The organism is Rhodomicrobium sp. Az07, assembly GCF_018619475.1.
In the GTDB taxonomy this organism is placed as follows: domain Bacteria; phylum Pseudomonadota; class Alphaproteobacteria; order Rhizobiales; family Rhodomicrobiaceae; genus Rhodomicrobium.
Genome location: NZ_JAHFZG010000003.1, coordinates 169,027 through 225,294 on the forward strand (window position 1 = coordinate 169,027; position 56,268 = coordinate 225,294).

At 62.9% G+C, this 56,268-nt stretch carries 54 protein-coding genes and 1 riboswitch (2 of these 55 cut by a window edge); of the genes, 23 read left to right on the top strand and 31 right to left on the bottom strand.

What is annotated here, in order from left to right:
• From rpsR to KKP04_RS03560, 4 genes are all read left to right on the top strand, one after another.
• Positions 1-205, top strand: the 3' portion of a protein-coding gene (gene rpsR / locus KKP04_RS03545) for a 30S ribosomal protein S18 (RefSeq protein ID WP_013418619.1). Its footprint begins 47 nt before the window's first position; only the last 205 of its 252 coding nucleotides appear in the window; the start codon falls outside the window, past its left edge; the stop codon is at positions 203-205.
• A gap of 12 nt (positions 206-217) precedes the next feature.
• On the top strand, positions 218-796 hold the full coding sequence (gene rplI, locus KKP04_RS03550) for a 50S ribosomal protein L9 (protein ID WP_215026815.1): 579 nt from the start codon (positions 218-220) through the stop codon (positions 794-796).
• A 282-nt stretch (positions 797-1,078) separates the two neighbouring features.
• Entirely contained in the window at positions 1,079-2,596 is a 1,518-nt protein-coding gene (locus KKP04_RS03555) for an acetyl-CoA hydrolase/transferase family protein (RefSeq protein WP_251133875.1), read from the top strand.
• Between the two features lie 102 nt (positions 2,597-2,698).
• Positions 2,699-2,944, top strand: a complete 246-nt coding sequence (locus KKP04_RS03560) for a hypothetical protein (RefSeq protein WP_215026821.1) — start codon at positions 2,699-2,701, stop codon at positions 2,942-2,944.
• 280 nt (positions 2,945-3,224) lie between these two features.
• On the opposite strand, the gene KKP04_RS03565 is transcribed toward KKP04_RS03560, so the two are convergent.
• From KKP04_RS03565 to KKP04_RS03580, 4 genes are all read right to left on the bottom strand, one after another.
• Positions 3,225-3,602 (bottom strand): hypothetical protein, encoded by a 378-nt coding sequence (locus KKP04_RS03565; protein ID WP_215026824.1) that lies wholly within the window; start codon positions 3,600-3,602, stop codon positions 3,225-3,227.
• 702 nt (positions 3,603-4,304) lie between these two features.
• The gene (locus tag KKP04_RS03570) at positions 4,305-5,552 is read right to left on the bottom strand and encodes a patatin-like phospholipase family protein (RefSeq protein WP_215026827.1); all 1,248 of its coding nucleotides are present in this window, start codon (positions 5,550-5,552) and stop codon (positions 4,305-4,307) included.
• Positions 5,553-5,682: 130 nt separating this feature from the next.
• Entirely contained in the window at positions 5,683-6,762 is a 1,080-nt protein-coding gene (locus KKP04_RS03575) for an enoyl-CoA hydratase/isomerase family protein (protein WP_215026830.1), read from the bottom strand.
• A gap of 12 nt (positions 6,763-6,774) precedes the next feature.
• Positions 6,775-8,001: a hypothetical protein gene (locus KKP04_RS03580; RefSeq protein WP_215026832.1), complete on the bottom strand. Its 1,227-nt coding sequence runs from the start codon at positions 7,999-8,001 to the stop codon at positions 6,775-6,777.
• 233 nt (positions 8,002-8,234) lie between these two features.
• Here KKP04_RS03580 and KKP04_RS03585 point away from each other — a divergent pair, with 233 nt between their 5' ends.
• From KKP04_RS03585 to KKP04_RS03605, 5 genes are all read left to right on the top strand, one after another.
• A complete protein-coding gene (locus tag KKP04_RS03585; RefSeq protein ID WP_215026836.1) occupies positions 8,235-8,801 on the top strand; it encodes a hypothetical protein in 567 nt (188 codons plus the stop codon).
• Positions 8,798-9,676 (top strand): anti-sigma factor, encoded by an 879-nt coding sequence (locus KKP04_RS03590; protein WP_215026839.1) that lies wholly within the window; start codon positions 8,798-8,800, stop codon positions 9,674-9,676. Before KKP04_RS03585 ends, KKP04_RS03590 begins: the two co-directional genes overlap by 4 nt.
• Before the next feature lie 130 nt (positions 9,677-9,806).
• Positions 9,807-10,667, top strand: coding sequence for a formyltetrahydrofolate deformylase (gene purU / locus KKP04_RS03595; RefSeq protein WP_215026842.1), 861 nt, complete (start codon positions 9,807-9,809; stop codon positions 10,665-10,667).
• A 115-nt stretch (positions 10,668-10,782) separates the two neighbouring features.
• Entirely contained in the window at positions 10,783-11,037 is a 255-nt protein-coding gene (locus KKP04_RS03600; protein ID WP_215026845.1) for a hypothetical protein, read from the top strand.
• A 220-nt stretch (positions 11,038-11,257) separates the two neighbouring features.
• Positions 11,258-12,157 (top strand): cation diffusion facilitator family transporter, encoded by a 900-nt coding sequence (locus KKP04_RS03605; RefSeq protein ID WP_215026848.1) that lies wholly within the window; start codon positions 11,258-11,260, stop codon positions 12,155-12,157.
• A gap of 36 nt (positions 12,158-12,193) precedes the next feature.
• On the opposite strand, the gene KKP04_RS03610 is transcribed toward KKP04_RS03605, so the two are convergent.
• The 6 genes from KKP04_RS03610 to KKP04_RS03635 form a co-directional block, all read right to left on the bottom strand.
• Positions 12,194-13,114 (bottom strand): sugar phosphate isomerase/epimerase, encoded by a 921-nt coding sequence (locus KKP04_RS03610; protein WP_215026851.1) that lies wholly within the window; start codon positions 13,112-13,114, stop codon positions 12,194-12,196.
• 53 nt (positions 13,115-13,167) lie between these two features.
• Entirely contained in the window at positions 13,168-14,076 is a 909-nt protein-coding gene (locus KKP04_RS03615) for a sugar phosphate isomerase/epimerase (protein WP_215026854.1), read from the bottom strand.
• Between the two features lie 172 nt (positions 14,077-14,248).
• Positions 14,249-15,451 carry a pyridoxal phosphate-dependent aminotransferase gene (locus KKP04_RS03620; RefSeq protein WP_215026856.1) on the bottom strand — a complete coding sequence of 401 codons (1,203 nt, stop codon included), beginning with the start codon at positions 15,449-15,451 and terminating at the stop codon, positions 14,249-14,251.
• A 357-nt stretch (positions 15,452-15,808) separates the two neighbouring features.
• A complete protein-coding gene (metW, locus tag KKP04_RS03625; RefSeq protein WP_251133876.1) occupies positions 15,809-16,549 on the bottom strand; it encodes a methionine biosynthesis protein MetW in 741 nt (246 codons plus the stop codon).
• Entirely contained in the window at positions 16,549-17,742 is a 1,194-nt protein-coding gene (locus tag KKP04_RS03630; RefSeq protein ID WP_215026859.1) for a homoserine O-acetyltransferase, read from the bottom strand. The genes metW and KKP04_RS03630 overlap by 1 nt, the downstream gene beginning before the upstream one ends.
• A 53-nt stretch (positions 17,743-17,795) precedes the next feature.
• Positions 17,796-17,873, bottom strand: a riboswitch (SAM riboswitch).
• A gap of 62 nt (positions 17,874-17,935) precedes the next feature.
• Positions 17,936-18,214, bottom strand: a complete 279-nt coding sequence (locus tag KKP04_RS03635; protein ID WP_215026862.1) for a hypothetical protein — start codon at positions 18,212-18,214, stop codon at positions 17,936-17,938.
• A gap of 377 nt (positions 18,215-18,591) precedes the next feature.
• Between KKP04_RS03635 and KKP04_RS03640 the strand changes: the two genes are divergently transcribed.
• Positions 18,592-20,385: an acyl-CoA dehydrogenase C-terminal domain-containing protein gene (locus tag KKP04_RS03640; protein ID WP_215026865.1), complete on the top strand. Its 1,794-nt coding sequence runs from the start codon at positions 18,592-18,594 to the stop codon at positions 20,383-20,385.
• Positions 20,386-20,438: 53 nt separating this feature from the next.
• On the opposite strand, the gene KKP04_RS03645 is transcribed toward KKP04_RS03640, so the two are convergent.
• From KKP04_RS03645 to KKP04_RS03675, 7 genes are all read right to left on the bottom strand, one after another.
• Positions 20,439-21,176 carry a methyltransferase domain-containing protein gene (locus tag KKP04_RS03645; RefSeq protein WP_215026868.1) on the bottom strand — a complete coding sequence of 246 codons (738 nt, stop codon included), beginning with the start codon at positions 21,174-21,176 and terminating at the stop codon, positions 20,439-20,441.
• A 133-nt stretch (positions 21,177-21,309) separates the two neighbouring features.
• Positions 21,310-22,491 carry a GNAT family N-acetyltransferase gene (locus KKP04_RS03650; protein ID WP_215026871.1) on the bottom strand — a complete coding sequence of 394 codons (1,182 nt, stop codon included), beginning with the start codon at positions 22,489-22,491 and terminating at the stop codon, positions 21,310-21,312.
• A gap of 46 nt (positions 22,492-22,537) precedes the next feature.
• Positions 22,538-24,064, bottom strand: coding sequence for an RNA polymerase factor sigma-54 (gene rpoN / locus KKP04_RS03655; protein ID WP_215027067.1), 1,527 nt, complete (start codon positions 24,062-24,064; stop codon positions 22,538-22,540).
• Positions 24,065-24,092: 28 nt separating this feature from the next.
• Complete coding sequence (gene lptB / locus KKP04_RS03660; protein ID WP_215026874.1) at positions 24,093-24,932, bottom strand: LPS export ABC transporter ATP-binding protein; 840 nt, start codon at positions 24,930-24,932, stop codon at positions 24,093-24,095.
• 34 nt (positions 24,933-24,966) lie between these two features.
• Complete coding sequence (locus KKP04_RS03665; protein WP_215026877.1) at positions 24,967-25,674, bottom strand: LptA/OstA family protein; 708 nt, start codon at positions 25,672-25,674, stop codon at positions 24,967-24,969.
• Positions 25,671-26,489: an LPS export ABC transporter periplasmic protein LptC gene (gene lptC / locus KKP04_RS03670; protein WP_215026880.1), complete on the bottom strand. Its 819-nt coding sequence runs from the start codon at positions 26,487-26,489 to the stop codon at positions 25,671-25,673. The genes KKP04_RS03665 and lptC overlap by 4 nt, the downstream gene beginning before the upstream one ends.
• A 52-nt stretch (positions 26,490-26,541) precedes the next feature.
• Positions 26,542-27,156 (bottom strand): ribonuclease D, encoded by a 615-nt coding sequence (locus tag KKP04_RS03675; RefSeq protein WP_215026883.1) that lies wholly within the window; start codon positions 27,154-27,156, stop codon positions 26,542-26,544.
• A gap of 187 nt (positions 27,157-27,343) precedes the next feature.
• Here KKP04_RS03675 and KKP04_RS03680 point away from each other — a divergent pair, with 187 nt between their 5' ends.
• On the top strand, positions 27,344-28,900 hold the full coding sequence (locus KKP04_RS03680) for a c-type cytochrome (RefSeq protein ID WP_215026886.1): 1,557 nt from the start codon (positions 27,344-27,346) through the stop codon (positions 28,898-28,900).
• On the opposite strand, the gene KKP04_RS03685 is transcribed toward KKP04_RS03680, so the two are convergent.
• The 4 genes from KKP04_RS03685 to petA form a co-directional block, all read right to left on the bottom strand.
• Positions 28,885-29,142, bottom strand: a complete 258-nt coding sequence (locus KKP04_RS03685) for a hypothetical protein (protein WP_215026890.1) — start codon at positions 29,140-29,142, stop codon at positions 28,885-28,887. The two genes, KKP04_RS03680 and KKP04_RS03685, sit on opposite strands and share 16 nt — an antisense overlap.
• Before the next feature lie 349 nt (positions 29,143-29,491).
• Positions 29,492-30,376 (bottom strand): cytochrome c1, encoded by an 885-nt coding sequence (locus KKP04_RS03690; RefSeq protein ID WP_215026893.1) that lies wholly within the window; start codon positions 30,374-30,376, stop codon positions 29,492-29,494.
• An 11-nt stretch (positions 30,377-30,387) separates the two neighbouring features.
• Positions 30,388-31,665: a cytochrome b N-terminal domain-containing protein gene (locus tag KKP04_RS03695; RefSeq protein WP_215026896.1), complete on the bottom strand. Its 1,278-nt coding sequence runs from the start codon at positions 31,663-31,665 to the stop codon at positions 30,388-30,390.
• 30 nt (positions 31,666-31,695) lie between these two features.
• The gene (gene petA, locus KKP04_RS03700; RefSeq protein WP_215026899.1) at positions 31,696-32,280 is read right to left on the bottom strand and encodes a ubiquinol-cytochrome c reductase iron-sulfur subunit; all 585 of its coding nucleotides are present in this window, start codon (positions 32,278-32,280) and stop codon (positions 31,696-31,698) included.
• A 176-nt stretch (positions 32,281-32,456) separates the two neighbouring features.
• On the opposite strand from petA, the gene KKP04_RS03705 reads away from it, so the two are divergent.
• Both KKP04_RS03705 and hemF read left to right on the top strand, forming a co-directional pair.
• On the top strand, positions 32,457-32,864 hold the full coding sequence (locus KKP04_RS03705) for a tRNA (cytidine(34)-2'-O)-methyltransferase (protein WP_371818693.1): 408 nt from the start codon (positions 32,457-32,459) through the stop codon (positions 32,862-32,864).
• Between the two features lie 81 nt (positions 32,865-32,945).
• Positions 32,946-33,860, top strand: a complete 915-nt coding sequence (gene hemF, locus KKP04_RS03710) for an oxygen-dependent coproporphyrinogen oxidase (protein ID WP_215026901.1) — start codon at positions 32,946-32,948, stop codon at positions 33,858-33,860.
• A gap of 122 nt (positions 33,861-33,982) precedes the next feature.
• On the opposite strand, the gene clpA is transcribed toward hemF, so the two are convergent.
• Both clpA and clpS read right to left on the bottom strand, forming a co-directional pair.
• Entirely contained in the window at positions 33,983-36,340 is a 2,358-nt protein-coding gene (clpA, locus tag KKP04_RS03715) for an ATP-dependent Clp protease ATP-binding subunit ClpA (RefSeq protein WP_215026904.1), read from the bottom strand.
• An 8-nt stretch (positions 36,341-36,348) separates the two neighbouring features.
• Positions 36,349-36,690 carry an ATP-dependent Clp protease adapter ClpS gene (gene clpS, locus KKP04_RS03720; protein WP_251133879.1) on the bottom strand — a complete coding sequence of 114 codons (342 nt, stop codon included), beginning with the start codon at positions 36,688-36,690 and terminating at the stop codon, positions 36,349-36,351.
• A 469-nt stretch (positions 36,691-37,159) separates the two neighbouring features.
• Between clpS and KKP04_RS03725 the strand changes: the two genes are divergently transcribed.
• Positions 37,160-38,962: a D-alanyl-D-alanine carboxypeptidase gene (locus KKP04_RS03725; RefSeq protein WP_215026919.1), complete on the top strand. Its 1,803-nt coding sequence runs from the start codon at positions 37,160-37,162 to the stop codon at positions 38,960-38,962.
• A 98-nt stretch (positions 38,963-39,060) separates the two neighbouring features.
• Here KKP04_RS03725 and KKP04_RS03730 read toward each other — a convergent pair whose 3' ends face one another.
• Complete coding sequence (locus tag KKP04_RS03730; protein ID WP_215026922.1) at positions 39,061-39,669, bottom strand: hypothetical protein; 609 nt, start codon at positions 39,667-39,669, stop codon at positions 39,061-39,063.
• A 161-nt stretch (positions 39,670-39,830) separates the two neighbouring features.
• The gene (locus KKP04_RS03735; RefSeq protein WP_215026925.1) at positions 39,831-40,247 is read right to left on the bottom strand and encodes an SET domain-containing protein; all 417 of its coding nucleotides are present in this window, start codon (positions 40,245-40,247) and stop codon (positions 39,831-39,833) included.
• 199 nt (positions 40,248-40,446) lie between these two features.
• Here KKP04_RS03735 and KKP04_RS03740 point away from each other — a divergent pair, with 199 nt between their 5' ends.
• Positions 40,447-41,247, top strand: a complete 801-nt coding sequence (locus tag KKP04_RS03740) for a TlyA family RNA methyltransferase (RefSeq protein ID WP_215026928.1) — start codon at positions 40,447-40,449, stop codon at positions 41,245-41,247.
• Positions 41,210-42,544: a class I SAM-dependent RNA methyltransferase gene (locus KKP04_RS03745; protein ID WP_215026931.1), complete on the top strand. Its 1,335-nt coding sequence runs from the start codon at positions 41,210-41,212 to the stop codon at positions 42,542-42,544. Before KKP04_RS03740 ends, KKP04_RS03745 begins: the two co-directional genes overlap by 38 nt.
• Before the next feature lie 22 nt (positions 42,545-42,566).
• Here KKP04_RS03745 and KKP04_RS03750 read toward each other — a convergent pair whose 3' ends face one another.
• The gene (locus KKP04_RS03750; RefSeq protein WP_215027076.1) at positions 42,567-43,046 is read right to left on the bottom strand and encodes an Hsp20 family protein; all 480 of its coding nucleotides are present in this window, start codon (positions 43,044-43,046) and stop codon (positions 42,567-42,569) included.
• 178 nt (positions 43,047-43,224) lie between these two features.
• Here KKP04_RS03750 and KKP04_RS03755 point away from each other — a divergent pair, with 178 nt between their 5' ends.
• Both KKP04_RS03755 and KKP04_RS03760 read left to right on the top strand, forming a co-directional pair.
• A complete protein-coding gene (locus KKP04_RS03755) occupies positions 43,225-44,250 on the top strand; it encodes an alpha/beta hydrolase (protein WP_215026934.1) in 1,026 nt (341 codons plus the stop codon).
• Between the two features lie 14 nt (positions 44,251-44,264).
• Complete coding sequence (locus tag KKP04_RS03760) at positions 44,265-44,729, top strand: cupin domain-containing protein (RefSeq protein WP_215026937.1); 465 nt, start codon at positions 44,265-44,267, stop codon at positions 44,727-44,729.
• A gap of 59 nt (positions 44,730-44,788) precedes the next feature.
• Here KKP04_RS03760 and lon read toward each other — a convergent pair whose 3' ends face one another.
• The 4 genes from lon to tig all read right to left on the bottom strand — a co-directional run bounded on the left by lon (position 44,789) and on the right by tig (position 51,390).
• Positions 44,789-47,227: an endopeptidase La gene (lon, locus tag KKP04_RS03765; RefSeq protein ID WP_215026940.1), complete on the bottom strand. Its 2,439-nt coding sequence runs from the start codon at positions 47,225-47,227 to the stop codon at positions 44,789-44,791.
• Between the two features lie 255 nt (positions 47,228-47,482).
• Positions 47,483-48,748, bottom strand: a complete 1,266-nt coding sequence (gene clpX, locus KKP04_RS03770) for an ATP-dependent Clp protease ATP-binding subunit ClpX (protein WP_215026943.1) — start codon at positions 48,746-48,748, stop codon at positions 47,483-47,485.
• Positions 48,749-49,026: 278 nt separating this feature from the next.
• On the bottom strand, positions 49,027-49,671 hold the full coding sequence (locus KKP04_RS03775) for an ATP-dependent Clp protease proteolytic subunit (RefSeq protein WP_215026946.1): 645 nt from the start codon (positions 49,669-49,671) through the stop codon (positions 49,027-49,029).
• 264 nt (positions 49,672-49,935) lie between these two features.
• Positions 49,936-51,390 carry a trigger factor gene (gene tig, locus KKP04_RS03780; protein WP_215026949.1) on the bottom strand — a complete coding sequence of 485 codons (1,455 nt, stop codon included), beginning with the start codon at positions 51,388-51,390 and terminating at the stop codon, positions 49,936-49,938.
• Between the two features lie 266 nt (positions 51,391-51,656).
• Here tig and KKP04_RS03785 point away from each other — a divergent pair, with 266 nt between their 5' ends.
• Positions 51,657-52,613, top strand: coding sequence for an oxygenase MpaB family protein (locus KKP04_RS03785; RefSeq protein WP_215026952.1), 957 nt, complete (start codon positions 51,657-51,659; stop codon positions 52,611-52,613).
• Positions 52,614-52,616: 3 nt separating this feature from the next.
• On the opposite strand, the gene KKP04_RS03790 is transcribed toward KKP04_RS03785, so the two are convergent.
• Positions 52,617-53,306 (bottom strand): TetR/AcrR family transcriptional regulator, encoded by a 690-nt coding sequence (locus KKP04_RS03790; protein WP_215026955.1) that lies wholly within the window; start codon positions 53,304-53,306, stop codon positions 52,617-52,619.
• Positions 53,307-53,439: 133 nt separating this feature from the next.
• Between KKP04_RS03790 and KKP04_RS03795 the strand changes: the two genes are divergently transcribed.
• The 4 genes from KKP04_RS03795 to KKP04_RS03810 all read left to right on the top strand — a co-directional run.
• Positions 53,440-53,997 (top strand): NAD(P)H-dependent oxidoreductase, encoded by a 558-nt coding sequence (locus KKP04_RS03795; protein ID WP_215026958.1) that lies wholly within the window; start codon positions 53,440-53,442, stop codon positions 53,995-53,997.
• A gap of 297 nt (positions 53,998-54,294) precedes the next feature.
• Complete coding sequence (locus tag KKP04_RS03800) at positions 54,295-55,479, top strand: zinc-dependent alcohol dehydrogenase (protein ID WP_215026962.1); 1,185 nt, start codon at positions 54,295-54,297, stop codon at positions 55,477-55,479.
• Entirely contained in the window at positions 55,479-56,042 is a 564-nt protein-coding gene (locus KKP04_RS03805; protein WP_215026965.1) for a cyclase dehydrase, read from the top strand. Before KKP04_RS03800 ends, KKP04_RS03805 begins: the two co-directional genes overlap by 1 nt.
• Positions 56,043-56,226: 184 nt before the next feature.
• A protein-coding gene (locus tag KKP04_RS03810) for a malonyl-CoA synthase (RefSeq protein WP_215026968.1) crosses the window boundary here: on the top strand, positions 56,227-56,268 show its 5' portion. The gene runs 1,479 nt beyond the window's last position; 42 of the gene's 1,521 nt are visible here — the first part of the coding sequence; its start codon is at positions 56,227-56,229; its stop codon lies off the right edge, out of view.

Consider the following 56,268-nt stretch of genomic DNA (forward strand, 5'->3'; position numbering starts at 1 on the left):
CCGTCGCAAGACCTGCCCCTTCTCGGGCGAGAACGCGCCGGTCATCGATTACAAGGACGTGCGTCTTCTTCAGCGCTTCGTGTCGGAGCGCGGCAAGATCGTCCCCAGCCGCATCACGGCGGTGTCCGCGAAGAAGCAGCGCGAACTGGCCAAGGCCATCAAGCGTGCGCGCTTCCTCGGCCTTCTGCCCTACGTGCTGAGATAGGAGCGAGGCGAAATGCAAGTAGTTCTTCTCCAGCGCGTCGGCCGCCTCGGTCAGATGGGCGATGTGGTCAAGGTGCGTCCGGGTTTCGCGCGCAACTTCCTGCTCCCGCAGGGCAAGGCGCTCCGTGCCACGAAAGAAAATCTCGTTCGCTTCGAGAAGGAGCGCGCGCAGCTTGAGGCTCACAACCTCGAACGCAAGCAGGAAGCTGAAGCCGTCTCGAAAAAGCTCGACGGTCAGCGCGTCATCGTGATCCGGCAGGCCGGCGATTCAGGCCAGCTCTACGGTTCGGTGTCGACGCGCGACATCGCGGACGCGGTTACAGCCAGCGGCTTCACGGTCGAGCGGGGCCAGGTGCTTCTCGACCATCCGATCAAGACGCTCGGCATTCACGAAGTGCGCGTCGGCCTCCACCCGGAAGTGTCGGTGCGGGTCTCCGTCAACGTGGCGCGCACGGAAGAAGAAGCCCTGCGTCAAGCCAAGGGCGAGGACGTGCTGCAGGAGCGCGACGAATATGCCGCAGACTACGCCGCCGAGCAGGCTGCGATTGCGGCTGAGACGTTGTTCGAAGGCGAAGAGGCCGTCGAGCAGTAGGCTCGCAACAAGCATTGCATTATCCAAGGGCGCGAGATGTTTTCTTGCGCCCTTTTTCGTTTCCCTTGCGCTTTGTTGCCGGTTGCGTTTCTGACATGGCAGCATCCCGAAAACGCGAATTCTCCAGAAGTATAGTTGATCCGACTTTTGTCTAAGCCTAGCGTTCCTGCGCTGGCCCCGCTTCATTCGACGCCCGGCCTGAAGCTACCACGAAAAGAACAGCAAGAAGGTGCAGCCGTGACAGGATCGCGCGTGCTCAACCGTGCGCTTCGGAGCAAGATTATGTCTGCTGCCGAAGCCGCGGCTCTCATACCGGCAGGATCGAACGTAGGCATGAGCGGGTTCACCGGCTCCGGCTACCCGAAGGAAGTGCCGGCGGCCCTCGCCGCACGGATCACCGCGCTTCACGCGGACGGCTTCGATTTCAAGATCGGCGTCTGGACCGGCGCTTCGACCGCTCCCGAACTCGACGGTGCGCTCGCCGCGGTCGACGGCATCGAGATGCGGCTGCCTTACCAGTCCGACCCCGCCTGTCGCGCCCGCATCAACGCGGGGCAGATGGACTATATCGACATCCACCTCTCCCACGTGGCGCAGTTCGTGTGGTTCGGCTTCTACGGCAAGCTCGATGTCGCGGTGGTGGAAGTCGCGGGCGTTCTCGAAGACGGACGGCTTATTCCGGCTACGTCGATCGGCAACAACAAGACGTGGCTCGATCAGGCCGACAAGATCATCCTCGAAGTGAATAACCGCATCAACCCTGCCATGGAGGGGATGCACGATATCTATTACGGCACCGCCCTTCCCCCGCACCGGAAGCCCATCCCGCTCGTGACGCCGAGCGACCGCATCGGCGAGCCCTACTTCCGCTGCGATCCCTCGAAGGTCATCGCCGTCATCGAGACGCACGCCTACGACCGCAACTCGGCTTTCACGCCGCCCGACGAAACGTCGCGCCTCATCGCCGGTCACATTCTGGAGTTCCTCGCACACGAGGTCAAAAAGGGCCGCATGCCGGAAAACCTGCTGCCGCTGCAATCGGGCGTCGGCAACACGGCGAATGCCGTCATGGCTGGCCTCGAACAGGGCCAGTTCGAAAACCTCACGGCCTATACCGAGGTGCTTCAGGACGGCATGCTGCACCTCCTGAAGCGTGGCAAGATGAGCTTCGCCTCCGCGACGGCGTTTTCGTTGAGCCCTGAAGCCGTGGACGACTTCAACCGCGACGTCGATTTCTACCGCGAGCGCGTGCTGCTGCGCCCGCAGGAGATCTCGAACCATCCCGAAGTGATTCGCCGCCTCGGCGTCATCGCCATGAACGGCATGATCGAGGCCGACATCTACGGCAACGTGAACTCCACGCACATTCGCGGCTCGTCAATCATGAACGGCATCGGCGGGTCGGGCGACTTCGCGCGCAACGCCTATCTGTCGTTCTTCATGACGCCGTCGACCGCGAAGAACGGCCAGCTTTCCTGCATCGTGCCCATGGTCAGCCATGTCGACCACACCGAGCACGATGTGCAGGTGATCGTGACCGAGCAGGGCCTGGCCGATCTGCGCGGGCTGACGCCCAAGCAACGCGCGACGATCATCATAGAGAATTGCTCGCACCCAAGCTATCGCCCGGCGCTCCAGGCGTATTACGAGCGCTCGCTGCGTGAGTCGCCCGGACGCCATACGCCGCACCTTCTCAACGAGGCGTTCTCCTTCCTGCAAAACTGGAAGGCCGAAAAGGCCGCGATGGAGGTGGAAAAGGCGATCCACTCCGGGCTTGCAGCCGTGAAAATTCCGGCCTGACGCCATTCGCCGACAGCGGTCAGCGGGCGCGGCGCTGTTGTCCTTTCCCATGCCTCAATCGCTCTCCATAAAACGCCGTATGCGGCGTTTTATGGAGTATTTATGCGTAACGTCATCGATCTCATCGTCTTCACGCCCAGCATCGCGGTCGAATACGGGCAGAAGATCAAGACGCTCGTCGAACAGGCCGCAAACGCCGAAAATCTTCCCATCAGAGTCACGACATGGGACAAGTACGGCGACTTCTTCGACCCCGCAAATCGATATCCGCTCAACGAGTCTTGGCGCTCGAACGCTTCGAAGACCTCACGCTGGAACGGCTTGAAGCGGCGGCAGGATAAAGCCTAACCGGGGCTGATCACGGTCGAGAGGTCCGTGCGTGGCGCCGCTTCGGGTGAACACACGGCCTCACTTCCCCAACGATTCTCCGCGACACGCAAAACGGCAACCGAGCCCTTTCGCATCGCGAAATGCGAAGGCGCTCGGCCGTGCTCATTCAGGCGCGGACTGCGATCCAGCCTAGAGCCGGATCCGATCAGGTTGACTCAACCTGATTGGTGAATCCGTCTCTTCAGAAAAAAGACCGGATAACCGATCTGATTGCGATTCAATCAGATCGGAACGGGCTTTAGTGCGCCGGTGCGAAAACCCGCGCGGCTTTGATGCGCTTCGCCAGAATCTCGGCAAGGCCCAGCACGGCGACGCCTGTCAGGATGTGGACGATATGCGCGAGCTTCGCCATCTCCGCCTCGGCGATCCCCTGCTGATAAATCCCGATCGCAGGCGTCGCGGAAGCGACGATTGCGGCAAGGATCGCGATCACGGTGGCGCGCGAGAAGCCCTGAATCGCGAGCAGGAGCAGCGACAAGGCCGCAATGCCGCCCGCAACCTTGTGCGCGAGCAGCGGCACGCCCTCGACCGGCAGATATTTCGCGAAAAACGCGGCTCCAAGGCCGAGCGCGATGAGGCCGCCGAGGCGGACCAGCATGATGAGAACCGTTGTCATGTCACTTTCCCTCGAAAGAGCGCGCCGCTTGGTGCGGCGGTCGCGGATGCTGCGTCGACGATTAGGCGCAAATCGTGGCGAAGACGAGCGGCAGCGGCGTCGCAGCCGACAGGTAGCGTGCAGCGGCTGCGGCCTGTCGAGATCGACGAGGCCCAGCGCGCTCCAAGGCAGACGCGTTTCGTAAAATCGGACGGAAATTGGAAGCCGTCCCGAAAGCTGTCGCGCGGCATGCTTGCAAGGAGGCCGTCGCCGGATAGGCATGCCATGCGGAAACGCTGCGAACCGGTCCGCGCGCGAGACGCTCCCTCAATCGAGCGCAAAACGGCCGCGCCCTCGCAACCAGCTTTGCCGGATACGCACGCATGAAACTCCGCCTGAAACGCACTTCGCTCGTCCTTTGCGCAGTATTTGCGATTGCTTTCCATGCGTCGGGCGAGGCCGTTGCTCAAGGCCCCGACGGTCGCATCGGCGGAGGCGCTCCGATTCCCGTCGAACCACCGCCGAGCGTGCGCGGACCGCTCCCCGCCAGTCCGGCGCCGCCGTTGCAGGTCGAGCGGCCCCCGAACCGGCTCGGCGCTCCGCCCAGCGCGGTAGAGCGCCCACGCCCCGGCTTGTCGGCGCGAGGCACGCCCCGTTCCCGGAAGGGCCGCGCTCGCCCTTAGCGGATCGAACGGACGACGCGCACCGACCCACGTCAGACAGCTATCGAATCGCGGCGATGGCCGCGCGTGGCTTCGGCGCATTTCCCGGCAATGGCACGGACGACATCCAGGGGCTGACCGACCGCGCCTTGTCGTAGCCGTAGCGAAACAGCGTCTGCATGTAGGGCGCATTGAAACCAGGCCGGAGGCCGGGAATAGATTTCACCAGTTCGTCGAAGCCCTTGTCGATAAAAGTCAGGTGGAAGTTTCCAGGCCCCACATAGGTGGTGGCCGCATAAAGCGTGCCCTTGGCGCTTGCCTTGATGAGGGTCGAGAACGCGCGGGGCACTTCGGTCAGGATCCCGGATTCCACCACCTCGAACTCGGGCGAAAGGCGGTTGTTGATCACCACCCACAATTTAGCAGGCATGCCCTTGGGCGTTGAAAGCCCGCGCCCCGTCGCAAAGACCACATCCGGCAGGATGAAGACCTGCGTTGTCGCGCCCCCGTCGATGTGCATTTCGCGGAAGCGGCGGCCGTTCGCCTGAACCTCGATATAGGTCGGGCCGAAAATGCCGGGAATGCTTGCCGAGGCGACGAGCACATCGCGGAACAGGTCGCGGTATTGCGGCCCGGCGGCGGCGATGGCGCCCATGTCCCAGACCACGCCACGCTGCGCGTCGAGATTGGTTGTGACGACGAAAAGGCGGCGGCCCTTCGCATGCTCGGCGGCGACGGCGCGCAGAAGATCGTAATCGACGAAGGCGTCCACGAGTTCGACGAGCGACTGACGGCGCACCTCCGCTGTGCCGAGCAGCGAGAACACACCGCCAAGGTCGCCGAGAAACTGCGCCGCGGTGCCCGAAAACGCCTCCTGTAGCCGCGCATCGTAGGCCGGGCCGAGAAAGGCGAGCGGTGCGATGAGTGCGCCCGCGCTGACACCCGTAGCGATGGCGAATTTCGGCCGCGTGCCCGTCGCGGTCCAGCCGTTGATGACGCCCGCGCCATAAGCGCCGTCATAGGCGCCGCCGGAAAGCGCGAGCACGTCGAAACTCCCCGTCGCGGAAATGGCTCCGGACAAGGCGGTTCCGCGCACGAATTCGCGCAGCTCCGCGTCGCTGCCGTCTACCCAGAAGCGCGCGTTCGGAATGCCTGGAATTTCGGCGATGGCCTGTTCCTGCGCGGTGAACGGCACGCGCGGAATATAGGCGCAGGCGGCAAGCAGAAACGCGGCCACGATCAGCGCGAACGACTGTCGCGCCGCGACCGCAAGGCGGCCCCGACGGTGCGCATCCCGGTCAAAGCCCATCCCGCTCCCTCTTCCACGTCACAGCATTCGAGCACGTTTCCACCCGCTGGCTCGAAGCGTCAACAAGGCAGGCGCCGCTGCGCGGAGTTTCGGCCGTCACCGTTGCGCGACTGCAACCATAACGGGTTGATCACGGCCGTGTGTGCAATCGCCAGTGGTCAATGAGGGGCACGTCACCCGCCGGAAGCGGTGCGAAGAAGCTCTCCACGAGGCCCGCGTCAACCGCGCCGATGGTGGCGTGCGTCCATTTCGGGGAGCGGTCCTTGTCGATGACGGCGGCGCGAACGCCCTCCGCAAAATCGGCGTGGCGAATGAGCCGCGTGGCCACACGGTATTCCAGAGTCAGGGCCTCCTTGAGGCTCGCGAAGGCGTTGGCGCGGCGGTGCAGTTCGAACGTGAGATGCAGCGCGAGCGGCGAGCGCTTCGAGAGCGTTTCGAGCGTTGCATGCGCGAAATTTCGCCATCGACCGTTCTCGCGCTCAAGCCCGCGGAACAGGGCTTCGAGCGAAGGCGCGGCGAACAGACGATCGATGGGCTCGCGCATGGCTTCGAGCGCGCTTTCGCCGGGCGGCTCATGCAACCCGTCGAGCACAGTGTCGATGAGTTCTCCTTCGACCATGGCCGCCCGGATCGCGGCGAACCCCTCGCTAGGCACGCAATGCGTCGCAAGCCCGAGCGCATAGGCATCGTCGCGGTCGCAGGCGGCGCCCGTCAGCGCGAGATAGAGGCCGGTCCTGCCGGGCAGGCGCGGCAGGAACCACGAACCGCCGATATCGGGCACGAAGCCGATACCCGTTTCGGGCATGGCGAAGCGGAAATTTTCGCCCGCGACGCGATGGCTGCCGTAAAGGCTCACGCCCACGCCGCCGCCCATCACCGCGCCGTCGATCAGCGCAACATGAGGCTTGGGGAAGCATGCGAGCGACCAGTTGTGCTGATACTCGGCGGCGTAGAAGCGGTTCGCTTCTTCGGGCGCGTCAGCCGCCAGGTCGCGGATGGCGCGAATGTCGCCGCCAGCGCAAAACGCCTTGCCCTCGGCCTCCAGCATGACGCCACGAACGCGCCGATTTGCGGCGCAGGAATGAAGGAAGGCTTCGAGCCGTTCGATCATCGCGAAGGTCAACGCGTTCAGCGCCTTTGGTCGATTGAGCCGGGCGATCCCCGCGCTTCCCTCTTCCACACAGACGACGCCCTCTTCCGCATCCTTCATGATCGCTCCGGGCTAGACGTCCTCTTCCTTGTCGGTCTTCGTGCGGTACACGGCAACCCGCACCGGCGAGAACAGGCGCATCTTCGCCTTGGCCGCGAAAGGCAGCGGCACCCTCCCGAAAAGCTCCATCTGTTCGCGGCCTTTCTCCCGGCCTGTGTTCTCGAAAACGAGCCAGATTTCGCGCGGGTCGAGCCTGAGCGACGCCGAAACATAACTGAGGACGATGTCGATGTGACCCGCCGGAAGCGCGTCGGGAAAGAAAAGCACGGAGGGTTGCGGAGGGATCAGGAGGCCGTCGCGGTCGCCGCGCAGCGCGCGAACGTCGCGGCAATCGAGCCAGGAACGCGGGTATTGCGCGAGATTCATTTCGAGGATTTCGCAGCCCTCGGTGTCGAAGGCATAGCCCGCCGCATATTCGAAATTCCGCCGCGCCGCGAGAAGAAGCGTGCGGCCGTTACCCGCGCGGAAATCGACAAACGCATGGCGCTTCAGATCGCGGGGCAGGACCGACAACGCCCAGTCGAGCACCTTCTTGGGCATCGGCCCGCGATAGACGAACTCCTTTTCGACGCCCTTTTCGCCCTCGCTGACAGCGTACACTTCGAGCGGGGGCGTCTTGCTGAACAGTAGCCGCTCGGTGTGCCTGTCGAAGACGTGCCGATGCACGAGGCTGAGAAGGGCGAGGCGCCTGCGCCGCCAGTCCTTGAGGCGCATGCGCCGGAACAGCGCGGTGCCGATGTCGGCGGCGGTGCGTCTGCCGCTCGCGGCGAGATGCGATGCAACGCGGCCTGACCCGTGCAGCCGCTCCGCCGCCGATACCTTGAGCCCGCGAAGAGTCTCACTTGCCCGGCCAAGCAAAGAGGAGCCCGGCTCCGGCGTCGCTTCGACCGGGTCCGACACGGCAAGCGAAAGGGCGCGTAGCGGCGGCAAGATCTCGACATCCGCGACCGAAGGCGCCGCGCTTTCGCTGGCGGGGATCTGGCGGATCTGCTCGCGCGCGCTGTGCAATTCCTCGATCAGCCGCGCATGGGTCGCTTCGGGCGTCGGGCGAGACGGGGGCTGTTCCGGGGCACGCATCGGGGCGCGATCGGCAGGCAGCGCACCGCTCCGGATCGCTTGTTCAAGCGCCTCCGCGAGTGCATCGGGACTGGCGGCGACGGGGGCGCCGAAGCTGTACGCGCCACGGTCAGCCCTTGAAAATTTGCTCAGACGCTGATTCTCGGAGTCGTCGTCCGTCATGCCGCCCTGCCGAAATGTGCCCGCGAACGGCAGCGCGCCGCCGTAAACGCATGGATCACTGTTTTTTCACAACTTCACCAGTAAAGGCAATTGCCGTCACCAAGAAAACGACCGAAACCCAAGGCGCGGCCGCGTTGCCGATGTCGTGTTGTCATTTTACCGCGCGTCAACCTTTCAGTGCCATTATCGAAAAGAGTAACGGTTCTTTCAATTTGTAGAGGAGGCCGCGTATCATGGCGAACTTCGGGCAGAGTCAGAGCCGCGCGCGCGACGGGCTTCTCGCGGCAGCGCCGCGTCTTTACAAGTTCGCACTGGCGATCACCGCCAATGCCGACCTCGCCCAAGCCCTCCTGCGCGGCGCGCTCAAGAGCTTGCAAAATCGAAAGGATTGGCGGCAAAATGATCGCGATCATCTGACGGAGGCCTTTCGCCGAATCTACGCGCTTTGGGACGCGAAGCTCGCCGAAGATCCGAACCTCCAGAAGAAATACGTGCCCGATGCCCGCCTCTTCAGCGCGAGCCTGCTTAAGGGATCGCTTGCCGGCAATGCCCATTTCGCAAAATTCATCTCAAGTCTTCCGTCGCAGCAAAGAGCGGCTCTTTACCTCGTTTACGGCGAGGGCGCGTCCTATGACGAAGCGGCCGATGCGGTCGGCCTCGAAATGCTGGCGCTGATGAAGTGCCTTGCGCGGGGTCATGTCGCGCTTTCGCATTGGCTCGATACGCGCGGGCTCTCCGAGGGCTCCCGTCAGGGCGGCCTTGACATCGATCCGTCGATCATCAGGGAGCGTGCCGCATGACGCACCTCTCCGACGAATTCCTTCTTGCCTATCTCGATGGGCAACTCGAAAAGACCCAGGCTGCCGAGGTCACGCAGCTCTCGGCGGTCAATGCCGAAGTGTCGCGGCGGATCGCCCGGCTGAAACGCACGCAGGCGCAGCTTATCGAGACGTTCGGCGCGTTCGCACGCGACGACGTTACCGTACCGAAAGCCGCGCTTCAGATGGGCGACCCCGACGCGCAGGCGCGGCCGCAGCGCGCGGCATCGCAAGCCGTTTCCCGGCCATCGGCGGAGGTCTCGTCGTCGGGTCGGTCGCCCGCGGCTGCGCGGCAGATGCTGTTTGTCGCGGCCGTCTTCCTCGGCGGACTTCTCGGCGGATACGGAGCGACGCTGCTCGCGGGCGATCCCGCGCCGCTTCCCCCGAAGGACACCGACCGACCGGCTTCCGCCGTGATCGCGCCCACCGCATGGCCGACCGACATCGCGCGGTTCCACAGCTATTTCCCGCGCGAGACGCTGACGCCCTACCCCGACGCCATCGCGAACCCGGAGCTTATCCGCTTCCAGCTTTCCAAGATCACCGGGCGGGCGCTGACGCCGCCCGATTTCACCCGGCAGGGCTACACGCTCTATCGCGGCCAGACGTTCAACTACCGTCAGGACCGCATGATGCAGCTCACCTATTCTTCGAAGAACGAGCCGCCGGTAACCTTTTACGCGCTGCCCGGAGCGGAGAGCGGCGACAGCGCCGTCGCGGTTCAGACAATCGGCTCGCTCAAGGGCGTGAACTGGGTCTTCGATCGCGTGCGCTTCTTCATTACGTCCGACAGGAGCGAGGAAGATCTGAAAGTGCTGGCCGCCGTCGCGCAAAGCCAGATGACGCCGAAGCGGTAAGATTTAGTGAAGACCGTCGCGCGGGCCGCCAGCACTGCGGCGTTAAGCTGCGCGGACGCTGCTTCTTTCGCTTTTGTCGCGGGCGGAGTATGAAGGAGGTGTTAACCGGCCACACCTCCAAGAGCGATTCATGTCCTTTCAAAAGCCTGCGTTCGTCCTGACCCTGTCCTGCGCCGATCAATCGGGCATCGTTGCTTCCATCGCCGGGATATTGGCCGAGCACGGCTGCAACATCACGGACAGCGCGCAGTTTGGGGATGTGAAGTCGAACCGTTTTTTCATGCGCGTCTCGTTCTCCGCGCCGGACACGATGGACGAGGCCGGCGCGGAACGCATGCTGAAGCCCGTGGTCGACCGCTTCAGGATGACCACGCGGCTCCATCCCGTCGCCGAACGTATGCGGATGTTGATCCTCGTTTCGAAATTCGGCCATTGTCTGAACGACCTGCTTTACCGCCACCGGGTCGGCGCCCTCCCGGTCGAAATCCCCGCCATCGTATCGAACCACCGCGATTTCTACCGGCTCGCCGCCAGCCACGACATTCCCTTCCATCATCTGCCTGTGACGCCCGACACAAAGGAGAAACAGGAGAACAAGCTTGCCGAAATCATTGAAGAGGAGAGGATCGATCTCGTCGTCCTGGCCCGCTACATGCAGGTGCTGTCCGAAGACCTGTGCCGAAAGCTCCAGGGGCGCGCGATCAACATCCATCACTCATTCCTGCCGAGCTTCAAGGGCGCAAAGCCCTATCATCAGGCCCATATGCGCGGCGTGAAACTGATCGGCGCAACGGCGCATTACGTCACGCCCGCGCTCGACGAGGGCCCGATCATCGAGCAGGAAGTGGCACGCGTCGATCATTCGATGTCGATCGAGGATCTCGTGAACATGGGGCGAGACGTCGAGAGTCTCGTTCTTTCGCGCGCAGTAAAGTGGCATGTGGAACACCGTATCCTGGTTAACGGCAATCGGACTGTCGTTTTCCGGTAAGAAACGAAAAGAATAAGTCCTCGCTCGATCATTGTCCTTTCGCGTGTGCTTCGATGGACCAACTCCGTTACCAGCGCGAGAATGAATCAAGACGGCCACACCCCATAAGTTCTTTATGTTTTTAGATGTTAAGAACGAATGGGTTTTTTGTTCCCGCGCAACGACAACGACTCTATATTGCGTTGATCGTATTGCGAACGGTGATGCAATGAAAAAAATTGACAGCCTTATTGTCGACATCCAGTCGGTCATAGAAAAACTCTCTGGAATAAACGCGCGCTTACAGGAAATAAAGGAAGAGAACGAAGCAATCGAAAGAGCAAGAGACAAGTTACGAAGCCAGAAAAACGTCAAGAAAAACGGCAGCTGACCTGTATAATTACTTGTATTTATTCTCTGGCAAAGCGGCGCTTCCAACTTCCGCCATCCTCGTCGTCCGCGCAAAACTTGCCTGACTGACAGCCAAGCTTTCTCGCATCCAGGACGCCTTGGCATGGGGCTTTTTCACTTGTAACACCCCCGCCGAACCTGCTCTTTGTGGACCACGAACGCGCGCCTCACGCGCAAACACGTCACGAGGTCTGCTTCCCATGAATGCCCTCAGCCGCTATGCGCTCCAGAGCGTCGGTGTAGCGGCGTTCGTTCTCGCGCTGAAATGGCTCGCTGCCGCGCTGACAGGCTCCGTCGCGCTCTGGTCGGACGCGCTGGAGAGCATCATCAATGTCGTGGTGGCGGCGGTGGCCTATTTCGCGCTGCGTCTCAGCGCGAAAGGAGCCGATGCCAATCATCAGTTCGGTCATTACAAGGTCGAGTATTTCTCCGCCGTGCTGGAAGGCGCGCTCATTGCCGTGGCCGCGCTGGCCATTTTCCGCGAGGCGACCGCGAGCTTCTTCGATCCGAAGCCGCTCGATGCCCCGATCCTCGGCCTTGCGATCAATGGCGTGGCGACTGTCATCAACGCGGGTTGGGGCTGGCACCTGACGCGCATCGGGCGCCGCGAACGCTCGCCCGCCCTTTATGCAGACGGCCAGCACGTCCTGTCCGACGTGATTTCGTCCCTCGGCGTCATCCTCGGGCTCATCGCCGCTGTCCTGACCGGCTGGCTCTGGCTCGACGCGGTCATCGCGGCTTTTGTCGGCGCGTACATCCTCACCACGGGCTGGCGGCTGGTCAAGCACAGCATCGGCGGTTTGATGGACGCAGCGGCCGATTCTGAAACGCTCGCCGCGATCAAGACAACCATCGGCACAGAGGCAAACGGCGCGCTCGAAGCCCATGATCTGCGCACACGCGCCGCCGGCCCCGTCACCTTCATCGAATTTCATCTCGTGGTGCCCGCATCCATGACGGTGAGCACCGCGCACGACATCTGCGACCGCATCGAAAGCGCCCTGATGCGGGTCGTTCCCGGCGCCCGCGTCACGATCCATGTCGAACCGGAGGACAAGGCGAAGCATGCGGGCGTGTCGATGCGCTCGTCGCATGCGTAAAGGCTGCGCGCTCGGGTTTCGCAAGTTCGCCGCCGCTCAAGCCTCGGCGCGTCGTTGTTGCGCGCGTTCATAAGCGGCGGCCATATCGCGCGCGATGGCCACACCCTCGGGCAGCGCAAAGCGGTATTGCGCCGACAATTCCAGCAGGAAGAGAGCGTCCGGCGGGAGGTCCACGTCACCCATCAGGTCGAGCCACGGAAGCTTTCCCCAGCCGAGCGGCAAATGCAGGTCGCCCAGGCCATAGGCCACGCGCTCGGACGGCACGAAGACGGCCATATCGGCGGGATCGGCGAAGCAGTCGTGCAAATGCAGATGCGGAGACACGCGGGCCAACGCCCTGGCCTCCGCCATGAAATCCGCCCCCTCCGCGGCGCAGGCGAGCGCAGCATGCGCGAAGTCGAGGCAGCCCGTCACATTCGGATGCGAGATGGCCGCAATCTCGCGTGCGATGCGCGAAGGAAGCGGCGCGATCCGGCCCCTGTCGGGCACGTAGATGTTCTCGATGGCAAGGCTCATGCCGCCCTGCGCCGCCACGTCGGCAAGCGCGCGAAACACGTCGCGCTGGCGCGAATGGGCCGTCTCGATCTGCCCTTCGTCGGCGCGCGCGATATGCCCGGTGTGCAGAACGATGCGGAAGACGCCAAGCTCCGCCGCCGCGGCGATGGCCGCTTCCGCCACGATCCGATGACGCGGAAGGAGGCCGGGCGCGTCCATCGCGTTGACGCCGACGGGACCATGCGCCGTAAACGCAAACGGCCTCGTCCCGATCGCTCGCGCCAATCGCTTCATCTGGTCGGGCAAGACCCGGCCGCCCGCGATGATGTCGAGCGCGAACAGCGGCAATTCCACCACATCCACGCCGATTTCCTCGGCGAGGTCCAGATTGCGCCGGAGCGCCTCGAAATCGGAATCTTCGCATGCCGCGCTCGCGAACCCAACCCCGCCTACGATTGCCATCGTGCGCCCTCCCCTCGAAGAAAGCCGCACGATAGCACGAGGGCGCGACCGGTTCAGGCGTTCGAGCGGACTGCCTTGTAAACTTCGATCATCTCCTGCATCTCGCGCACGCTCTCGTCGAGCGCGTACCAGTAGCGCGGCGGCAGTTCGAGGTTGAAGATGACGTCAGGGCGGAAGGTAAAGCGCTTCATCATCTCCTGCCACGGGAGATTGCCCCAGCCGATGGGCGCGTGCAGATCGCCAAGGCCGTAGGCGAGCCGTTCGGCATCGGCGTGGGTGCGGATCCGTGTCGGATCGCCAAAGGAATCGTGGATGTGGAGATGGATGGCGACGCGGGCGAGCGCCTCGGCCTCCGCCAGAAAGTCCGCTCCCTGCGCCGCGCTGGTAATCGCACCGTGCGAGAAATCGAGGCAGCCGAACACGTTCGGATGACCGATGGCCTCGATTTCGCGGGCAAGGCGCGAGGGAAGCGCGGTCACCTTGCCTTCGGTCTTCGTGAAGATATTCTCCACGGCCACGATGATACCGTGTTCGGCGGCGACGTCGCCGAGCCTTGCGAAGCAGTCGCGCTGATTGCCATAGGCCGCTTCGATTTCCCGCTCGTCGCTTGCCATCATGACGCCGGTATGGAAAACGACATGCACCGCGCCGATTTCGGCTGCGGCTTCCACGGTCGCCCGCGCCACGTCAAAATGTCGTTCCGAAAGCTCGCGCTGCATGAAGTTCACCGCGATCGGCCCATGCGCCGTGTAACCGAGCGCGCGCGGACGCAGCGCTTCCTTGAGGCGGCGCATCTGGCTCGGGATGACGTGGCCGCCCGCGATCAGGTCCATCGCAAAGATGGGGATTTCGACGAAATCGACGCCCAGTTCCTGAGCCTGATCGAGATTGCGTCGCAGGATTTCGAATTGGTAATCGTCTCGAACCGCACTCGAGAAACCGGCTCCACGAACAGCCGCCATGGCTCACCTCTTCCATTTTGCGCACAAGGCTAGGGTGCGCCTGCGAAGCGATGATGACACGGCGATGGGGCGGCGCGGTGACGCAACCTGCGTGCGCTCTGGCGCGATGGCCGACGCAAAAAAGGCCGGGGCGAACCCGGCCTTGCTGGCATTTCCTAAGCGAGCGGCGGCGCTACTTCAAGCTTGCGCAGAACCGCTGAATACGACGGCCCGCTTCCTCAAGCTCCTCTGCGGACGTCGCGTAGGAGATGCGGAAATAGGGCGAAAGCCCGAACGCCGCGCCGTGGACGACCGCCACGCCCTCGTCTTCGAGAAGCGCCGTCACCACGTCCTCGTCGTTCTCCAGCACCTTGCCGCCGGGCGTCTTCTTGCCGATCAGCCCGGCGCAGGACGGAAAGACATAAAACGCGCCTTCGGGGGTCGGGCAATCGATGCCATCGGCGTCGTTCAGCATGGACACGATGAGGTCGCGCCGCTGCTTGAAGCTGTCCGCGCGCACCGGCAGAAAATCCTGTGTGCCGTTCAGCGCCTCGACGCTCGCCCATTGCGAGATGCTCGTCGGGTTCGATGTCGTCTGCGACTGAAGCGTCGTCATCGCCTTGATGAGCGCCTCGGGGCCGCCGCAATAGCCGATCCGCCAGCCGGTCATCGCGTAAGCTTTCGACACGCCGTTCACGGTGAGCGTGCGGTCGTAGAGCGCGGGCTCGATTTCCGCGGGCGTCGTGAACTTGAAGCCGTCATAGACGAGGTGCTCGTACATGTCGTCCGACAGCACCCACACCTGCGGATGGCGCAGCAGCACGTCGGTCAGCGCCTTCAACTCGTCGCGCGTGTAGGCCGCGCCCGTCGGGTTCGAGGGATGGTTGAAGATGACCCACTTCGTCTTCGGCGTGATGGCCGCTTCGAGCGTTTCGGGCGACAGCTTGAACTTCGTGCCGATGCCCGCTTCCGCGAATACGCAGGTGCCGCCCGCCAGCAGCACGATGTCCGGATACGACACCCAGTAGGGCGCGGGAATGACCACCTCGTCGCCGGGGTTCAGCGTCGCGACCATGGCGTTGAAGATGACCTTCTTGCCGCCCGGCGCCGCCATGACCTGGCTCGGCTTGTAGTCGAGGTTGTTCTCGCGCTTGAACTTGGCGCAGATCGCCTGCTTCAGTTCAGGAATGCCGTCGACGTTCGTATACTTCGTCTTGCCGTCGCGGATGGCCTTGATGGCGGCTTCCTTGATGTTGTCCGGCGTGTCGAAATCGGGCTCGCCCGCGCCGAGGCTGATCACGTCCTTGCCCGCCGCTTTCAGCTCGCGCGCCTTGGACGACACGGCGATGGTGGGCGAGGGCTTAACGCGAGCAAGCGCGTCGGACAGGAAGGCCATTATCTTTCTCCAGAAATACGGGAATGCGCACGCAAACTATGCCTGTCCGGCAAGGCGCGCAAGAGCGGTTTCCTTTGATCAATCCCGTTCGCTACTTACGCCCGCAGTTCATGGCGAGACGGACACAATTTTCTGATGCAGGCCGCTCTTCTTTCGCTTTACATCCGAAAAGTTCGATGACACGCTTGCCCCATGAGCAATGCAACGAAAGGAGGTGATCCGATGTCGAGTGGGATTTCAGCGCTGAAGCCACAGCTTGTGCGTGTCCCGGCGTCGTTGGAGCAGCCTCCGGCGAATGCCTGATGCGTCATAGCGTTGCGCCATTGCATGGCGCAACGGGCTGTGTAACAGCCTGTCTCACGGCCGCGAGGGAGCGACACCTCGCGGCTTTTTTGTGTCCGCCTTCAACCTCATCGGGAAGTCGTTTTCGATCCGGTTTTTGCTTTTCTTCCCCGCCGTCAGCAGAAACACCGCCTGCTGCGCAACGATATTGTGCAGGAACGGCGGCACGCGGCTACCGAGCGGCCGCCCGTTCGGCGACAGCGCGAAGGAACGCTCGATCTTCGCGCCCGCGACGTGGCACAACTCGCGGAAGTCGGCGATTGTGCAGAAGTGAATGTTCGGCGTCTCGTACCACGCCTCAGGCAGGTTCCACGTCATCGGCATGCGTCCGTTGAACAGGATCTGCGCGCGAATGCGCCAGTGCCCGAAATTCGGGAACGAGACGATGACATGGCGCGCGATGCGCAGCAGTTCCTGAAGCACCTCTTTCGGGCGCGTGGTCGCCTGAAGAGTCTGCGACAGGATCGCGTAATCGAACGCCTGATCGGGATAGTTGATGAGGTCGTGGTCGGCGTCGCCCTGGATCACGGACAGGCCCTTCGCCACGCAGAAATTCACGCCGGATTGCGAAAGCTCGACGCCGCGCCCGTCCACCTTTTTCTTCTCTTCGAGAAGCTTCAGAAGCTCGCCCGTGCCGCATCCGACATCGAGCACGCGCGCGCCGTCCGCCACCATGCCTGCGATCAGAAGGAGGTCGATGCGGGGCTGCATCGCCTGCGCCGAGGCGAAAGCGGCCCGGTCTTCATGGGCAGTCATCAGTAGCCCTCCCCGGAAATCCCGTCCGCTAGCGCCGGCAGTCCGCGCTTGGCGCGCGCCGACTCGAGGAAGCCGCGCACCGTGTCGAACAACTCCGGTTCATGCAGCAGGAACGCGTCGTGGCCCTTGTCCGTCTCGATCTCGACGAAGCTCACATTCGCCGCAACCGCGTTCAGCGCCTGCACGATGGCGCGGCTTTCGCGCGTCGGATAGAGCCAGTCGCTCGTGAATGAGACGACACAGAAGCGCGTCTTCGTGCCGGTGAAGTTGTTCGCAAGCACGCCGCCACAGTCCGCGGCGAGGTCGAAATAATCCATCGCTCGCGTAATATAGAGGTAACTGTTGGCGTCGAAGCGGTCCACGAAGCTGATGCCCTGATGGCGCAGATAGCTCTCGACCTGAAAATCGGCGTCAAAACCGAAGGTGATCTTCTGCCGGTTCTGAAGGTTGCGGCCGAACTTGCGATGCAGCGCGTCATCGGAGAGGTAGGTTATGTGCGCGGCCATGCGCGCCACCGCGAGGCCCTTCGCGGGGTTCGTCCCCACTTCGAGATAGCGTCCGCCGCGCCATTCGGGATCGGCCATGACCGACTGGCGGCCGACCTCGTTGAACGCGATATTCTGCGACGATTGGCGCGCGGCGGTCGCGATCGGCATCGCGGAAAATACGCGGTCGCCGTAGCTCGCGCACCATTCGAGCGCCTGCATACCGCCCATCGAGCCGCCGAGCACGCAAAAAAGGTCGGAAATTTCAAGATGGTCGATCAGCCGCGCCTGCGCACGCACCATGTCATCGACGGTGATGACAGGAAAATCGATCCCCCATGGCTTGCCGGTCGCCCGGTTGATGGAGGCTGGGCCGGTCGACCCCATGCATCCGCCGATCACGTTGGAGCAGATCACGAAATAACGGTTTGTATCGACGGGTTTGCCGGGGCCGACGAGCGTCTCCCACCAGCCGGGCTTTCCCGTGACGGGGTGTCGGTCGAAAACATGCTGGTCGCCCGTCAGCGCGTGGCAGACGAGAATCGCGTTTGTCTTGTCCGCATTGAGTTCGCCATAGGTCTGGTATGCGATCTGGAAAGTTTCGAGCGAGCGCCCGCAATCGAGCGGTAGTGGCTCGCGGCTCTGGAAAAGCTGGCACGCTAACGGTATCGTCCGGTACTCGCTGCCGGTAACAAGCAACCTGCTCATTGGCGAAACGGCCCCTGCCCTCTCGACGGACGGCCGACCGTTAACGCGTCGGACCGGGGCGAGCCACGGCCTTTTAGCGAGTTTTTTAACGTGGCTGCAAGCCGGCCGGCCAAATCACCACGACCTGTAATTAAAGGATGCCAGGGGGCCTACGTCAAGGGCTGCCGAGCCTGCGGCATTGCGCGAATGTCTCTTATGCAGTCCGCGCTTCGCGGTCTTCCTGCGTTTCGGTGCTTCTGTCCTCGAAGCCGTTCCGATGGTGAAGGACTGTCAGAACCTCCAGCACGACGACGGCAAACTCGTTGAATTGCCAGCCGCGCTGTTCGGAATCGAGCCAGAGATGCTCGATCTTCTTTTCCATCGACGTCGCGAATTTCGGCCGGAGAGGAGGTGGTGTCAGTTCGATCTTCTTGTCCATCGGCAGCACGAGCCTTTTTTCGATATCAACTATCAGGCTTCTTTCTGTACGCATCACGTCCACCCCTATGCTTGTGAGTTGCCGCGTCATTCGCCTTTTCAATATGACAAGCAACTCTTCTTGTCAGTAGCCCAGCATCTGCTTGCAAGAATGTGATCGGAGAAAAAGCGGCTCGGTGGAATACCGTGTTCCGAGCTTTGCCCTCCCCGTATCACGGGAGCCTTCGCAAGGTTTTCGTTAGCGAAGGCGTTCAGACAAGCACCCCTGACGACAAAGGTCTGTGGCAAAAGTCAAGGCCAGTACGCCTTTCGGCGGAATCGCGTTTTGCTTGCGATTGACGTATACGTAAACTACTTAACGCATGCCGTAGCGCGTCCGTCGGCTTTCGTCGGCGGACCGGCGCTGAAGTCAAAAGAAGAGGGAGGAATAGGATGCCCAGCTACAAGGCGCCGCTCGACGATTACCGTTTCGTCCTGAACGAGGTGTGGGACGCGCGCGAATTGTCGGCCATGCCGGGGTTCGAGGATGCGACGCCGGACGTCATCGCGAGCGTGCTCGAAGAAGCCGCGAAATTCTGCGAGGAGGTTCTTCACCCGCTGAACCAGAGCGGCGACATGGAAGGCTGCATCTTCGAAAACGGCACCGTTCGCACGCCCAAGGGCTTCAAGGAAGCCTATGACAAATATGTCGAGGGCGGTTGGCCGTCGATGAACGCGTCGCCCGAGCATGGCGGTCAGGGCCTCCCGCATACTGTCGGCTTCGCCATCGAGGAATTCATCTGCTCCGCCAACCTCGCATTCGGCCCCTATCCCGGACTGACCGCAGGCGCCTATTCGGCGCTTGCAGCTCATGCGTCTGAAGACCTCAAGGCGCGCTATCTTCCGAAGATGGTGTCGGGCGAATGGTCTGGGACAATGTGTCTCACCGAACCGCATTGCGGCACCGATCTCGGCCTCATGAAAACGCGCGCGGTTCCCGCCGAGGACGGCAGCTACCGCATCACGGGCACGAAGATCTTCATCACCTCGGGAGAGCACGACCTCACGAGCAATATCATTCACCTCGTTCTCGCAAAGCTTCCCGATGCGCCCGCCGGATCGAAAGGCGTCTCGCTGTTCGTCGTGCCGAAGTTCCTGCCGAACGAAGACGGCGAGCCGGGCGCGCGCAATGCCGTGTCATGCGGCGCGGTCGAGCACAAGATGGGCATCAAGGCGTCAGCCACCTGCGTCATGAATTTCGACGGTGCCGTGGGGTGGCTCGTCGCGCAGCCGAATCAGGGCATGCGCGCGATGTTCACGATGATGAACGCGGCCCGCCTCGGCGTCGGCATTCAGGGCCTCGGCATCGCCGAAATCGCCCGCCAGAACGCCGTGATCTACACGAAGGAGCGCCTGCAAGGCCGCTCGCTCACCGGCGTCAAGGCGCCCGAAAAGCCCGCCGATCCGCTGATCGTGCACCCGGATGTGCGCAAGAATCTCCTCGAAGCGAAGGCGTTCACCGAAGGCGCGCGCGCGCTCGCCGTGATGATCGGCCTTGGCATCGACCGCGCCGCCCATCATCCCGATGCGGACATGCGCCAGCGGTCGAACGACCTCGTCGCGCTGCTCACACCCGTCATCAAGGCGTACTACACCGATATGGGCGTCGAGACCGCCATCAAGATGCAGCAGATGTTCGGCGGGCATGGCTATATCCGCGAGCAGGGCATGGAGCAGTTCGTCCGCGATGTGCGCATCTCGATGCTGTACGAAGGCGCGAACGCCATCCAGGCGCTCGACCTCGTGGGGCGGAAGCTGCCGCAGAACGGCGGCGCGGCGGTGCGCGCGTATTTCGCCACGATCCAGGCCGAGATCGAGGACACGCTCACCGACCACGACCTCGCGGACATTTCAGCCGCGCTCGAAGAAGCCTTCGCGAAGCTCCAGCAGGCGACCGCATGGCTCGCGCAGCATGCCTTCGCGAACCCCGACGAGGCGGGCGGCGCCGCGACGGACTATCTGCGCATCTTCGCGCTCGTCACCATGGGCTGGATGTGGCTGAAGACGGCCCGTGTCGCGCAGGCGAAGCTGAAGGACGGCGGCGAGTGCGCGCCCGAGATGTATGACGGCAAGCTCAAGACCGCGCGGTTCTTCGCGGCGAAGGTGCTGCCCGAAGTGGAGGGCCGCTTCCGTATCCTGACCGGCGGATGCAAGCCCATGATGGAGATGGCGGAGGAGCAGTTCTGACGCTCAACGCTTCGCGGCGACGGGGGGCGGACGAACGCCGCCCCTCCTGCCCTTCAGGATCCGGCGCGCCGGAAGACGAGAAAATACTGCCGCGGAAGAAAATCGTGCGTTTCGGCGAGTTCGTACCCGGCCGCCTTCAGTTCTTTCGTCGCCTTCTGCGCCGAAATGCGATGCTCGCGCGGCGGGCCACCGGGCGAGTCCGGCCTGAAATCGACGATTGCGAGCCGCCCGTTCGGCTTGAGCTTCGATGCAAGCGCCGCGAAATACGTCTCGCGGTTTCCGATGTGATGATACGTGTTGACGAGAAGCACCACGTCGACGGGTTCCGGCAAGTTGTCGGACGCCTCGCCCGCCTGAACGGGTACGATATTCGCGAGCTTCTCGGCCTTCGCCCGTTCGCCAAGATAGCGCACCATGTCCGGTTCGACATCGGCCGCGAACACCTTGCCCTCGGGAACGCGTTGCGCAATCCGCGTGGCGAAGTAGCCGGTTCCGGCGCCGATATCCGCCACGCTTTCGTTGCCCTTGAGCCCGAGAGCGCTCACCACCGCGTCAGGCATCTGCCATGCGGCGCGCTCAGGATTGTCGAACCGCTCGGCCCATTTGGCGGCGTCGTCGAATCTCCTGTGGAGGCTGCCGTCCGACTGCGCATGCCCTGCCTGCGGCTTGCTCGCCTGTGCTTGTGCCGTATCGGCGGTTCCACCCGCCGAAATGTTCGGCTCTGCCTGCGCTGCCTGAAACCCTCCCATAAGCCCGAGAAGGGTCATCGTTCGTGCGATCGTGCTTTTCACGCTATCCCCCTTTGCCTCGACTTTCGCCGACTAAGCTGCATCCGACTGGATATAGCATTCGCATTTTCGAATGAGAAGCGCGGCGCATCGTTCTCGCTGCGCCTTCGATGCTGGCGACACGCCGAGGATTGCGCTACTCCGGCTCGACGCATCGCCTGAAAGGCAGCGCCGCGGCCAGCGCCTCCTGATCCTGGGCCACGGCCTCGCGTTCCTGTTCGAGATAGCGCTCGACCGCGCGGGCAAGTCCGGGGCTGGCGAAATGATGCAGGCTGTAGGTCGTTTCCGGCGCATAGCCGCGCGCGAGCTTGTGCTCGCCCTGCGCGCCCGCCTCTACATGCGCGAGCTTGTGCGCAATGGCGAAATCGATGGCCTGATAATAGCAGGCCTCGAAATGCAGGAACGCCTGATTTTCGAGGCATCCCCAATAGCGGCCGTAGAGCGTGTCGCCGCCGATGAAATTCAGCGCGCCCGCGATCGGTTCGCCGTCGCGCATCGCCATGACGAGGAGGATGCGTTCGGCCATCGCCTCGCCGATGAGGCTGAAGAAAGCGCGCGTGAGATAGGGGCGGCCCCATTTGCGGCTGCCGGTATCCATGTAGAACGCGAAGAAGGCATCCCAGTGCGCCTCCTCGATGTCCGCGCCGGTAAGCCATTCGAAGGCCACGCCCGAAGCGCGCGCCTGCTCGCGCTCCTTGCGCACGGCCTTTCGCTTGCGCGAGGCGAGCGAGGCGAGGAAGTCGTCGAAGCTCGCATAGCCGCGATTGTGCCAGTGATATTGCGTGTCGGTGCGTTGCAGGAGGCCGAGGCCGCCGAGCGCTTCCCACTCGTCTCTCGTGGCGAAGGTGACGTGCCATGAAGACGCGTCGTTTGCCTTTTCAAGCTCGACGGCGGCGGCGGCGAGGAGCGCGCGCGCCTGCGCGGCATCGACGTCCGGCCGCACCAGAAAGCGGCGCCCTGTCACCGGCGTGAACGGCACAGCCGTCTGTAGCTTCGGATAATAGCGGCCGCCCGCGCGCTCGTAGGCATCCGCGAACGGATGGTCGAAGACGAATTCGCCGTAGGAATGCGATTTCATGTAGCAGGGCAAAACCGCCGCCACGCCGCCCTCGTCGTCCCTCAGCGCGAGATGGCACGGCGCCCATCCCTTTTTCGCCGTAGCCGAGCCGCTTTCTTCCAGCGCCGACAGAAACGCATGCGCGATAAAGGGATTGAAGGGCAGATCCGGCGGATTGGCGCAGGCGTCCCACGCCGCTGGAGGAATATCGCGAACGCGTCTGCAAACGCTGACGCTCCATGCGCCGTCTTCAGCGGTCAAAATTCGGCTCCCGCCCCATATGTCCCCTCGCGTTCCGCCGGTGGGCTCACGCGGCGTTCGCGCGCTTCATCCTTCGCCGCGCGGCCGACGAAGGGATGCGCAGCGCATCGCGGTATTTTGCCACCGTGCGACGCGCGATGTCGATGCCGTCGGCCTTGAGCATGGTCACGATCCGGTCATCGGAGAGAACCTCGCCCGGCGACTCGTTGAGGATGAATTCCTTGATGCGGTCGCGCACCGCTTCCGAGGAATGCGCCTCGCTCGACGCGCTCGCCGACGGGATGGACGACGTGAAGAAATATTTCATCTCGAAGATGCCGCGCGGCGTCTGGATCGCCTTGTTGGAGGTGACGCGACTGACCGTCGATTCATGCATGCCGATCTTCGCCGCGATCTGACGCAGGTTCAGCGGCTTCAGATGCCGCACCCCGTGATCGAAGAATGCGGACTGCTCCTCGACAACCGCGGTCGCGACCTTGAGGATGGTGGTGAGCCTTTGTTCGAGGCTCTTCACGAGCCAGTTCGCGGAAGACAGGCGGTCGGCGATGTAATTGCGCTCGCTGTCGGAGCGACATCGGTTCTTGAGGCTTGCGTAATAGGCGCGGTCGACGGCGAGCGATGGCGCGGCGGACGGGTTCAGTTCGGCGCGCCACTCGCCATCCGGACCGCGCCGCACGATGACGTCGGGCACCAGCGTCTCGACCTCGCCATGCTCGAAGGCAGCGCCGGGCTTGGGGTTCAGCGCGCGAAGCTCCTGCATCATCTCGCGGAGATCGTCCGCGTCGACCCCGCAGACGCGCCGGAGTTTCTGCATGTCGCAGGCCGCGATCAGATCGAGATTGTCGAGAAGCCGCTCCATGAAGGGGTCGCAGCGGTCCTTTTCGCGGAGCTGGATCGCGAGGCACTCGGCGAGGTCGCGCGCGCACACGCCAACCGGATCGAAGGTTTGCAGCACGCCGAGCACCCGCTCGATATCTTCGAGCGGCGACGAAAGAAGCGCGGCGGCGTCTTCGAGCGGCGTACGGATGTAGCCGTCCGAATCGACGAGGTCAATCAGATAGCGCGCGATGAAACGGTCCCGCGCGTCCGGAAACGCGAGTTGCGCCTGCTCGTTCAGGTGATCGGTGAGCGACTTCGCCATGGAAAGCGTGGCGAAAGGATCGTAATCGTCGCTTGGCGAGCCGGCCTTTCCGCTGGTCGAAAGCCACTCGGCCTCCGGCGAGGCGGCGGCGGGAGCGCCCTCATAGGCGCGGTCGCCGGGTGTTTCCGGTTCCCAGTCGGTTTCTGTTACGGTTTCGACGGCCGGGGCGGCGTCGCGCGCATCGAAAGCCGGGATATCGGCCTCCGCGCCCCCCGGAGCGCCATCGGCGGGACTCGCATCCGGCGACGGCGCATCCCCATCCGCGCGTTCCTCGGCCGCCAGCAGAGGATTGTCGCGAATCTCGTTTTCGATATAGGACTGGAGTTCAATGGCCGAGAACTGCAGAAGCTTGATCGCCTGCCGAAGCTGCGGCGTTATGACGATTTTCTGGGTTTGCCGTTGCTCAAGCCTGAGTTGGAGCACATCAACCACCAATGCGTAAGCGAGACCCTCTCAGCCGCTACCGCGAGAACATGTCGCCCAGGTAAACGCGCCGAACGTCCTCGTTGGCGACTACCTCGGCGGGCGTGCCCTCCGTGAGCACACGACCGTCATAGATGATATATGCACGGTCGATTAAGTCCAGAGTTTCGCGCACATTGTGATCTGTGATGAGGACACCGATGCCGCGGTCGGTAAGGTGCGTCACGAGTTGGCGAATGTCGCCGATCGCGATGGGGTCGATACCCGCGAACGGCTCATCGAGAAGAACGTAGGACGGATTGCTGGCGAGCGCACGCGCGATCTCGCAGCGCCGCCGTTCGCCGCCCGACAACGCGATGGACGGCGACTTCCTCAGGCGGCCGATCTTGAACTCATCGAGGAGTTCGTCGAGCCTGCGCTTGCGCTCTTTCCGGTTCGGCTCGGAAACTTCCAGCACCGCCATGATGTTGTCTTCGACCGACAGCCCCCGGAAGATGGACGCCTCCTGCGGCAGGTAGGCGATGCCGAGCCGCGCGCGGCGATACATGGAAAGCGACGTCACGTCGTAACCGTCGATGTGAACGCTGCCTTCGTCCGGCTTGATCAGCCCGGTGATCATGTAGAAAACGGTAGTCTTGCCCGCGCCGTTCGGACCGAGAAGACCGACGGATTCGCCGCGCTTCAGGTTGACGCTGACGCCCTTCACCACCATGCGCTTCTTGAAGCTCTTCTTCACGCCGTTCACGACGAGTTCCTCGCGAACCTGCGGAACGGCGCGGCGCTCGCGGAGTACCAGAGGCCCCTCGTTCCAGCCGGGTTCCGCCTGATGACGCGGCCCCATCCCGGGAAAGGGCTGATCCTTGTCGAGAACCACCATGAAAAACCCTACGCCTTCGCTTCAGAGAGTGTGGTCACTGCGGTTGCCAGCCGGACTGCGGCTGCGATTCCGCGGGTGCGTCCCTTCTCTTCCTGCCACCGAGGGGTGAATCGGCGGGCAGCACGCCGTTCGTTGCGCCCTGATCGAAAATCGCCTGCACGCGGCCCTTGTGAGGTAACACGGTCGCGCGGCCGCTTTCCAGATCGATTGTGAGCTGCTTGCCCTTCACCACGTTCGCCCGCTGGCTCAGGATCACTTCCTTGCCGGTCATTGTGATCGTCTGACCCTTCACGTCGTAGACCGCCTCGTCGCCGGTGACCTCCTGCTCGTCCTTCCTGTTCGTGACGACGACATGGCCGCCGAGCGCGCGGATGGTGCGGATCTGGCCGCTGGAGATCGGATCTGCGACAGCGGCCGTTTTCGACGCCCTTGTCGGCTCGGCTCCGCCCGCTTTCCGCCCCGCAGCGCCGTCGCCGCCCTGGCGTTCATAGCTGACTTCGAGGCGTGGAGCTTTGAGGTTGTAGTCGCCCTGGGTGGCCGAAACATTGCCGATGAAAATGGCAATGCGGCGCTTGTCGTCAACTTCGAGGCGATCGGATTCAATGTCGATCGGCTTCTTCGAGTTGTCGGCCGAGTTGAGGCCGCGAAAGCCGGAGCCGGGCGTCTGGGCATGAGACGGCGCGGACAGGACCGCAGCCGCCAGCATCAGGGCGAACGCAAGGGGCGCTTTCTCCGCGATCATCGATTGAGCCCTCCCTCGCTTGCCATCCCGTTCGTCGCGCCTTCCGGCAACCCGATTGCGGGAGCCGCCGACCATGCGTCGTTTCCATCGGGCTCAGGCTGGCGAGACCTTTCCGGCCGAACCTCAGCCGCCGCCGGCTCCTGCCGCACGACATGGGTGCGGACGTTGCCTTCGAAGATCGCACGGCTTTCGCCCCAATACAGCGTCACACCATCTGCATGAATCGTGCTCTCATGAAGGCGGACGACAACGGGCGTATTCGACACCGCGCTCTGCTCCTTCAAGGAAGCGGTCGCGGTCTGAAACCCGGCGGCGAGACCGGGCTCGCGTTTGATCGCGACACCGTTGCTGAACGTGATCTGCTCAGACTTGCTGTTGTAGGTGCCATCGGGCGCGGTGAGCGTCGTGAGCTTGCCGTCGAGCCCCGTCATGCGACCGCGCACGTTTACGAGATACATTTCATCGGCCTTTACCGAGGCCTGCGTCGCCGAGTCGGCGGTGAAATCGTAGGATTCGTTCTTCTCGCTCACGCCGCGCACATGCGGCTCGATCATCTTGAGCGCGCCCTTTTCAAGCTCGATCGCGCGAACGGTGGCCGTGCCGCGCCCCTTGTCGACAGAAACGCGCAAGAAAGACGGTAGTGCATAGAGGCTGAGAATGCCCATCGCCATGAGCGGAAGGACGATCCTCAGCACCCGCACGCGTCGCGAATGTCGGCGCGCGAGCCGGAACTCGCGGTCGCGGTCGATCACGCGCTCGCCCGCCCGCGCCTTGGCGGCGTTGCGGCCGATGGTCGGCGTGGACGCGACCGCCATCGCTCAACCTCCGTTCCGTCGAACGGGGCGGGAGGCGCAACGGCGGGGCAGACTAGTGATTGAAAACATCCGCGTCGTCATGCCAGCCTTTCAGGTCGAGTTCGGCACGGGAAGGCAGGAAGCCGAAGCAGGCCGCCGCCAGGTCCGTTCGCCCCTCGCGGGCGAGCAGCGCGTCGAGCTTTTCCTTCAACGCATGCAGGTGAAGCACGTCGGAGGCCGCATAGCTAAGTTGCTCCGGCGTGAGCTTCGCCTGCCCCCAGTCCGAGGTCTGCTGCTGCTTCGAAAGCTCGACGCCGAGCAGCTCCCGGCAGAGATCCTTGAGGCCGTGACGTTCGGTGAAGGTGCGCACCAGCTTTGCCGCGATCTTCGTGCAATAGACCGGCCCGGCTCTGACGCCGAGATGGTGCTGCATCACCGCGATGTCGAAGCGTCCGAAATGAAAGATCTTGAGAATCGCGGGATTCGTGAGCAGGCCCCGCAGATTAGGCGCGTCGTAATGGCCTTTCTCGAACTGCACGAGATGCGCGTTCCCGTCGCCCGCCGACAATTGAACGACGCAAAGCCGATCGCGGTAAGGCTTGAGGCCGAGCGTCTCCGTATCGATGGCGACGGACGCGCCGAAATCGATATCCGGAGGCAGATCGTTCAGATGCACGGTGATTGTCATGGCGTGAGCGTTTCTTCGGGCGCGAGCGGAAAACGGGAGGAGGGAGCCACAAACGCAAAGTCCGCGCAAGACATAGTTTTTCGCAAATTTCTCATGGCACTGAAACGGTCTTTGGAGACGCGGCGGGTATAGATGACCGGATACAACTCCGCCTTCTCAAACCATTTCCGAAAAGAGAGGCCGTTCCATGACTGCCCTTGCGTCCCTCAGGACGGCTCTACCGGCCGCCCTTCTGTTTTTCTCGACGGCCGGCGCAAGCCTCGCCGCGCCTGATCACGCTCTCATCGAACGGGGCAAGTATCTGGCCACCATCGGCGACTGCGCAGCCTGCCATACGAAGCAGGGCGGCGAGCCCTTCGCGGGCGGCCTTCAGATCCCGACGCCGTTCGGCAGCGTGACGACGCCGAACATCACGCCCGACAAGCGCACCGGCATCGGCGAGTGGACCGAGGACGAGTTTTACCGCGCGTTGCACGAGGGGATCGGCAAGCATGGCGAGTATCTCTATCCGGTGTTCCCCTTCACGTCCTTCACCAAGGTCAAGCGCGACGACGTGAACGCCATCCGCGCCTATCTCATGTCGCTGAAGCCGGTCCGTGCGCCGCGCCAGCCGGATCATCTGGCCTTCCCCTTCAACATCCGCGATACGCTGTCTGTCTGGCGCGGGCTGTTCTTCGCGCCGGGCGTGTTCGAACCCGATCCGGCGAAGACCGAGCAGGTGAACTGGGGCGCGTATCTTGTCGAAGGTCTCGGCCATTGCGGCCAGTGCCACACGTCGCGCAATCTGATGGGCGCCACCATTCCGGGCGACGCGCTTCAGGGCGCGGCCGTGCAAGGCTGGTTCGCGCCGAACATCACCGCCGACATGACGCGCGGGATCGGCTCATGGAGCGAGCAGCAGCTCGTGTCCTACCTCGCCTCGGGCGTGGCTCCCATGCGAAGCATCGCCGAGGGGCCGATGGCGACCGTCGTTCACGACAGCCTCTCGAAGCTCAAGGTGGACGATCTGCGTGCGATCGCGGCCTATCTGAAGCAGACGCCACCCCGCGCGGAAGTCTCGGGCGGCTCGGTCGTTCCGGTTCCGGCGGGCGCGGCGGGCGTCTATGTCAGCAATTGCGCGTCGTGCCACGGGCTTAACGGCGAAGGCGTCAAGGATCGAATTCCGCCTCTCTCGCAGAATGGCACGGTGAATGCCGAGCAACCGCAGGACATCATCAAGGCCGTCCTCGCCGGGCTCCCGGCGACGCAGCAATACGGGCCGATGCCCTCATTCGCGGCGTATCTGAGCGACGGCGACATCGCCGCTGTGGCGAATTACGTCCGGTCGCGCTGGGGCAACAACGCTCCGACCGACGCTGACGGCTTCCTCGTGCGCGAAATCAGGCAGTCGACGCCGATCATGCTGGCTGGCGGCGAAGGGAGCACTCAATGCCCGCCGCCTGTGAACGAAAAGGAGCGCGCGATCATGGAGCGAGCCAAGACGGATTTCGGCGAACTCCTTCGCACGACGCAATCGGCGAATATCGTCCTGCGCATCCAGGAGATCGTGCCGAAGATCAAGGCCAAAGCCCATCATGTGTCCGAGGCGGACATCGTGAATGGGCTGACAGCCGCCTTCTGCCCGGTGGTCGCCGAACGCGAGACGATGAGTGTCGCTCAAAAGCGGAACCTGCTCGACGTCTTCGCGCAAGTGACCTATGCGGAGGCGAGCGGAATGCTCGGGCGGCGCTATAGTCGGCGGTGATCGCCGGCATCAGTCGAGGCAGCAACCGGCGCTGCCTTGACCCGCGCCATTTCATCCGACACCCAATCGAGAATGTGAGCCAGCGCCTGCAAGGGCGGCACGCCAAGGTCGATGGCCTTTTCGAACCCCTCAATCAGGGACGAGCGAAGGACATCGACGGCTTCTTCGTCAGCTCTGGGTGCGGCGGAGGCGGAACACAAGGAGCCGAGCAGGTCAATCTCGATCTGCGAATTTTGACTCATAAGCATAGGTAAATCCCCATTTTTTCACGTATGCAGACTAGAGAAAACACCGCTGGTTGACTACTCCCGGATTTACACCCCGACAGGAAAACAAGCGTCTACCGATGCATTAGGAACACACCAAGCTTGCCCGACGCTGTAGCAACTCAACCGCCAGTCAAGGTGGCGCGTGAAAACCTTGTGTATTCGTTAGGGCGACGCCGCGCCGCCGAACTATAGGGGCGCCCGCAATCCTCCCCGAGACTGCGGACATCGACTTGCCACGACAGCTTCTGCCCTCCTCCGCACAAAAAAACGGGAGCCCAAGGGCCCCCGCTTGCGATTTTGAAGCGCCGCTGTTCCGCGCGCGTCAGTGCTTGACGTTGCGCCAGATCAGCTTCTTCGAAGCATAAAGCAGACCGGCGAGAATGATCAGATAGATCAGTACCCAGGCGCCAAGCTTCTTGCGCTCCACGAGGCTCGGCTCGGCCGCCCAGGCGAGGAACGCGGTCACGTCCTTCGCCTGCTGGTCGAGGGTGCTCGGTGTGCCGTCATCATATTCCACCATGCCGTCGCTGAGAGGCTGCGGCATGCCGATCTGATGGCCCGGGAATACACGATTATAGCTCAGGCCGGGCAGCAGGTTGAAGTCCGCCGGAGGGTCCGTGTATCCGGTCAGAAGCGCGTGCGTATAATCCGCGCCCTGTTCCTGATACTGCGTCAGGATATCCTTAAGCATAATAAACGGGAAGGCATACCACTCGATATTCCGCTCGATCGAACGCGCCTTCGTAATGAGCGACAAATCCGGCGGAACCGACCCGTTCAGAGCGGCGGCGGCCTCCTTGTCGTTCTTGAAGGGGCCAACGAACAGATCCGCCAGCTTGGCCGGGCGCATGTTCACTTCGCCCGCGTCGTTGAACCCGTCGGCCACCTGCTTCTGCGCGGCGTAGGCTTCCACCTCTTCCTTCGGCAGTTCGGGACCGCCCGGCTGCGTCAGGTTGCGGTAAGACAGGTGAGCCAGATTGTGACAGGCTTGGCAAACCGTCTGGTACACCTTGAAGCCGCGGCGAAGCTGCTGCTTGTCGAAGTAGCCGGACAGGCCGCCAAAGGTCCACTCCAGGCGCGGAACCTCGTAGTGTCCCGCCGTCTCGGAGGCTGACGCCGGCGCGCTAAACGCCGTCGCCGAGAGTACTGAGCCGATTACGAACGCTCCGAGCGAGCGGCGCACGAGGCTCGATGTCATCGTCGTCATTGTCTGGTCTCCTACTCGGCCGCCACGGGGCGCGCGCCGCGGCCAGACCCGTCGTCCGATTTATGCGTGAAGGTGTCTGCGATTGAGTCCGGCTGCGGTTTCGGTGTCTCGTAGATACCCACCACCGGCATGACGATCAGGAAGAAGGCGAAGTAGTAAAAGGTGAAGAACTGCGAGGCCATGGTCGATGTTTCGGTGACCGGCGCCGCGCCGAGATAGCCGAGCGCAAGGCAGCTGAAGACGAACGCCCAGAAGAACCAGCGGAACATCGGCCGATAGCTGGCCGAGCGAACGCGCGAAGTATCGAGCCACGGGACGAAGAACAGCACGACAATCGCGCCGAACATCGCGAGCACGCCGCCGAGTTTGGACGGAACCGCGCGCAAGATCGCGTAGAAGGGCAGGAAGTACCATTCCGGCACGATGTGCGGCGGCGTCAGAAGCGGGTTGGCGGGCACGTAATTGACCGCGTCGCCGAGATAGTTTGGCGTGAAGAAGACGAAATACGCGAAGATGACGCCGAACGCCGCGAGCGCGAACAGATCCTTGGTCGTGAAATACGCGTAGAAGGGCAGCGTTTCCTTCTCGACGTTCTTGACCTCGACCCCGGTCGGGTTGTTGGAGCCGACGACATGAAGCGCCCATACATGCAGCACGACAAGGCCGACGAGCACGAAGGGAAGAAGATAGTGCAGACTGAAAAGACGATTGAGGGTCGCGTTATCGACCGAGAACCCACCCCAGATCCACTGCACCAGAGTGGTGCCAAGGCCGGAATAGAGCGTGTCGAGCGATGAGAACAGGTTCGTGATCACCGTCACGGCCCAGAAGCTCATCTGGCCCCAGATCAGGGAGTAGCCCATGAACGCCGTCGCCATCATGACGAGGAAGATCGCCACACCGATCATCCACAGCACCTCGCGCGGCGCCTTGTAGGACCCGTAATAGATGCCGCGAAACATGTGGATGTAGACGGCGAGGAAGAACATCGACGCGCCGACCGCATGGGCATAGCGCATCAACCAGCCGTAGTTCACGTCGCGCATGATCTTTTCGACGGAGTCGAACGCGAGCGCCGTGTTCGGCGCGAAGTGCATCGCGAGGATGACGCCCGTGACGATCTGGGCGATGAGCATGAACGCGAGGATCGCGCCGAAGGTCCAGAGGTAGTTGAGATTGCGCGGCGTTGGGAAGACCATGAAATCCGCTATGAAGCGGACGATCGGCAACCGGGCGTCGAGCCAGCGCGTTACCGATGTTTTCGGTTCGTAAGAGGAAGCGTGGGACATTTCAGGAAAACCTTCTCGGGATGGCGGGAACTAGCCGATCAGAATCTTGGTGTCCGTCGCAAACGCGTACGGCGGGACGTCGAGATTGCGCGGCGCCGGTCCCTGGCGAATTCGCCCGGCCGTGTCGTAGGCAGAGCCGTGGCACGGGCAGAACCAGCCGCCATACGGGCCTCTTTCGTCGCCCGGAGCCTGGCCCTTCGGAACGCAGCCGAGATGGGTGCAGATGCCGATCAGCACGAGCCATTGTTCGTTGCCGGCCTTGGTGCGATTCGCATCCGTGGCGGGCAGGTCCGAGGGCGCGCCTTCAACCTGCGCATAGGGGTCTTTCAGGTCGGCGATCGGAACCTCCTGAGCCTTCTTGACCTCCTCCGCCGTGCGATGTCGGATGAAGACCGGCTTGCCGCGCCAGAGCACGGTGATCGCCGCCCCTTCCGGAACCGGCGTCAGGTCGACGTCGATCGACGCGAGCGAGAGCGCCGACGCATCTGGGTTCATCTGATCGATCAGCGGCCAGAGCGCGGCGGCCGCTCCGACAGCCGCGAATGCCGTGGTTGCGAGATAGATGAAATCACGGCGCGACACATCGCCTTGATCACCGTCGTATGTTGTGGCCATGGAAAATTTCAACCTTGTAGGACGTTTTGCGGGAGCGAAAAAATCGTGCTCTTATGCATGCTATCGATTTCCGTGTCCATGGCACAATTTAGCTCGACCATCTACGGAGACCGCTCCTGTTGCGTGTAGCTTTATATCAACCGGACATTCCGCAAAATACAGGGACGATCTTGCGAATGGCGGCATGTCTAAACGTCGCAGTCGATATCATCGAGCCTTGCGGGTTCGATTTGTCCGACCGCGCGCTCCGGCGTGCGGCCCTTGACTATTACGACAAAGTGAGCCTGCGGCGCCATCCTTCTTTTGAAGAATTCTTAAGCGATATCAAAAGGGTCGACAGGCGGCTGATCCTTCTGACAACGAAGGGGGCTATCCCTTATCACGATGTGTTGTATCGCGATAACGACGTTATTTTGGCCGGGCGCGAAAGCGCGGGCGCGCCCGACAAGGTGCACGAATGCGCGCATTTGCGGGCCCGAATTCCCATGCAGGAGAGCCTGCGGTCGCTGAATGTTGCCCTTTCCGTGGCGATGGTGCTCGGTGAAGCCCTTGGCCAGACTGGCGGTTTTTCGCGTTTCCTGTAGAAGGGTACGATTCTTTTCCTTCAGGAACGCCCGAGCGGCGGAGGCGCCATGCCCAAACACAGTACGAATCGCATACCAGCAATGCATAAAACGCAGGCCTCGTCTTTGGATAATTGGGAGCCGTTTCACCCCGAAATGTCCAAAGCGCGGGTGTGGTTCGCCTCGCTGCGCAACGATATCTGCACCGAGTTCGAGCGGATCGAAGACGATCTGAAGTGCGGTCCGCATGCCGGATTGCCACCCGGGCGCTTCGAGAAGACGCCTTGGAGGCGCACCGACCACACCGGCGAGGACGGCGGCGGCGGAACCATGGCGATGATGCATGGCCGCGTTTTCGAGAAGGTCGGCGTGCATGTCTCGACCGTTCACGGCGAGTTCGCGCCCGAGTTCCGCGCGTCGATTCCGGGCTCGGAGCAAGACCCCCGCTTTCGCGCGTCGGGAATTTCGCTGATCGCGCACATGCGCAACCCGAACGTGCCGACCGTACATCTCAACACGCGCTTCATCGTGACGTCGAAATGGTGGTTCGGCGGCGGCTCCGATCTGACGCCGATGCTCGCGAAACGGCGGCGCGTCGAAGATCCGGACGTCCTCGACTTTCATGCCGCATTCCGTTCGGCCTGCCTCAAGCACCCCGTGGCCGATTACAGCCGCTACAAGGCATGGTGCGACGAGTATTTCTACCTGCCCCACCGGCAGGAGGCGCGCGGCCTCGGCGGTATCTTCTACGAGTATCACAATTCCGGCGACTGGGACGCCGATTTCGCATTCACGCAGGAGGTGGGGCGCACGTTCCTCGCCGTCGTGCCGAAGCTCATCCGGCGCAACATGAACGAGCCGTGGAGCGAGGCCGATCGCGACGAGCAGCTCGTCCGGCGCGGCCGCTATGTCGAATTCAACCTGCTTTACGACCGCGGCACGGTTTTCGGGCTGAAGACCGGCGGCAATGTCGATTCGATCCTGTCGTCAATGCCGCCCGTGGTGAAGTGGCCGTAAACTTTCAATCGGTCTGGCCGGTAGCCAGACCTCATGGCTAGCGCGCCCCTTGCGCTCAAGCACAGAGCAAGTCCAGACGAAAACGCCGGGCGCTGCGAGGGCGACCGGCGTCATATTTCCAGTCAGGCCGCGCCCTTCGGCAGCAGCGCCGGGCCTTCGCCCTCGCCCGCCTCGGCGTCTTCGGCCTTGATCGGCGGCTTCGCCTCGATGACCTCGAAGGAAAGCGTCTTGTTGCCGTCCTTCTCCTCGACGACCACCCGCACCGTTCCGCCGCCTTCGAGCTTGCCGAACAACAATTCCTCGGCCAGTGGCTTCTTGATGCTCTCCTGAATGACGCGGGCGAGCGGACGCGCGCCGTACATCTCGTCGTAGCCGTGGTCGGCGAGCCATTCCATCGCTTCCGGCGTCAGTTCGATGACCACGTTGCGGTCCGCGAGTTGCGCTTCGAGCTGGAAGATGAACTTCTCGACCACCCTGCCGATCATCTCGCGCGAGAGGCGGGCAAACGGGATCACGGCGTCGAGGCGGTTGCGGAACTCCGGCGAGAACATGCGCTTGATCGCCTCCTCGTCTTCGCCCACCCGCTGCTGGCTGCCGAAGCCGATAGCGGGCTTCGCCATGTCGGCCGCGCCCGCGTTCGTGGTCATGATGAGCACCACGTTGCGGAAATCGACCTGCTTGCCGTTATGATCGGTGAGCTTGCCGTGGTCCATGACCTGAAGCAGCACGTTGAACAGGTCCGGATGCGCCTTCTCGATCTCGTCGAGGAGAAGGACGCAGTGCGGGTTCTGGTCCACGCCGTCGGTCAACAGGCCGCCCTGATCGAAGCCGACATAGCCCGGAGGCGCGCCGATGAGCCGCGACACAGTGTGCCGCTCCATATACTCCGACATGTCGAAGCGCAGGATCTGCACGCCGAGCAGGCTCGCGAGCTGGCGGGCGACTTCCGTCTTGCCGACGCCGGTCGGGCCGGAGAACAGGTACGAACCGATGGGCTTCTCCGCATCGCGAAGGCCCGCGCGGGCGAGCTTGATCGCGGCGGAAAGCGCATGGATCGCCTGATCCTGGCCGAACACGACGCGCCTGAGATCGCCTTCGAGGTTGCGCAGAAGCTCCGTGTCGGTCTTGGAGACGGTCTTGGGCGGGATGCGCGCCATGGTGGCGACGGTCGCCTCGACCTCCTTCACGCCGATGGTGCGCTTCCGCTTCGAGGGCGCCAGCAACATCTGCGACGCGCCCGTTTCGTCGATCACGTCGATCGCCTTGTCGGGCAGCTTGCGGTCGTGGATGTACTTCGCCGACAGCTCCACCGCAGCCTTGATCGCCTGGTTCGTGTATTTGATGTTGTGGAAGTCCTCGAAGTAGGGCTTCAGCCCCTTCATGATTTCGATTGCATCCTCAACCGTCGGCTCGGCGACATCGATTTTCTGGAAGCGCCGCACAAGCGCGCGATCCTTCTCGAAGTGCTGGCGGTATTCCTTGTAGGTGGTCGAGCCGATACAGCGCAGCACGCCCGATTGCAGCGCGGGCTTCAAGAGGTTCGACGCGTCCATCGCGCCGCCCGAGGTAGCGCCCGCACCGATCACGGTGTGAATCTCGTCGATGAAGAGGATCGCGCCCGGATAGGCTTCGATTTCCTTCATCACCGCCTTGAGCCGCTCCTCGAAGTCGCCGCGATAGCGCGTGCCCGCGAGCAGCGTGCCCATGTCGAGCGAAAACACCGTCGCGTTGGCGAGCACCTGCGGCACCTCGCCGCGGACGATCTTGCGCGCCAGTCCTTCTGCGATGGCCGTCTTGCCGACGCCCGGATCGCCCACGTAAAGCGGGTTGTTCTTCGACCGGCGGCACAGCACCTGGATCGTGCGCTCGATTTCCTTGTCGCGGCCGATCAGCGGATCGATGCGGCCGTCCTTCGCCTTCTGATTGAGGTTGACGCAGTAGGCTTCGAGCGCGTCCGTCGAACGCTTCTTCTCATCGGCGCCGTCGACCGTGGTCGCATCGTCCTCGACGCCCCGCACACCGCGAGGCTCGGACATGCCGGCCCGCTTCGAAATGCCGTGGCTGATGAAATTCACCGCGTCGAATCGCGTCATGTCCTGCTCTTGCAGGAAGTAGGCGGCGTTGCTTTCGCGCTCGGCGAAGACCGCGACAAGCACATTCGCGCCCGTCACTTCCTCGCGGCCCGAAGACTGCACATGCACCACGGCGCGGTGAATCACGCGCTGAAAGCTCGCGGTCGGCTGCGCCTCGCCATCCTGGTCAAGGACGAGGTTGTTCAGCTCCTTGTCGAGAAACTCGGTCAGTTTGGCCCGAAGCCGCTCCACATCGACGTTGCAGGCTCTAAGGACAGAAGACGCGTCGCGGTCATCCAGCAGCGAAAGGAGCAGGTGTTCCAGCGTTGCGTATTCGTGATGCCGCTCGTTGGCGTATTCGATAGCGCGGTGGAGCGACTCTTCCAGGCTGTTTGAGAATGATGGCACTGCCGCACCTACTCCTTTTCCATAGTGCACTGAAGGGGATGCTGATGCTGGCGCGCGAAATTCATCACCTGGGTGACTTTCGTCTCAGCAACTTCGTAGGTATACACGCCGCAGATACCGACGCCTTTCTGGTGGACATGCAGCATTATGCGCGTTGCCTCCTCTCGCGGCTTGTTGAAGAACCGCTCAAGCACGTAGACGACGAATTCCATCGGCGTGTAGTCGTCGTTCAGGAGGAGAACCTTGTAGAGGCTCGGGCGTTTCGTTTTGGGACGAGTTTTTGTTACGACCCCTGTTTTCAGGCCGTTGTCGTCCTTGAAACCGTTATTGCCCGCCATCGCAGCAACCATTCGAGACCCTATCGGAAGCCTGAACGTTTCAAGCGTCTGCCACTCTGCCTGACGCCTCCGGATCGTGCGCGGAAAAGAGGCCATCACCTTGCATCATCCCGTTTATCGGTTTCGTCTGTCAAGGCCTCCTGACCGGCGCCTCATCGAATATATGTGCCCCTTCCTGCATTGAAAGGGTGCCGCCCCGTTCATCACGCAGCGGTGTTTCCAAACTCCCGCAATTCCATCGGCGAAATTGAAATCCTACGCCCGATCCAGGTCATGGGTAAGACCGAATTAATGCCCGTACAGGTATAGCAGCCTGAGCCGACAACCTTGCATTGAGGTTGACCGCCCACGCGACGCCTTGACGCGGCGCCTTGCTGACGACACGTTTTTGGGGTTTCAAACCGCCGTGATCCGACATCTGCGTTTTCAAATTCCGAGGCATAAGAAGGACTTGGCACCGAACGGTTCAGCTCGGGACCACATGGCTCGGGACCAACCGCCCCGGCATGACTTCGCTCGTGAAGGCATCGCTCGCCGGGTTTCGCCGGTCGCCGTGCTTCTCTGCGCGATGGCGGTCCTTCTCCTTGCCCTCTCCGGTTCCGCCGAGGCTCGCCGCAAGGCATCTCGGGCGCCGTCTTACTCCCCGGCGAGTTCCGCCATGGTGGTCGACTTCCACACCGGGCGCATCCTGATCGCGAGGAACGCCACCGACCCGCGGTTTCCCGCCTCCATCACCAAGGTGATGACCCTTTATCTGCTGTTCGACGCCCTTCGCGACGGCAAGCTCGGCATGAGCACGAAACTGCGTGTTTCGGCCTACGCCGCATCGCAGTCGCCGACGAAGCTCGGCCTGCGCCCCGGCGACACGATCGCGGTTTCCGACGCCATCGGCGCCATTGTGACGAAGTCGGCGAACGACGTGGCCGTCGTGGTTGCCGAAGCGCTGGCGGGCTCCGAGGAGGAATTCGCCCGCCGCATGACCCAGAGGGCGCGCACCATCGGCATGCTCAACACGACGTTCCGAAACGCGTCCGGCCTGCCGAATTCCGAACAGCGGACGACGGCGCAGGATCTCGTCATCATGGCGCGCGCGGTGCTGACCGACCATCCCGAGCGCGCAGGCGTCTTCAAGACGAAATATTTCCGGTATGGCGGCGACATCTATCGAAACCACAACACCTTGCTGTTCTCGTATCCGGGGATGGAAGGCATGAAGACCGGCTTCACCTCGGCGTCGGGTTTCAACTTGCTCGCCACCGCGCGGCGCGGCGAGAAGCGGCTCATCGCGGTGGTGCTGGGCGGATCTTCGGCCCGCGCCCGCAACGGCGCCATGCGCAACATTCTCGACGCCTCATGGTCGAAAGCCATGACACTCACCGCCGCGAAAAAAGCGGGCGCCCTGGTCGCGTCCTTGGCGCCGAAGCAATTTGCGGCCGCTGCGCCCGCGAAGCTTCCGTCCGCGCCGGAACCGCGACAGGTGGCATCCGCGGAGCAAACGGCGAAGGACGCTGCACCTGTGCAGACGACTCCCGGCGGCACGGCTCATCTGCGGCGCGTGTCTCGCCTCCCCGCCGGTGCATTGCAGCTCAAACGCAAGCCCGACAGCGCATCGAATGCGATCCTGTTCTCCTCGCTCGAAAACAGCCTTGCGGTGCGCGCCACCCGCGAGCCCGCCGAGACATCCGACACGTCGACGGACGAGCCCGAAGAGGCGACCGGGCGGGCCATGGTCGACCATGACGTGACTGCCTCCGGTTCGAAGCAGGCGGCCGTCACCGTGACATTTCCCGGTCCCGGCGAGGCGCAGCCGAAAAACATGTCGGTCCATAACAAGACTGTCCGGCTTCCCGAGGTCGCGCCTCTTGCCGCCGCCGCCGTCCAGGCGGAAGGAGAGGCGGCGGAAGCATTCGCCTCGGAAGCATCGCCCCGGCTATCCGAGGGAGCCACGCTCGCTTCGACCGTTGCGCCTGAACTCCGGACCATCGCCACGGCGGAAGCCGCAGCCTCACGCGAGACGGTGAATCTGCCCGGCCCGTATCACGTGCAGGTGGGCGCATTCCCCGAAAAGTCGCAGGCGCAACTCCGACTCGAAAGCGTCCGGCAGGCGCTCGGCCCGGCCTTTTGCAAGTCTCATCCGGACTTCATCATGCCGGTCTCGCTCGCGAGCGGCGCCACGATGTTCCGCGCCCGCTTCGCGCGCTTCGACGATGAGACCAAGGCGAAATCCGTGTGCCGTAAGCTCAAGCGATCCGGCATCGAGTGCATGAACGTCCGCGCGCCATAGAGCCGTTCCGATCCGATTGAATCGCAATCAGATCGGTAAAACGGTCTCTTTTCTGAAGTTTAGAGCCGGATTCACTCCAAAAACCCGCGCGGCGCCGATCAGCACCCCGGCTCGCAGCATTTCGGCTGCGATGGAGCCGGAACCCAGCGTGTGCCTTCGGGCTGCACCGCCACGCGCTCGCGCGAAAACGCGATATAGGGCCGCTGGAAATGGGCGTAATTCTTGTAGGGCTTCAGGAGCACGCGCCGCTCGGTCAGCGCAACCGCGTCGGGCGTCACCTGCTCGGCCCAGCGGCGGCCCGGACGGACGAGCACCCGCTTCTCGACGAGGATATCCTGCGGCGGAACGCGCACGCGGCAGATAGCCGCTTGCCCCCCGACGCATTGCTCGCTCCAGATGGAGCCGCCCGGCTTTCTGACACGCACCGTCACCGTCTTGTAAATGGCCGGTGTCTCGCGCCATACGACCCTGCCGGGCACGACCGCCCGCTGCTGGATCACACCGTGGAGGCTCGGTCGGCGGGTCACTTCGTAAACGCCCGGCTCGACGACGTCGCGGCGGATGAAGGTCCGGTGAACCGGACGGAGCGGCGCCTGCACATAGCACTCGGCGCGCGTCTCATCCGGCGCTGCGACCGTCAGCACCGACAGCCCGGCGAGCCCGAAGCAAAAACCCCGCGTCCAGTATTTCCTTGCCGCCGACCGCATGCTCGCCCCCGCGATAAATTCCAACAGGACTCTATAGACACTGTTTGGGTAAATATCACGTTCCGGCAGGCGATAATTTTCGAACTATGGCGGGGCCGCAACAGGACGTTGAGCGCCGCCGCCCCGGACACGCGGCATCCGGGGGGCAACGTTCATCCGACTTAGGGGTGGGAATGCGCATCCCCGTTTACCGCCGCCAGACCCGCGAACCAGCCCTGGAAGGAGGAGTCGAATTCATGGTAGTTGCAGGTGATCTCCTCGCCCGCCGCGATGTCGCGGATGGCGTAGCCCAGATCCGGATCGGTGAAATCGGTGTTGGGCGTCTCGCTGTGATTCATGAAACGGCCGTTGTCGGCTTCAAGAACCCATATGCCTTTTTTCTGCATATGCGGGTAGGAATAGCGCTGAATGAAGTCCTGCATGTGCGACGGCAGTTCTTCGATATCGGCTTCGGTGAAGAAAACGTCGAACTTCGGCTCCAGCCGCCAGATGACATCTCCTTTCTTGATAGGCTCGGCAGCATAAATGCCCACTCCCTCGATCGCGCTGTTCGAGAGATAGGTACGGACAAGCATCATGATTTGATTTCCCAAGAATTGTGTGAGGTTGGTTGCTTATCGAACCTGAACGGGTATGGGGTAATTACTTAGCGCTTCACGGCCTTCTGGCGACCTAGGCCACGAAGAGGCAGTCTAATCTCACATGTTCTTTTTCAACATCCTTCAGAGGATTGGAAATAGCGCTTTATCCGGTTGCCGAAGACAACACAGGGAGCTGATGATTGCGCTAAACATTGTCATTTGCAACAAGCTTGATGTCGATGTTTACAAGGCCACGGGACCGCATTTGAAACTCCGACTCGACCATCTTCTGGTTCGGCGCGCGCTGGCCGAAACCCGCTCGAAAGCGCGGGATATGATCCGTCGCGGGGGCGTGCGCGTGCGCGGTCGCACCGACGTGAAGCCGGGGCTCGAAGTCGCCGAGGACGAGCCCGTTGAAGTGATTGAAAAGATGCCGTATGTCGCGCGGAGTGCCCTCAAGCTCGCAGCGGCGCTCGATGCTTTTGGCCTGTCGCCGTGTGCGCGCGCCTGCCTCGATGTCGGCGCCTCGACCGGCGGCTTCACGGAGGTGCTGCTTGAGCGCGGTGCAACCCGCGTCTATGCCGTGGATGTAGGCCGCGACCAGCTTCACGCATCGCTGCGTCAAAATGTCCGAGTGGTGTCGCTGGAAGCGCAGGACGCGCGCGCGCTGACCCCGGCGCTCTTCGATGCGCCCATCGACGCGGTGACCTGCGACGTGAGCTTCATCTCGCTCGAAAAGGTGCTGCCCGCCGTGCTGCCGCTTGCTGCGCCCGGCGCCTGGCTCGTCGCGCTGGTGAAGCCGCAGTTCGAGGTCGGCCGCGACGGCGTCGGCAAGGGCGGCATCGTGAAGGACGAGAATTTGCGGCGCGCGGCGGTGGAGCGCGTCACGGCATGCATCGAGGCGGAAGGCTGGCGCGCGCTCGGCGCCGTCGCATCGCCGATCAAGGGACAGGACGGCAATGAAGAAACACTCGTCGCAGCTTCGCGCGAGCGATAGCGCGTCGCGCGACACGGAAACGCTGACGCTCGCAATCGAGGCGATGGGCGCGCAAGGCGACGGCGTCGCGCGCGTCTTTAGCGGCGCTGCGGTGCATCTTCCTTTCACGCTGCCGGGCGAGGTGGTGCGCGCCGAGGTGGCTGGCGCGAAAGGCCGTCTCATTGCGGTGGAGACGGCAAGCCAGGAGCGCGTCGAACCCGTGTGCAGGCATTTCGGCGTATGCGGGGGCTGCGCGCTCCAGCATTGGGCCGCACCGCCTTACGACGCGTGGAAGGCGGGCCTCGTGGAAACGGCTCTCGCTCAGGCCGGCGTCCGCGCGCCATCGATGGAGCCGCTGAAAACATATCCCGTGTCGAGTCGCCGCCGCGCCGTGTTCACCGCGCGGAAGGAGGAGGGCGCGCTTCATCTCGGCTTCATCGCGGCGCGCAGCCACGATCTCGTCGACATCGACGAATGCCCCATCCTCCTGCCACGGATCGCCGCGGCGCTCCCGCATCTTCGCGCCGCACTCAAGGGCGCGATGGCGGATCGGAGCGAAGCGAAGATTCACGTCACCGCCGCCGATAACGGCCTCGACATCGCCATCGCCGGGCCGCGCCTCGCGAGCAGCGCACGCCACGCCATCGAGTTGGCGCTTCAGGCGGCCGGTGCGATCCGCGCAACATGGAATGGCGAGGCGATCTTCATCAACGGCGCGCCGCAGATCACCGTTGGCGGTTCGCGGGTCGTGCTGCCCGAGGGCGCGTTCCTGCAAGCGGTGGAGGCGTGCGAGCGCGACATGGCGGCGTTCACCGTCGCCGCGCTCGACGCGGCGGGTTCTGGGAAGGGGCCGGTGTGCGACCTCTTCGCTGGGCTTGGCGCGTTCACCTTTCCGGCCGCCGCCCGCGCCTCTGTGACAGCCTACGAGGACAATGCCGCCGCCGTCGCCGCGCTGTCCGCCGCCGCGAGGGAGGCGAAGGGTCTCAAGCCCGTGAAGGCGGTGCGCCGCGATCTGTTTCGCAATCCGCTCGGGTTTCAGGAATTGAACGCCTTTGCCGCCGCCGTGCTCGACCCGCCGCGCGAAGGCGCTGAAGCGCAGGCGCGCGCGCTCGCGCAGTCGAAAATTTCGGCGGCCGTGATGCTGTCCTGCAATCCGGCCACCTTCGCGCGCGATGCCGCCATTCTTGCGGATGGCGGGTTCGAACTGACGCGCCTCGCGGCCTTCGATCAGTTCCGCTATTCGGCGCATGTGGAAGTCGCGGCGCTTTTCCGCCGTCCGCGCACGAAAAAGGGCAGGCTTTCGCCCGCCCTTCGCTGAGGCCGTGAATCCGAGGCGCGCGTTACGCGGCAGCCTCGACCTTGCGGGCCGCATCGCCCTCGATCACGCGCGGGTGGGGAGCGCCCTTCGTGATCTGGATCGTGCGCGGCTTCATGGCCTCGGGCAATTCGCGCTTCAGGTCGACGTGCAGAAGCCCGTTCTCCAGCGCGGCACCGGACACCTCGACGTAATCGGCCAGCCGGAAACGGCGCTCGAAATTACGCGCGGCGATGCCCTGATGGATGTAGGCCCGGTTGGCAGCTTCACCCTTCTTTTCACCGCGGATGGTAAGAGTACCCTCCTTCACGTCGATGGAAAGGTCATCCTCACCGAAACCGGCGACAGCCATGGTAACGCGATAGACATTCTCGCCAAGACGTTCGATATTATAGGGCGGGAAGCCGCTTTCGCTTTCAAGACCAGAGAGCTGGTCAAGCACATTGGCTAGGTGATCGAAGCCGATCGCGGACTTATACAGGGGAGAGAGATCAAGACGACGCATGTGTTGTCTCCTTATCAAGCGAGAAGTTTCCTCCGCCTTAAAGGCCGGAGCGTAAGTTTGCAGCCGATTGGCCTGCACCCATAAATTTATTTCGGACATCTTCGCTGTCAAGGGGTGCTTGAGCAGCGCCATGCGCATGCGATAGAGTTTTTCCACGAACAGCGAGGACGGCTCGGACATGAACGGCTCGGATACGGCGATTGAGGGGGCTTCACCGGCGGCCGAGTTGGTCGGCATCACTCGCAATCCTGTGCCGGGGGGCGCCATCTGCGGCACATTCGACACGCGCGACGGCTTCCACATTCGCTACGCGCGGTGGGATACCACGGCCGAGCGGCGCATCGGGACGGTCTGCCTCTTTCAGGGCCGCACGGAGTTCATCGAGAAATATTTCGAGACTATCGGCGACCTGCGCCGCAGAGGCTTCGCCGTCGCCACCATGGACTGGCGTGGTCAGGGCGGCTCTTCGCGCCTGCTGAGGAACCGCGCCAAGGGCCACGCCGAGAACTTCGCCCATTTCGACGACGACGTTCGCCGCTTCATGTCCGGCATCGTGTTGCCCGACTGCCCGCCGCCTTACTATTGTCTCGCGCATTCGATGGGCGGGCATCTCGTGCTGCGACTCGCGCAAACGAAGGTGTGCTGGTGGGATCGCATGGTGCTCAGTGCGCCGATGATCGATTTCGCAAACAGCGAAAAACGCGGCAGCGTGATCGGCGCGGCGGCGGAAGCGCTGACGCTGCTTGGCTTCGGCGACAGCTTCATTCCGGGCGGCAAGGCTCAACTCTGGGAGCGTGCGCCTTTCGACGGCAATCCGCTGACCTCGGATCGTCTTCGATATGAGCGGGCGCAGGATCTGCTTCGCGCCGCGCCGCACCTCAGCATCGGCGCGCCGACCATCGGCTGGGTCCAGGCGGCCTGCACCTCCATTGCGACGCTTGCCTCGACCGCATTCATGGACAGCATCCGTGTGCCGACACTGATGGTGGCGGCGAGCAACGATCAAATCGTGTCAAACGCAGCAATGGAGCGTTTCGCGAGCCGGGTGAAGAACTGCCGCCTTATCGTCATTTCGGGCGCGCGGCATGAAATCGTGATGGAACGCGACCAGCTTCGCGAGCAGTTCTGGGCTGCGTTCGACGCCTATGTTCCGGGCTCGACGCTGCTGCCGCGGCGGCTGGAGCAGCCTGAAATCGCGCTGTGACCGTTGAGGCTCCGATGGCGACGTTGAAGGCCGATTTCCGTGACCCGGCGCTCACTGCCGATGCGGCTCGCGCGGTGCTCGACCTGAAGCCGCACCCGGAGGGCGGCCATTACCGCGAGCTGTGGCGGGATGCGCCGTCGGATGGCGAACGAGGCGCGGCGAGCGCAATCCTGTTCCTGCTGGCGGCGGGCGAGCGTTCGCACTGGCATCGTGTCGACGCGGCGGAGATATGGATCTGGCAGGCGGGCGCGCCGCTGGCGCTCGGCATCGCCCATGCGGATGACAGGCGCGAGACCATCACCCTCGGTCCGGATGCGGGCGGCGGCGAAGCCTTTCAGGGCGTCGTACCGGCATTCGCGTGGCAGGAGGCTGTGAGCCTTGGCGCGTGGACGCTGGTGAGCTGTATCGTAGCGCCTGCGTTTCGCTTCGACGGCTTCGAACTCGCGCCGCCCGGCTGGTCGCCGACCGATCTTGCCTGACGCAAAAAGAAAAGGACGAGGCGGCGGCCTCGTCCTTCGCACTTCAAGCGGAACCGCCCTCAGTGCGGCAAGCCGCTGCCATCCGCAACCGTCGGCTGGCCGATCTCCTTGATCTGCGCGGCAGCGAGCGCGGCCGCCTCGTCCCACTCGATGGGATCGAGCTTGCGGGTGAGCGCGATGGCGAGCACCTCGTCCATGCGCGCCACGGGGATGATCTCCAGCGCGTTCTTCACATTGTCCGGGATCTCCGCGAGGTCTTTCGCGTTTTCCTCGGGAATGATCACGCGCTTGATGCCGCCGCGAAGCGCCGCGAGCAGCTTCTCCTTCAGGCCGCCGATGGGCAGCACGCGACCACGCAACGTAATCTCGCCCGTCATCGCCACGTCGCGGCGAACCGGAACGCTTGTCAGGATCGAAACGATGGCCGTGACCATCGCCACGCCCGCCGAGGGACCGTCCTTCGGCGTCGCGCCCTCCGGCACGTGGACATGGATGTCGCGCTTGTCGAACATCGGCGGCTCGATACCGAAGGCAACGCAGCGGCTGCGCACATATGCGTTCGCCGCCTGTATGGACTCCTTCATCACGTCGCGCAAATTGCCGGTGACTGTCATGCGGCCCTTGCCGGGCATCATGACGCCTTCAACCGTCAGCAACTCGCCGCCGACTTCCGTCCAGGCGAGCCCCGTCACGACGCCGACCTGATCCTCAAGCTCGGCCTCGCCGTAGCGGTATTTCTCGACGCCAAGGAAGTCGCGCAGATTGTCGAGCGTGACATCCACCTTGACCTGCTTGCCGCTTTCGATCTGCTTCACGGCCTTTCGCGCAAGCTTCGCTATTTCGCGCTCAAGGCTGCGCACGCCCGCTTCGCGGGTGTAACGACGGATGATTTCGACGATTGCTTCGTCATCGACCGTCCATTCGCCCGGCTGAAGGCCGTGAGCCTCCATCTGCCCGCGCAGAAGATGGCGCTTCGTGATTTCGAGCTTCTCGTCTTCCGTGTAGCCCGCGAGCCGGATGATCTCCATACGGTCGCGAAGCGCCGGCGGAATATCGAGCGTATTCGCCGTGGTCACGAACATCACGTTCGAAAGGTCGTAATCGACTTCGAGGTAATGATCGTTGAACTCGTGGTTCTGTTCCGGGTCGAGCACCTCAAGCAGCGCCGAAGCCGGATCGCCGCGGAAGTCCATGCCCATCTTGTCGATTTCGTCGAGCAGGAAGAGCGGATTGGTCTTCTTCGCCTTGCGCATCGACTGGATCACCTTGCCGGGCATCGAGCCGATATAGGTGCGCCGATGGCCGCGGATCTCCGCCTCGTCGCGGACGCCGCCGAGCGACATGCGCACGAATTCGCGGCCCGTCGCCTTCGCGATGGACTTGCCGAGCGAGGTCTTGCCGACGCCCGGAGGGCCGACAAGGCACAGGATCGGGCCTTTCAGCATGTTGGTGCGCTTCTGTACCGCGAGATATTCGACGATGCGCTCCTTGACGCGCTCCAGGCCGTAGTGATCCTCGTCGAGCACGGATTGCGCCTCGTCGAGATCCTTCTTGACCTTGCCCTTGACGCCCCACGGAATTGACAGCACCCAGTCGAGATAATTGCGCACCACCGTCGCTTCGGCAGACATCGGGCTCATCTGCTTGAGCTTCTTCAGCTCGGCGATAGCCTTGTCCTTGGCTTCCTTCGAAAGCTTGGTGTTCTCGATCTTCTCCTCGAACTCGGAGATATCGTCGCGCTCGTCGGAATCGCCGAGTTCCTTCTGAATGGCCTTCATCTGCTCATTCAGGTAATACTCGCGCTGGGTCTTCTCCATCTGGCGCTTGACGCGGCTGCGGATCTTCCGCTCGACCTGAAGCACGGAGATTTCGCTCTCCATGAGCGTGAAGACGCGTTCCAGCCGCTCCGACACGGACAGAAGCTCAAGGATTTCCTGCTTGTCGCCGATCTTGATGGCGAGGTGCGAGGCAATCGTGTCCGCAAGCTTCGAATAGTCATCGATCTGGTTGAGCGTGCTCAAGACCTCCGGCGAGATCTTCTTGTTGAGCTTGACGTAATTCTCGAACTGGCTGATCGCCGAGCGCGCGAATGCCTCGATCTCGTCCTGGTTGCCGAGCGATTCTTCGATGCGCTCGATTTCCGCTTCGAAATAATTCTCGTTCGGGACGAAATCCTTGATGCGGGCGCGTGTCGTGCCCTCAACGAGCACTTTCACCGTTCCATCGGGCAGCTTGAGCAATTGGAGCACGGTGGCGAGCATGCCCATCGTGTAGATGGCGTCGGGCTCCGGATCGTCGTCGCCCGCGTTCTTCTGCGCGGCGAGGAGGATCTGCCGATCGGTGCGCATCACCTCGTCCAGGGCATTGATCGATTTCTCACGCCCCACGAACAGGGGCACGATCATGTACGGAAAAACGACGATATCCCGAAGCGGAAGCACGGGAAAGATTTCGCCCTGTCCCGGCGCTTTGGGATTGTCCGAAGTTGGATTCGTCATGTCGTTCTCCTCAATCCGACAGCGCAAAGGCCCGCTGTCATCATCCTGTAGCAGCCGGAAAGACCGGCCTTATGGCCGCCATCCGCGTCATGGCGCCGCTCATACGACAGTACATGCCGGACAAGCCGTCAGTCCATAGCGCAGTTATCAAGACGTTAATCGCCGCGAGCAGGGGAGCGCCGAAAGCGGCGCCGCCTGTGCTTGGTGGGTCGATGAAATTTGCTGAGGCAGGGTTGCGGTTAACAAACCATGTCATCAGGCACTTGACGATTCATCTAGGCGCTCGGCGTAGATCCGCAAGGGCTTCGCGTTCCCTTCGATCACCTCCGGACTGATCACGACCTCTTCGACACCCTTGAGGCTGGGAAGCTCGAACATGCTGTCGAGCAGGATCGCCTCCATGATCGACCGGAGGCCGCGCGCGCCGGTCTTGCGCTCGATAGCCTTGCGGGCGACGGATTTGAGCGCTTCGTTGGACAGCGTGAGTTGCACGCCCTCCATGTCGAAGAGCCGCTGATACTGCTTCACGAGCGCGTTCTTGGGCTCGGAAAGGATTTTCACGAGCGCCACTTCGTCGAGGTCTTCGAGCGTTGCGAGAACAGGCAGACGGCCGATGAACTCGGGGATAAGGCCGAACCTCAGCAAGTCTTCCGGTTCGACGCCGCGCAGGATTTCACCGGTGCGCCGGTCGTCCTCGGAGGACACCTTCGCGCCGAAGCCGATCGAACTCGACCTGCCGCGCTGGGCGATGATCTTTTCGAGGCCGGAGAACGCACCGCCGCAGATGAACAGGATGTTCGTCGTGTCGACCTGCAGGAATTCCTGCTGCGGGTGCTTGCGACCGCCCTGCGGGGGGACGCTCGCAACCGTGCCTTCCATGATCTTGAGCAGCGCCTGCTGGACGCCCTCGCCCGACACGTCGCGCGTGATGGACGGGTTGTCCGACTTGCGGCTGATCTTGTCGACCTCGTCGATATAGACGATGCCCCGCTGCGCCCGGTCGACGTTGTAATCCGCCGCCTGAAGCAGTTTCAGGATGATGTTCTCGACATCCTCGCCGACATACCCCGCCTCGGTCAGAGTCGTGGCGTCGGCCATGGTGAACGGCACGTCGAGGATCCGCGCGAGCGTCTGAGCGAGCAGCGTCTTGCCGCAACCGGTCGGGCCGATCAGCAGGATGTTCGACTTCGCCAGCTCCACGTCGTTGTTCTTCGCGGAGTGGTTGATGCGCTTGTAATGATTATGGACAGCGACAGAAAGAACGCGCTTCGCATAGTCCTGGCCGATCACGTAGTCGTCGAGGACGGTGCAGATTTCCTGAGGTGTCGGTACGCCGTCGCGGGATTTCACGTAGGAGTTCTTGTTCTCCTCGCGGATGATATCCATGCAGAGTTCGACGCACTCGTCGCAAATGAACACAGTCGGCCCGGCAATCAGCTTGCGGACTTCGTGCTGGCTCTTGCCGCAGAACGAGCAGTAGAGCGTATTCTTGGAGTCGTGACCCCTGCTTTCTTTCGTCATTGACCTACCTTAGCACCCACATGCCAGAACGTGGCGATGGACTGTGCCTGACTGATGGCTGACAAACCGGAGTTCCCGATTTATTCCGCACCCGCAAAGCCCGACCCGCCGTCCTCCTCGCATGCTTCCCCTCAGTCTTACGGCTTCTGGGAAGATTGTCCATAGCTTCGATTCGCAACTCTGCCCGAAGGCCGTCCGGCACGTTGGACTGCTTATACTTTCCAGCCCGTTAATAGTCATACCCGGATTTCGAACGTGCCCGTGAAGCTCTAGGTCGGTCACGAACGTCCCGGATTTCCGGTCTCTTCCGCAGCCGCGCGCTTCGTCAGAACGTCGTCGATAATGCCGAACGCTTTCGCCTGCTCTGGAGACATGAAGTGGTCACGGTCCAGGGTGCGTTCAATGACTTCGTATGGCTGCCCTGTGTGCTTGACATAGATTTCATTAAGCCGCCGCTTCGTTTTCAGAATGTCCTCGGCATGCCGCTCGATGTCGCTCGCCTGCCCCTGAAAACCGGCCGACGGCTGATGCACCATCACGCGCGCATTCGGCAGGGCCCAGCGCATGCCGGGTTCGCCCGCCGCGAGAAGCAGAGACCCCATCGACGCCGCCTGCCCGACGCAAAGCGTGGAAACCGGCGGACGAATGAATTGCATCGTGTCGTACATCGCGAGGCCGGACGTCACGTGGCCGCCGGGCGAGTTGATGTAGATGTTGATCTCCTTCTTCGGGTTCTCGGATTCGAGAAACAGAAGCTGGGCAATCACCAGCGAAGCCATGTTGTCTTCGACGACGCCGGTCAGGAAGATGATGCGCTCCTTCAGAAGGCGCGAATAGATGTCGAAGGCGCGCTCGCCACGGTTGGTCTGTTCGACGACCATTGGAACGAGCTGGCTGGTATAAAAGTCAACGGGATCGCGCATGGGGTCACTCCAAGGCCGTGAAGAGCCGAGAAAGGCTTCGTTCTGAGGAAAGCCCGCAGCACGCGATGCGCGGGCGCGACCGAAACCGGTGGCTTGTGAATCGGGGGCGGCACTCGATGCCGCCCCCGAAGATGGGATGATTTGAGCGCGAGCGCAACCAGTCGATGGCGCTCGCGTCTAATCGAAAATCGATCCCGCGTGAATGCGATCGCGACCAAGGTCGCGGCGAAGCATCATCCGTGCCCAAGCTTGCGCGGCCCTGCCTCAACCGTGCTTGTGTCCGGCGTGGTCGTGATCATGGTCGTGATCGCAATCGGGACCGTGGACGTGCTCCGGTTCCTCGTCGATGCCGCCATCGAGCAGCGACTGTTCGCGCTCAAGCTCCGCCAGAGACTTCATCAAATCTTCGGGAGAAACCTTGTTCTCTTCCGTCTTGACGAGTTCCAGCACGAAGTTGATCACCTTGTCCTCGTAGACCGGCGCGCGCAGTTCGTTCAGCGCCTCCGGGTTCTTGCGATAGAACTCGATGACCTCGCGCTCCTGTCCGGGGAACTGGCGGGCGCGGTCTATGACGGCGCGGCGGATTTCCTCGTCGAGGATCTTGATCTCGTTCTGATTGCCGATCTCTGACAGCACGAGTCCGAGGCGGACGCGGCGCTCGGCCAGCTTCTGATAGTCGGCGCGTGCCTTCTCTTCGGTCGAGCCCTCGTCCTCGAAGGTCTTCTTCGCCTGTTCGAGCTGACGGGTGATGCCGCGCCAGATGCCGTCGAATTCGCTCGTCACGAGCGAGGGCGGCAACTCGACAGTATGGCGCTCGTCCAGCGCGTCGAGCAGCGACTTCTTGAGCTTCGCGCGGGAAGCGCCGTCGAGTTCCTTCTGAAGCTGGCCGCGAACCGCCTCTTCGAGTTTCGAGAAGGACTCGAGACCCAGCGTTTTCGCGAATTCATCGTCGGCCTTTGCCTCGACCGGCTTCGCAACCTCTTTCACGGTCACGTCGAAGACCGCGTCCTTGCCCGCGAGATGTTCCGCCTGATAATCCTCGGGGAACGTCACCTTGACGTCGCGCTGATCGCCTTTCTGCGCGCCGATCAGGCCGTCCTCGAAGCCCGGAATGAACCGGCCGGAGCCGAGCACGAGGAACGCATCCTCGGCCGCGCCGCCTTCGAAGGGTTCGCCGTCGATGCTGCCCTTGAAGTCGATGGTAAGGCGGTCGCCCGCTTCAGCCGCGCCGTCCTTCGACTCATAGGCGACGTTCGCCTTGAGGAGGCGCTCTATCGCGCCCGTAACATCCTCTTCCTTGGGATCGGCGACATCCTTCGTGAGCGTGATCGCCCTGAGGTCGGTGAGTTCGATCTTCGGCAGCACCTCGAACGACATCGTATATTCGAGGTCGGCGGAACCATCGATCATGCGGTCGACGGTTTCGCGGTCTTCCGGCAGCTTGATGTCCGGCTGGAAGGCGGGACGTTCTTTCCGCTCCAGAAGCGCTTGCGAACTCGACTCGCCGACCGTCTCTTCCAGCACCTCGGCCATGACCGACTTGCCGTACATCTGGCGCACATGGGCGAGCGGCACCTTGCCGGGGCGGAAGCCGTTGAGCTTCACCTTCGATTTGAGGTCTTCGAGCTTCGATTCAGCCTTCGCCTTCAGATCGGCGGCGGGCACGACGACCTTCAATTGGCGTTTCAGCCCGTCTGAAACAGTCTCTGTAACTTGCATTGTCCGGAATCTCGTTGGCCGTTGTTCGGCGAAGTTTTTCGAAGCAACGGGAATCGTTGCCGCGGGCGCATTCGCCCCCATCTAGTCGTGTGAAATTGCATATCGCAGCTCAATCCACAAGGGCTCCATAAAGCACCCGTGGAAAAAACCACAATGTTCGGTCACACTTGAACAGGCTCGGGAGCGCTGCCGCACGGCACCCTTTCAACCTCAGGATGTCATGCGGCGGGATTTTTCGAGCTGAAGCTCATGAGACGGGAGCATCCTTGTCGGGATCGGATACCATTACGGCGCAGACATTTTTTCGCGGCGCGCTGGCCAGACGCCTCGACCGGGCGAGCCGCGCGCTGCTGGAACCCGAGGACGGGCGCGCGGTGGATTTCCGCCGACCGGCGGGCGAGGCGGCGCTCGGACAGCCGACGCAGGTCTCGTGGCGCATTTTCAAGAACCCGCTCACTGTCTTCATCGGCGGGATGGCGGCCGTTATCCTCGAACTCGCGGAACCGCGCGTGCGGACCGGCGTGTGGGAGCACACGTCCTTTCGCAAACAGCCGCTGCGACGCCTGCGCCGCACCGGGCTCGCCGCGATGATGACGGTGTACGGTCCGGCGAGCGCCGCGCAAGCGATGATCGCGGGCGTTAGCCGCGTGCATGCCCGCGTTCAGGGCACGACGCCCGACGGCGAGCCGTATAGCGCCGACGACCCCGCGCTTCTGAACTGGGTGCAGGCAACAGCCGCCTACGGCTTTCTGCAAGCCTACCACACCTTCGCCGCGCCGCTTCCGCAGGCCGACCGCGACCGCTATTATCGCGAGGGCGAAACCGCCGCGAGGCTTTACGGCGCGACCGAACCGCCCGGATCCGAGGCGGAACTCGACGCCGCGTTCGCCGCCATGCTGCCGCGCCTCGAACCGTCGCCGATCATCTTCGAATTCCTCGACATCATGCGCACGACGCGGATCGTGCCGCCCGTTTCGCGGGTGCTGACGCCCGCCGCCTATCTGGCGCAGCCGATGTTCGTGCGGGCGGCGGTGAGCCTTACGCCGCCACAGGTCCGCGAGCGTCTCGGGCTCGGCGCATCATACGGGCTGCGGCCGTTCGAACGCGCGCTCATCAGGCAGGGAGGGGCGCTTGCGGATCGCATCGTGCTTCACTCCAGCCCCGCCGTGCAGTCGTGCCAACGCCTCGGTTTGCCTGCGGACTTTCTGCATAGACCGCGCTAACGGTCAGGCTGCTTCCAGGAAGGCGGGCAATTCGACATCCGGCAGCGGCTTCGCCATCACGTCGCGGATGGTCGCGTCCGGCACGCCAAGCACGGAAAGCGCCGTGCTGATGATCCGGTCGGCGTAATCGTCGCCCACCTCGCCCGAAACGAGCTTCAGCGTCGCCAGCAACAGGAGACCGGCGACGGTTTCGCGCGCCATGTCGATATCCGCATGCTTGAACACGCCCTCTTCGACGCCCGCCGCGACAGCCCGCCGGATGAGATCGGCGATCCCGAAGCGGAAGTCGTTGCCCGAGAGCACCGCGCGGATCATGAACCAGCCCCACATGCGATCGGTCTTCGCGACGCGTAGCCAGACGCGCACATCGTTCGCGAATGCTTCGACGCGGTCGCTTGTGAGACCGTCGAGGCTTTCATACATACCCTTCGTATGCAGGCGAAACGCTTCAATGGCCGCGCTCACGACGGCTTCCTTCGAGGGGAAATGATTGTAGAAGGAGCCATAGCCGACGTCCGCCCGCGCCGTGATGTCCTGAATGACAAGCCCTTCGAGGCCGCGCTCGGCGACGATTTCATAGGTCGCCCTGAGAAGCTTGCGGCGCGTGTCTTCTCGGCGCCGGTCGGTGCGGCTCTTGAGGAGGCGTTGCCCCGAAGCATTTTCTTCAAGGGCGGGCAGTGCAGACTTGACCAATATCAATGCTCCTTTAACTAAAGTTTATGGGACACGACTCTGAGACTTTTTTATGAACCGCGTGCGCACGCTTGGCCTGCGCTCCGCCGCGTGACATGATTCTGCGCAGCGAACGCCGATCCGGAGATTGAACGTGCTTAAAATCGTCGGTGTAACGGGAAGCGTGTCTTCCCCCTCGCGAACGCGCGCCGTCGTCGAGAGCACGCTCGCGCGCATCGGGGACGCACCCGATGTCGAGCGGACGCTTCTCGATATCGCGGAGCTTCTGCCCTGGCTCGCCGTCCGCTGCCGCGACGAAGCCTCGCCGCCCATCCTTCACGCGCTCGACGCCATCGAGGGCGCCGACCTGCTCATCGTCGGCACGCCCGTCTACAAGGGCTCGTATACGGGCATGCTGAAGCATCTATTCGACCTTCTCAACTACCCTGCCCTGTTCAAGACGCCCGTGGGTCTCATCGCGGTCGGGGGCAGCGACCGCCACGCGCTCGTCATCGAGCATGAGCTTCGCCCGCTGTTCGGGTTCTTCGGCGCAAAGACGCTGCCGACCGGCATCTTTCTGGCGGACAAGAGCATCGAAGGCGGGCGTGTCACCGACGAAGCCGCGAACGCGCGCCTCGATCATCTCGTGGGCGAGGCGGTGCATGAACTCGATCTCGTCCGCCTGAGAAAAGCCAAGGCGTCCACAAATTAGCGAATCGTCCCGAAATCGCCTCTAATGCTGTGGTTGGCAGATGTCCGAAGCCAGAAGGGCCACCGGCGAAAGCCTGCACGCTGGATCGCGTCGGCCTGATCTTCGTCGGCGCGGCGCTGGTGATGACACGCGCCTGACGCGGATCGCCGTTTCGGAAACCTTCGCTTTCAAGTGGCAAGCCACCCGGATTAAGCTGTCCGTTCTCTGACGGCGAAACAAAACGTCTGCCCGTCTGTCCTCCCTTGTAACAAACATCCGCCGGCACATCCTTCATTCCGGCGAAAGGGAGACTGCCAGATGAAAGCCCTTTGCTGGGAAGGCGTGAGCGATATCCGCTATCAAACCGTGCCCGACCCGAAGATCGAACACGGGCGCGATGCCATAGTGAAAGTGTCGAGCACCGCCATTTGTGGCTCCGACTTGCATCTGTTCAACGGCTTCATCCCCGGCATGGAAGCGGGCGACGTCATCGGCCACGAATTCATGGGCGAAGTGATGGAGGTCGGAAAGGACAACAAGAAACTCAAGGTCGGCGATCGCGTCGTCGTCCCGTTCACCATTTGCTGCGGCGAGTGCGAACAATGCCTCAGCAGCAATTTCTCTGTGTGCGAGCGCTCGAACCGCAACAAGGGTCTCGCGGAGAAGGTCTTCGGTCATAGTCCGGCGGGCCTTTTCGGGTACACCCATCTGACGGGCGGCTATCCCGGCGGGCAAGCCGAATATGTGCGCGTGCCCTATGCCGACGTGGCGCCGATCAAGGTGCCGTCGAGCCTGACCGACGATCAGGTTTTGTTTCTCAGCGACATTTTCCCGACCGGCTGGCAAGCAGCGGTGCAGTGCGACATCCAGCCGACCGATACCGTCGCGGTGTGGGGCGCGGGGCCTGTCGGGCAGTTCTGCATCCGCAGCGCGGTGTTGCTCGGTGCGAAAAAAATCGTCGCCATCGACCGCCTCGACGACCGCCTTTCGATGGCCAAAGCCGGTGGTGCGGATGAAATCATCAACTTCGAGAAGGAGGACGTTTTCGAGCGGCTCAAGGATCTTACCGATGGCAACGGCCCGGAAAAGTGCATCGACGCGGTCGGCCTTGAAGCGCATGCCACCGCGTCCTTCGATTCCGTTATCGATCGCGCGAAGCAGGCGCTGATGCTCGAAAGCGATCGTCCGCACGTTCTCCGGCAAATGATCATGGCTTGCCGCCCGGCGGGGGTGCTTTCGGTACCCGGCGTGTATGGCGGCTTCATCGACCACATGCCCATGGGCGCCTTCATGAACAAGGCTCTCACCATGCGCACCGGCCAAACGCATGTGAGTCGCTGGAGCGACGACCTTCTGCGCCGCATCGAGGAGGGGCAGATCGATCCGAGCTTCGTCATCACGCACAAGGTCTCGCTGGAGGAAGGCCCCGAGATGTACAAGACGTTCCGCGAAAAAAGCCATGGATGCGTCAAGGTTGTCATGCAGCCGGGAGGAGTGAACTGATGCTGATGATCAAGGCTGTTGCCCGTGCAATGGACTACATTCCGTCCTCCTCGGACAAGTCCGCCCGCAACCTTGCGCGTCGCCTCGGGTGGTTTTCCGTGGCGCTCGGCGCCTTGCAACTCGCGGCGCCGCATCGCTTCGCGCGAGCGCTGGACTTTCGCGGTGGCGAACCCGTTATTGCGGCCTTCGGCGTGCGGGAAATTGCGACGGGTGTCGGGCTTCTTGCCGCGCGCGATCCCGCGCCGTTTGTCTGGGGCCGGGTGGCTGGCGACGCGCTGGATCTGGTCGCCCTGGCCAACGGTTTCTTCGACAGCCGCAGACGCGGCGTCGTTTTGCTCGCGCTCGGCTCGGTCGCTGCCGTGACGGCGGTGGATCTCATCTGCGCGCAGACGCTCTCTGCGGACAACAAGCGAAGGGATGACACTCCGCCGGACTACGCCGACAGGACGGGCCTACCCAAAGCGGTGGACCAGATGAGGGGCGTCGCGGCCATGAACGGGCAAATGCCGCGCGGCATGCGCGCCGTGCCGTGGAACGCTCACGCCGGAGAGGCGCGAACATGACCTGGCATGCAACTTTGCCAAGCAATGCAATATCTGCATACAATACATGCGATCAAAAGCATGATTGCATGCATTTTGATCACGCTCCCTAACTGTCGATCTTGTAACGCTTTTTAAAGAGTTGGTTGTTTCCCCTCGGCAAGGCGTGTTTGCTAACCTGAAAACAGGCAGCAGGACGTCCACCATGCCAGAATCCAACCATCTTTTTTCCGAGTTGAGCGCGAAT

Excerpts from the sequence above, each read along its gene's own strand:
- rplI (WP_215026815.1), top strand. The coding sequence starts at position 218 with ATGCAAGTAGTTCTTCTCCAGCGCGTCGGCCGCCTCGGTCAGATGGGC.
- KKP04_RS03555 (WP_251133875.1), top strand. The coding sequence starts at position 1,079 with ATGTCTGCTGCCGAAGCCGCGGCTCTCATACCGGCAGGATCGAACGTA.
- KKP04_RS03560 (WP_215026821.1), top strand. The coding sequence starts at position 2,699 with ATGCGTAACGTCATCGATCTCATCGTCTTCACGCCCAGCATCGCGGTC.
- KKP04_RS03565 (WP_215026824.1), bottom strand. The coding sequence starts at position 3,602 with ATGACAACGGTTCTCATCATGCTGGTCCGCCTCGGCGGCCTCATCGCG.
- KKP04_RS03570 (WP_215026827.1), bottom strand. The coding sequence starts at position 5,552 with ATGGGCTTTGACCGGGATGCGCACCGTCGGGGCCGCCTTGCGGTCGCG.
- KKP04_RS03575 (WP_215026830.1), bottom strand. The coding sequence starts at position 6,762 with ATGAAGGATGCGGAAGAGGGCGTCGTCTGTGTGGAAGAGGGAAGCGCG.
- KKP04_RS03580 (WP_215026832.1), bottom strand. The coding sequence starts at position 8,001 with ATGACGGACGACGACTCCGAGAATCAGCGTCTGAGCAAATTTTCAAGG.
- KKP04_RS03585 (WP_215026836.1), top strand. The coding sequence starts at position 8,235 with ATGGCGAACTTCGGGCAGAGTCAGAGCCGCGCGCGCGACGGGCTTCTC.
- KKP04_RS03590 (WP_215026839.1), top strand. The coding sequence starts at position 8,798 with ATGACGCACCTCTCCGACGAATTCCTTCTTGCCTATCTCGATGGGCAA.
- purU (WP_215026842.1), top strand. The coding sequence starts at position 9,807 with ATGTCCTTTCAAAAGCCTGCGTTCGTCCTGACCCTGTCCTGCGCCGAT.
- KKP04_RS03600 (WP_215026845.1), top strand. The coding sequence starts at position 10,783 with ATGTTTTTAGATGTTAAGAACGAATGGGTTTTTTGTTCCCGCGCAACG.
- KKP04_RS03605 (WP_215026848.1), top strand. The coding sequence starts at position 11,258 with ATGAATGCCCTCAGCCGCTATGCGCTCCAGAGCGTCGGTGTAGCGGCG.
- KKP04_RS03610 (WP_215026851.1), bottom strand. The coding sequence starts at position 13,114 with ATGGCAATCGTAGGCGGGGTTGGGTTCGCGAGCGCGGCATGCGAAGAT.
- KKP04_RS03615 (WP_215026854.1), bottom strand. The coding sequence starts at position 14,076 with ATGGCGGCTGTTCGTGGAGCCGGTTTCTCGAGTGCGGTTCGAGACGAT.
- KKP04_RS03620 (WP_215026856.1), bottom strand. The coding sequence starts at position 15,451 with ATGGCCTTCCTGTCCGACGCGCTTGCTCGCGTTAAGCCCTCGCCCACC.
- metW (WP_251133876.1), bottom strand. The coding sequence starts at position 16,549 with ATGACTGCCCATGAAGACCGGGCCGCTTTCGCCTCGGCGCAGGCGATG.
- KKP04_RS03630 (WP_215026859.1), bottom strand. The coding sequence starts at position 17,742 with ATGAGCAGGTTGCTTGTTACCGGCAGCGAGTACCGGACGATACCGTTA.
- KKP04_RS03635 (WP_215026862.1), bottom strand. The coding sequence starts at position 18,214 with ATGCGTACAGAAAGAAGCCTGATAGTTGATATCGAAAAAAGGCTCGTG.
- KKP04_RS03640 (WP_215026865.1), top strand. The coding sequence starts at position 18,592 with ATGCCCAGCTACAAGGCGCCGCTCGACGATTACCGTTTCGTCCTGAAC.
- lptB (WP_215026874.1), bottom strand. The coding sequence starts at position 24,932 with ATGGTGGTTCTCGACAAGGATCAGCCCTTTCCCGGGATGGGGCCGCGT.
- KKP04_RS03665 (WP_215026877.1), bottom strand. The coding sequence starts at position 25,674 with ATGATCGCGGAGAAAGCGCCCCTTGCGTTCGCCCTGATGCTGGCGGCT.
- lptC (WP_215026880.1), bottom strand. The coding sequence starts at position 26,489 with ATGGCGGTCGCGTCCACGCCGACCATCGGCCGCAACGCCGCCAAGGCG.
- KKP04_RS03675 (WP_215026883.1), bottom strand. The coding sequence starts at position 27,156 with ATGACAATCACCGTGCATCTGAACGATCTGCCTCCGGATATCGATTTC.
- KKP04_RS03680 (WP_215026886.1), top strand. The coding sequence starts at position 27,344 with ATGACTGCCCTTGCGTCCCTCAGGACGGCTCTACCGGCCGCCCTTCTG.
- KKP04_RS03685 (WP_215026890.1), bottom strand. The coding sequence starts at position 29,142 with ATGAGTCAAAATTCGCAGATCGAGATTGACCTGCTCGGCTCCTTGTGT.
- KKP04_RS03690 (WP_215026893.1), bottom strand. The coding sequence starts at position 30,376 with ATGACGACGATGACATCGAGCCTCGTGCGCCGCTCGCTCGGAGCGTTC.
- KKP04_RS03695 (WP_215026896.1), bottom strand. The coding sequence starts at position 31,665 with ATGTCCCACGCTTCCTCTTACGAACCGAAAACATCGGTAACGCGCTGG.
- petA (WP_215026899.1), bottom strand. The coding sequence starts at position 32,280 with ATGGCCACAACATACGACGGTGATCAAGGCGATGTGTCGCGCCGTGAT.
- KKP04_RS03705 (WP_371818693.1), top strand. The coding sequence starts at position 32,457 with ATGGCGGCATGTCTAAACGTCGCAGTCGATATCATCGAGCCTTGCGGG.
- hemF (WP_215026901.1), top strand. The coding sequence starts at position 32,946 with ATGCATAAAACGCAGGCCTCGTCTTTGGATAATTGGGAGCCGTTTCAC.
- clpS (WP_251133879.1), bottom strand. The coding sequence starts at position 36,690 with ATGGTTGCTGCGATGGCGGGCAATAACGGTTTCAAGGACGACAACGGC.
- KKP04_RS03725 (WP_215026919.1), top strand. The coding sequence starts at position 37,160 with ATGGCTCGGGACCAACCGCCCCGGCATGACTTCGCTCGTGAAGGCATC.
- KKP04_RS03730 (WP_215026922.1), bottom strand. The coding sequence starts at position 39,669 with ATGCGGTCGGCGGCAAGGAAATACTGGACGCGGGGTTTTTGCTTCGGG.
- KKP04_RS03735 (WP_215026925.1), bottom strand. The coding sequence starts at position 40,247 with ATGATGCTTGTCCGTACCTATCTCTCGAACAGCGCGATCGAGGGAGTG.
- KKP04_RS03740 (WP_215026928.1), top strand. The coding sequence starts at position 40,447 with ATGATTGCGCTAAACATTGTCATTTGCAACAAGCTTGATGTCGATGTT.
- KKP04_RS03745 (WP_215026931.1), top strand. The coding sequence starts at position 41,210 with ATGAAGAAACACTCGTCGCAGCTTCGCGCGAGCGATAGCGCGTCGCGC.
- KKP04_RS03750 (WP_215027076.1), bottom strand. The coding sequence starts at position 43,046 with ATGCGTCGTCTTGATCTCTCTCCCCTGTATAAGTCCGCGATCGGCTTC.
- KKP04_RS03755 (WP_215026934.1), top strand. The coding sequence starts at position 43,225 with ATGAACGGCTCGGATACGGCGATTGAGGGGGCTTCACCGGCGGCCGAG.
- KKP04_RS03760 (WP_215026937.1), top strand. The coding sequence starts at position 44,265 with ATGGCGACGTTGAAGGCCGATTTCCGTGACCCGGCGCTCACTGCCGAT.
- lon (WP_215026940.1), bottom strand. The coding sequence starts at position 47,227 with ATGACGAATCCAACTTCGGACAATCCCAAAGCGCCGGGACAGGGCGAA.
- clpX (WP_215026943.1), bottom strand. The coding sequence starts at position 48,748 with ATGACGAAAGAAAGCAGGGGTCACGACTCCAAGAATACGCTCTACTGC.
- KKP04_RS03775 (WP_215026946.1), bottom strand. The coding sequence starts at position 49,671 with ATGCGCGATCCCGTTGACTTTTATACCAGCCAGCTCGTTCCAATGGTC.
- tig (WP_215026949.1), bottom strand. The coding sequence starts at position 51,390 with ATGCAAGTTACAGAGACTGTTTCAGACGGGCTGAAACGCCAATTGAAG.
- KKP04_RS03800 (WP_215026962.1), top strand. The coding sequence starts at position 54,295 with ATGAAAGCCCTTTGCTGGGAAGGCGTGAGCGATATCCGCTATCAAACC.
- KKP04_RS03805 (WP_215026965.1), top strand. The coding sequence starts at position 55,479 with ATGCTGATGATCAAGGCTGTTGCCCGTGCAATGGACTACATTCCGTCC.